This is a genomic window from Streptomyces lanatus (assembly GCF_014655715.1).
GTDB classification, from domain to species: domain Bacteria; phylum Actinomycetota; class Actinomycetes; order Streptomycetales; family Streptomycetaceae; genus Streptomyces; species Streptomyces lanatus.
Window position 1 is genome coordinate 139335 of the sequence record NZ_BNBM01000020.1, and the last position, 57130, is coordinate 196464.

Here is a 57130-nt window from a genome sequence, read left to right on the forward strand (position 1 = left end):
CCAGTGTTGCGACGCTCACTGGAATTCGCCCTGTCGTCCGGGGCCATCGAAGAGTGTCGAAGCCGTGTCTCGGTGCGGGTCGGCCCGTTGCGTGCTGCTCTGGTCCTAGGTCGGAGGTCGGTAGGCAGGGGAGAGGTGGCACCACAGGATTGGCGGTGTGACATCTCGTAGTTTCGATGTGGACATGTTCCTGCAGCGGCCGCTCACCGCTCGCCTTGCCACCGGTGGGCCCACGGTGCGCCCGGTCTGGTTTCTGTGGGAGGACGGCGCGTTCTGGGTGCTGACGGGCCCGTGGGCCCGTTTGTTCGACCGGGTGAAGAACGACCCGAGGGTCGCGCTCGTGGTGGACGAGTGCGACCTCGTGACGGGACGTGTTCAGCAGGTGATCGCCCGGGGGCGGGCTGAGCTCGTGCCGTTCGATGTGCCGAGAGGCCGGCGCAAGCTGGTGCGCTATCTGGGAGAGGACGAGGCTCTGTGGGATGACCGGTTCGTGGGCTATCTGTATGACGAGCCGAGCGAACGAGGCACGATGTGGCTGCGTTTGACGCCTACCTCGCTGACGGGCCAGGACCTCAGCTATTGCGTGGCTCCGTCCTGAGCGGGCGCCGCCGGCTGGGGTGTGAGAACCGCTCACGTCCCCGGGCCCGTTCCGGTCCCGGCAAGGCGAACCAGGCTGCAGCTAGTGCTGTGACCGCATAGGTTCGCCAGGTTGGTGTCGTGGCGTTGAATGTGCGGTGACGGTCGATCCGACCGCTGGAGCCGCGGGTGGCTGAGCCTGTTCGTGTGCACAGACTGACCGATCAGGTGGGGCAGAAGCTGCAGCAGATCGTGCGCCGCGGCAGTAGGCAACTGTGGGTCAGATAGTCGGCTTTGGTGAAGCCCGCGTTCCGCGTAATTCAGCGGCCTGGAGTGCCGAATGAGGGGTCTGAACTGGGTGGGCATGGGTGCGGCGGCCTGGATGGCGTTTCTTTACGCTCCCGGCGGCGTCAGCCCGAACCGCGCGATGACGTCCGGCAGCCACTCAGGCTGGCCGAATTCGAGCCCGTACTTGGCCACGAGTGCCGGGATCGCGTCCGCGGACTGCGGCGGGCCGTCGGCGAGCATCTCGGCCACCTCGCGGAAGCAGTTCTCGAAACCGGCCGGGCTGATGATCTCGATCATGCGGGCAGGGACCGAGCCGGCGTTCCACATGGCGTGCAGCTCGCCGCGCGGCTTGGTGATGTACCCGCCAGGGCCCAGCACCGCTTCGCGGTCGCCTGAGCGGAAGCCGATCTCACCTTCGGTGACGATCGAGTACTCGTCCTCGCGGGTGTGCAGGTGCGGCGGCACCAGCGCGCCGACCGGGAACGGGTGCTCGACGACCGACAAGGCGCCGTTGGTATCGGCACCCCAGAGCTTGAAGACCACCCCGATGGAACCGAGGAAGCCCTCGGCGCCCTCGCCGGGGCGGACGACCGTGAGCGGAGGGACCGGTTCCTCAGCCATGGCGATCACTCCTCTGATCGATTTCGAGAAACACTGGTGTCCTGCTAAAAGTGTCCGCCCCGGACTTCCTGGGTCGCATCTTGGCGATCTCGACGATGTACGCCTCGTCGGCCTCGGTGATCCGCCGCGGTCGGCCGCAGGACCTCCGCGGCTCCAACGCGCCGAGCCCCGGTCGTTGAACGCGTGGATCACATCGCGGACGGTGTCCGGATCGGCCGCGACCAGTGCGGCGATCGCCTCGTTAGTGTTGCCCGAGGGCGACGCGAGGATCATCATCGCCCTACGGACCTTGATCGTGCTGTGCCGCCCCCGCCGCACGATCCGCAGCGGGGTGCGGCCCTCCTCGTCCGTCAGCCGACGGGCCCGTACCGGCCTGGCCATCACAGGACTCCTTCCACGACGAAGTGGCAGGTCCTGCACCTGACCGGAAACCGAGATCGTCACACCCCAACCCGGCCGACCATCGCGGGCAACGCACTAGGCCGCAGCCTGAGACTTCGTCAGATCTGGGCGCAACACGGTGAGACTCTGAAAGGACCAGTGAGAACGGACAGCTGGGTTGCGGTGTCTCACCACGGTGTCGGATCCGACATCCGGGGCCCGTCTTCGACCGTGCCGTCCCCTGGCTGAGGTGCCCCGGATGGCCATCGGGCGATGGACGACCAAGCGGCGCTGACACTGCGCATCATCTTCTGAGCGCAGGGGCCAGCGGCACCGGGGGGGCCTCCTGTGCCGCGCGGCGCCCTCGTTGATGTCAGGCGGCGCGCTTCACGTGGCGGACCAGCCACATCAGCAGGGCGTCCAGGTCGGCTGCGGCCGAGAGGATCCGGTCGACCGCTTCGGGGGTGTGCAGCCACTCTTCGCAGCCGAGGAGACGGGCGGCGATCAACGAACGGTGGCGGAGCAGGTCGCTACGGGGGTGGTCCGTCGGGTAGCCGCGCGGGGGGCGTTTCATCATGTCCCCGGAGATGTCGTAGCCCTTCTGCCGCACGTCCTCGACGATGGCGGACAGTTCGCGGCCGCTCCCCTCGGAGGCCACGGCTATGCGGAACATGTCCACCTGGCCGGGATCGGGGTACCACCAGGCGCCCTGGATGCGCAGGCCGTCGAGGTCGAACCGGAGACTGATCTCGATCTTGCGGCCGAGCCGGATCACCGCGCCCTGGTGCTGCCACCACCAGGAGTTGGTGCGGTAGTGCCAGACGGAGAAGTCCTCGTATCGGGGGTCGGTGTCCGCGATCTCGTTGAGCAGGGCGATCATCGGCTGCCGGACCAGGCGTTCACGGTCCGCGCGGTAGCGCTCGCGGGTCGCGTGGCCCGGTTCGCCCTGGAGCTGCCACAACACGTCCATGGCCTGTTCCGGCCAACCCGTGAACTGTCCGCGCATGCGCGGAGGATAGCTCAAGGCATGATCCGCGCGCGGGGAGAGCGAGACGGGCAGAGAGACGTAGCCCCGACCTGCCGAGCGCCGCGACGCCGCCCACGGCTACGTGATGCCCCAAGCCGCATCTGCTGGACGACAATGAATACCTGTACGCCTGCCTCAGCGCGGCAGACGCTCCCGGACTCGGCCCTCAAGACAGGCGCTTCCGGAAGACGATCGCGTGGCGCTGGTAGCCCAGGTGTTCATAGAAGGGGACGGACAAAGGACTGCGGGCGAAGGTATCGAGTTCGATCGTCGCTGCGTCCCGACGCTTGGCCCAGTCCTCGACCGCCTCCATCAGCATGCTTCCCACGCCACGGCGGTGATCGGAAGCTCGCACCATGAGCGCATCGACCCACACGCGCCTGCGTGCGGTCGCGGTAAACTGTCCCTCCGGCGGCCCCGCCGCGGCATGCAGGGTAGCGGCGATGTAACCGACTACCTCGCCAGTCACTTCTGCCACTAGCCGACATTGCTCAGGACGTGCTCCCGTGGCCAGCATCTGCTCGAAAGTTGCCGCCACATCACCGGACGGTATCTGGAAATGGTCGGGATATATGGCGGCGTAATACCGCCCGCTGTCGACCCACGCCACGGCGATGCCGCGCCCGTCACCAGCCCGTGCCGGTCTCACCCTCACGTTCGTCGCGTCCATCCGGCCAGTCTGGCCCGCGACCACCCCGCTTCACAGTCCGCGGCATCACACGCAGGCGTGCACAACACAGGTCAGACACAGGTCTTGAACGCCGGACCAAGTGGGGTGAGGCGCAGGCCTGGTCGTTTTCAAGGGGCTTGTCCGCAGTTCCGTGAATCCCCAGGTCAGCGGCAGGAATGCGGGATCGTTTCGGCAGCGTACTTCTTGCCGTGGCGAGCAAGACGGTTGAGGATGTGCTGTTTCCCGGGATCGATGTGCGGGTGGAGGGGGTAAGCGACTCCTCCGGCATCCTGGTAGTGGAGGCGGTGTCGACGGCCCGCCTAGGCCGGTGCCCGAACTGCCGCAAGCAGGCCCGCCGCGTACACAGCACATATCAACGCACCCTGGATGAACGGCCCTTGGGCGGACGCCGGGTCATCATCCGACTGCGGGTGCGCCGATACTTCTGCGACCGCAGGAGCTGCTCCCGCATGACGTTCGTCGAGCAGGTACCCGGTCTGTCCACGCGCTACCGCCGTTCCAGCACCGGGCTGGCGGGCTGGCTGCGGTCGATCGCGATCGAGCTCGGCGGCCGTCCCGCCGCACGGTTGTGCCGCCGACTGCGGCTGACCGCGGGCCGGACACGGCTTCTCAGGCTGCTGACGGCGCCGGCCGTTCCGGACCGTGCCCCGCGGGTGCTGGGGGTGGACGAGTTCGCCTTCCGCAAGGGCTGCACCTACGGCACCGTGCTGGTCGACGTCGAGGCCGGCCGAGTCGTGGACGTACTGCCCGACCGCACCTCCGAGACCTTCGCGGCCTGGCTCACGGACCATCCTGGAGCTGAGATCATCTGCCGGGACCGGGCGACCGCCTACACCAAAGCGGTCAGGGAAACCGCACCCAACGCCCTCGAAGTCGCTGATCGCTGGCACCTGCTGCAGAACCTGCCCGCCGCGGTGGAGAAGACCTGCCATCAGCACCGCGACTGCCTGCGCAAACGCGTCGAGGAGGAGACGGCGGCCGAAGTGCCCGAGGTGACCCCGATGTTGTTACCGCCCGCGGAGCCGCCCCGGACCCAGATCATCGAGCGCACCCGCCACCGCTACGAGGACATCCACCGCCTGCTGGAGAAACGCTGGACGATCAGTGCGATCGCCCGCCGGCTGAACCTCGACCGCAAGACCGTCCGCCGATTCCGCGACACCGACGTCGACCAACTGCTGGCCTCCGCCCGCGAGTGCCGCCCCAACGGCGTCCTTGAGCCGTTCAAGGCATATCTCAATGCCCGCTTCGCCGAGGCGCAAGGCCAGGTCAGCGGCACCCGGCTGTTCCTCGAGATCCAGGCCCGCGGCTACCGGGGCAGCCGCCAGGGCGTCCGCAAGCACCTCGCCGCCCTTCGCACGGGCACCGCCGAACCGGTGAGGGCCGACATCCCTAGCCCCCGCAAGATCACCTCCTGGATCATGCGGCCCCGCGAGACCCTCACCGAGAGCCAGAACGAGCGGCTCCTTCAGGTCCGGCTCGCCTGCCCGGACATCACTCGGGCCTGTGACCTCGCCCGCGCCTTTGCCGACCTGGTCCGCCATCAGCGCGGATACCTCCTGCTGGAATGGATCCGGCAGGCCAAGCAGGACGCACCGAAGCCAATGAAGGGCTTCGCCGGCTTCCTCCGCCAGGACCTCGACGCCGTCACCGCCGGACTCACCCTGCCCTGGAGCTCCGGCGTCGTTGAAGGTCACGTAAATAGGGTGAAAAAGCTCAAGCGGGCTATGTATGGCCGAGCATCGTTCGAACTCCTCCGGACCCGCATCCTGACTCGGCTTGAGGGGTAAACACGAAGCGCCACATGCCTGCCCGCAGGCACGGTGCACAGGCGCAATGGGGGTGGGGTAGGTGCGACGGGTGATCAATCTGCAATCTATTGAGCAGAAGTTGTTGCTGCTCGCTCTCCTGTTCGTGATTGGCGGGTCGATCGTCGCAAATCTCTTCGCGTGGGACGTGAAGTGGCAGATACCGCTCATCTACGCAGTGCTCTATGTCCTGCTATCAGTCGTTGTTGAGGTCCGTGATCGACAGGCCCCTACAGCTTCCACGCACTACCGCACCAGTGACGAATTCTTCCTGTCGTTTGCCCGTCTCGTGCGCACTGCCGAGCGTCACGTCTACACGAGCTACGTGCGCAACACGCCGCCGCCGAGTTTCCAATCCCCGGCCGCGCAGCAGTACTTCAGGGCCGCGACCGACTGGACTCGTCGCAACCCCGGCGCGTCATTCCACCGCATCATTGGTGTCCCTGCCCAGGAGCCCGGCAAGAGCACCATGCGGCTGTGGCTGCGAGAGCACTACGAAGAGATGCACGGTCTTGCCAACTACCACGCCCGCGTGGTGACGACCAACAGCGGTGTCGACGCGGTCAATATGGCGATCATTGACGACACTGCGGTCCTGTTGCTCCTGACCGCGGATGGATCTTTCATGAGCGGACACAGCCTGGAGACGGCTGAAGCCGTCAACTCCTTCCGGGACTACTACAGGTCTTGGTGGGCATCAGCGGAGCCTCTGGAAAGCTACGCGCAGCGCACCGACCTCATGGCTCCCGACCACTGATCTTCACGGAACTGCGGACAGAGCCTTCACGGCTCTGTCCGCAGTTCCGTGAATCCCCATGTCAGTGAGGAGATCCATGTAGCGGTGCAGGCGCCTCCGCGGCGCCGTGGTCAGCCGACCAATTCGGCGCGGTGCGCCGCGAAGTAGTCGGTGACCGGTGTGGCCAGCTCACTGGTGAGCCGTTGGACGGTGTGGGTGGTGATGTCATACCAGCCATTGCGTTTGGCGATGCCGGAGGTGCTCCAGGCGTGAGCGAAGTGCTCGGGGATTCCCTGATCCAGGAGCCGCTGGGGCTGTTCGGCGTCGGATACATCCTCGCACCGCACGCGGTGGCCAGTGGCCTCTGTCAGCGCAGCAGCAATGTCTGTGTCGGTCACCGCCTCGGGCCCGGTGACCTCCAGGATCTCTCCCTGACTGCCTCCCTCGGCCAGGACGGCGGCGGCCACGGCGGCACTGTCGTCACGGGTGAGGTGGCCGATGCGCCCGTCCCGGCTGTTACTGGGAAGGACTCCGGTGGCTACGGCCCGGGGGGCTACGCCGATCAGGGTCAGCATCTCGACCCAGACGTTGAAGCGCAGCACCGTAAAAGGCAGCCCGGAGTCCGCCAGCAACCGTTCCGTGGCCCCGTAGTCGGGGACGAGGGGGCTGGGGTGTCCTGGGTCGCCGGCGCGGGTGAGGGAGGTGAAGACGACGTGGCCTACACCCGCCTTCGCGGCGGCGTCGATCGCCCGGGCGTGCCTGGGCAGCCGGTCGCTGGTACCGATGCTGATGATCAGTAGCCGTTCCACGCCGTCGAGAGCCCGTACCATCGCGTGCGGTTCGTCGAAGTCGCCGTGGCAGGTCTTCACGCCCAAGTCGGCACTCCTCTCCGGGGTGCGGGACAACGCCAGGACGCGGGCGGCGTCGGTTCGCTGGATGAGATGCCGGACAGTCAAGCTGCCCAGGTTTCCCGAGGCCCCTGTCACTGCGATCACGAGAAGCTCCTTTGCCGGGTGTCTAATCTGATGATTGGTGAGCGCGCGTCGTCTCGTAAGAAGGCACATTGATGTCACCCCTCCCTGAAACCTCGGCAGTCGAACCCGTCGTCGGCGTCACGGTGCCGGTCACCGTCGACGACCACCAGCGGTGTCCGGCAACGGCGCTGCTACGCCGTGTCGGCGACAAGTGGAGCCCGGTACTGCTGTCACTTCTGGCGCAGCGCAGTCATGGGTTCAACGAGCTCGACCGGTCGGTCCAGGGCATCAGCCGCCGCATGCTGGTGCGCACGCTGCGATCGCTGGAACGCGACGGACTCATCAGCCGAGCCCTTCATCCCGGCACACCAGTGCGGGCCGAGTACGCCCTGACCGACCTCGGCCGCTCCCTACGAGAGCTGCTGATCACACTCGGACAATGGGCAGTCACCCACGAGACCGACATGCAGACAGCACGCGCCCGATACGACGCCGGATCCTGACCCGCTCAACACGAACCTGGGCCGACGCCGAATTCCCCAGCATCTCTACGACGTTGTCCGGCGCATCTGCTTCAACGCTTCACGCAACTGCGGCCAGAGCCATTTTCAAGGGTCCTCATCAGAGGAGGCCGCCTGGCGCGGGGGCCGTTCTCGCCGGTGCCACCATCGCCGCCACGTCCGCCTCGGCGACGAGCAGCCTGTCCACCGTCGCCGGATACTCGGCCTCCGGCGCTTTCTGGTTCCTCGTCTCCGTCATCGCCCTGAGCATCCGCAGCCGACGCGCAGAGCGTTGATCACTGCGCCTCTCCACACCGGCAAGTGAACGAGGGCCCGTCGGCGGATGGTCGGCGGGCCCTGCATGGCGGTGGCGTCGGTGAGCCGTAGCTGTCAGAAGAACAGCAGGCTGATCGGCTGGAGCAGGATGATGCCGACGACCGAGGCGAGGGAGACGCCGATCGTGCAGGTCTTGAGGGTGCCTCGGGTGGTTTGTCCCATCAGTGACTGCAGCAGCCAGAACGTGTTGCTGGTGACGTGGACGGCGAACAGGGAACCGGTGCCGGCGGCGAGAGCGATGAGCACGGGGTCGATGCCCAGGCTGGGGGCGAGCGGGGCGAGGATGCCGGCTGCGGTGATGGCGGAGATGGTGACGGAGTCGACCGCGATGTGCAGGACCGCGGCGATCGCCCAGACGAGGAGCAGGGGAGCGAAGGAGTGGGCTCCGAAGTAGCCGCGCAGGATGTCGCCGAGGCCGCCGGCCGCGACCACGGCGGCGAGTGAGCCGCCGACGGTGGTGAGGATGAGGATCTGGCCGCTGTCCTTGAAACCGCGGGCTATGGCGTCCTCGACGCGCTTCTGCCCCATGCGGATCCGGCCGATCACCACGGTGCCGATCAGTCCGGCGAGGAGGGCGACGACCGGGTCGGCGAGGAAGGTGAGTACCCGGTTGTGCAGGTCCGCGGCGTCCGCGACGGCTCCGGTGGCGATCATCAGCAGGGCGAGCAGGAGCGGGGCGAAGCTGAGCAGCAGGTGGGGGGCGCCGGCTTCGGCTTGTGGCCCGTCGACGTGGTGGTCCTCGCCGTCGGCGGTCTTGTGGAGGGTGGCCGTGGCCGTCGCGGCGGGGGCGTCGGATCCGGCGGCGGAGTGTGCCGAGCTGTGCCGTCCGGCCGTGATCTGCTGCTCGGCCTGCGCGTCGATGCCGGCGCCGGACTCCTCGCCAAATGCGTGCCGACTCGTCCTGATGCACGGTCGGCGGTCGGGAGACGAGCCAGGGGCACCCGGTATCGGCGGCCCGGCACGGCACCGCGTCTGCGGGCCTGTCTGGCGGGCGGCCTCGGATGACGGCGACGGGGGGATCACGCTTCCCGCCTCACGCTTCCCGCCTCCGTTCTGCCGCTGTCCACAGCCTGCCGGGGGAGCCAGATCTGGTCCGCCACGCGGTCCGGGGGCCAGGAGCGGACCGGGCTGTACGCCACGAACTGGCGCACCGCGTCGTGGAGCCGGTACAGGAGTCGGCCGTCGGCGGCCGGTCCGACCCAGTGCACCATCTGGCGGTCAATGAGGTCATCGAGGAGATCGGCGGCCGGTCCTCGCGACGGTGTCACATGAGTCACCATGGCGTCGACACCGAAATCGCCGTTCACCGTCCTCAGTCGCTGTAACGCGGCCCTGACCGGGGCGGGCAGTGAGCTGTAGCAGGCCGCCACACTGGCCTCCAGCGACAGATCGCCGATGTGCAGGAAGCGGAGTCGGTCCTGCTCGTTCGTCAGCCGGTCCGCCAGATCACGCAGCGACCGGTGCGGTCGCGCCGACAGCCACAGCCCGGCGATGTGAAGGGCCAGCGGCAGCCCTCCGCAGAACCGCAGCACACTCGACGCGGCCGATCGCTCCGCGTCCGTGCGTTCGGTTCCGAGCAGGTCCTCCAACACCTGGAGGGCGTCCTGATCGCTCAGGACGCCGATGTGCCGGCGGAACTGGTCGGAGAGCGCGGGGAGTTCGCGGCGCGCGGCCACCAGTACCGCACTGCGCGAGCCGTCCGTCAGCAGCGGCCGTATCTGAGCCTCGCTGTCGGCGTTGTCCAGGACGACGAGGACGCGCCTCCTGTTCAGCGCGTCCCGCAGCCGGGCGGCTGCTTCCTCCGGATGGTCCACCGCCGGTCCGGCACCGAGGGAGCGCAGTACGCGGGGGACGATCTCGTCCGGCGTCAGCGGTGTGGAGGACGCTCCTGGGTGGAGGTCCACGAAGACCTGTCCGTCCGGGAACCGGTCGCGCACGCCGTGCGCCGCCTCCAGGACCAGCGACGTCTTCCCCGCGCCGGGAGGCCCGACGACGACCGCGGGCCGCCCGGTGTCGCCGTGCTCCGTGGCGGAGAGGTACGCACGCAGTGAGTCAAGGTGCGTCGTCCGGCCGACGAGTCTGTGGCGGGGCGCCGCGGGGAGTTCGGCGGGTACGAGACCGGGTGGTGGCTGATGCCTCTCGGCGCCGGATCTGCGCATCAACCGCCCGATCTCGTCCGGGGGCAGCCCGAGGGCCTTGGCGATCAGTAGCAGTGACTGTTTGCGCGGGCGGGAGGTGTGGCCGGTCTCGAGGTTGCGGATGGCCCGCACACTCACTCCGGACCGTTCTGAGAGGTCCTCCTGGGTCAGGCAGGCCGCCTCGCGTGCGGTGACCAAGGCGTCCGCGAGCGTCGCGGGCAACGATGTCCGGGGCACGAAAGGCAGGTCTCTGCTTGCGGGGCGGTGGTCGGCGAGCGGCCGGGTATCCAGGGTCGGACTGCCACCCTCACGGTTGGCGGAGGTTCGTGGTCGGTCGGCTTCGGCCGGCGTCGGGTCGGCTTCGGTTCGGCTGGTGAGAACACCCTGTCGTGTCACGACTTTCCCAGGGTTGGCGGGGCGGGACTGGTCCTCAGGGGCTCGGTCGTGGGGGCCGGCCTGGGGGCTCAGCGTTCTGCATGCAGTCACGGCCGCCGCACCAGGGCGGGCCATGTCGGGGGCCGGTCGCGCGGTCAGGGGGCTGCAGCCTGCAGTTCGCCGTGAACGTGGGGGGGCGCGAGCAACGAGGTGGAACGGTCGGGACTGGACGGGGCCTCAGTCGGACGCCCGGTCCGCCATGGGCATCAAGGTCACTACGAACTTGTAGCGGGAGCCGCGGTATACGGAACGGACCCACTCCACCGGTCTGCCCTCGGTGTCGTGCGAGTGCCGGGACAGCAGCATCATCGGAAGGCCCACGTCCGTCGCGAGCAGCCTGGCCTCGTACGGGGTCGCGAGCGAGGTCTCGATGCCCTCCTCGGCCTCCGACAGGTGCACGCCGTACACCTCGCCGAGCGCCGTGTACAAGGATCTGTACCTGGCCAGCGACTTGCGCAGGTCGGGGAAGCGCCGTGCGGACAGGTGGGTCGTCTCGATGGCCATGGGCTCGTCTCCGGCCAGCCGCAGCCGCTCGATGCGCACCACCTGCTCACCGACATCGATGTCGAGCAGACGCGACAGCTCCTCGTCGGCCTCGATATGACGCATGTCCAGGATGCGCGAGGCGGGTTCGAGGCCCTGGGCCTGCATGTCCTCGGTGTGGGAGGTGAGTTGGAGGACGCGGTAGAGCTTCGGCCGTGCAATGAAGGTGCCTTTTCCCTGGATCCGGTCCAGCCGGCCTTCACCGACGAGCTCCTGCAGCGCCAGCCGGACTGTGGTGCGTGAGGTGGTGAGCCGGACGGCGAGTAATCGCTCGGCCGGCATGCGTGAACCCGGCGTCAGCGACTCCGCGATCGCGAGGACCTGTTGCTTCACGTGGTAGTACTTCGGCACCCGTGCGGCGCCACCGGACATGCCGGTGTCGTACTGAACGATGCTTATGTCAGTGGTCATGACCTGCCTTCCGGGCGCACTCGCAGGTGTCTCGTTATAGCCCCCAACTCGCCTTTGGTCTAGTCCAACTGGGGGCGGCGTGTCGCGGCGCGGAGGCGGTTCTGTGGCCTCCCGGGAGCGGCTGGGGCGGCCTTCTGGGCAATCCCGGCGTACTGAAAAGCCTAGACCAAGTCACGTGCGGGCCCACGGCCTTCGGCCCGTCCGGCGTGGCGGCAGGCAGCAGCCCATCGCAACGCGCAGCCTGCGAGCGGCACTTGTGGTGACCGCGAGACCGCCGGGGGCAGGGGTGCCGCACCGCCACGCCCAGAGCGGCCCCGGTCTGCGGAGCGGTCGGCAACAGGCAACTGGCAGGCAGTTCGCGGCAACTTCGCCGGGTTGCGATTGACACCGTGAATTGGTCCAGTCCACTTTGAAGGAACCTCAGTTCGATCAGTGACGGCCTGGAGTTCCCCTCGGCCACTGAGGACCCTTGGAGTGATCGCATGCCGACATCCGACCCCTACCTGTACCGCGCCCCGACACGGCGCCCCTACTTCAGCGCCGACGGCGAGACCTACCTCGCACGGACGCAGCTCAGAGAGATCGAGAAGTCGCAGCCGCCGCGCGTGCTGTCGGAACAGGACCTCGCCTTCTGGCAGACGTACGGATACGTCGTGGTGCGCAACGCCGTCTCGCCGGGCGAGGCAAAGAGCCTGTACGAGTTCGCCTGGGAGTTCCAGGGGCTGGACCCCGACCGCCCCGAAACCTGGTACCAGAAGCGGGAGTTCCGCTCGGATCTCGACCGCGACCTGCATGTCTACGGCTTCGTCGAGGCGTACCACCACCAGCTGATGTGGGACACGCGCCAGGCGCAGCGGGTCTACGACGCCTTCGCCGACGTCTGGGACTGCGACGAGCTGTGGGTCACCCTCGACCGGTTGAACCTCAACCCGCCCAACCGCGGCAGCCGTTCTCGTTCCCTCATCGCGCCGACCGACGAGGGGTTCGACATCGAACTGCACTGGGACGTCGACACCACGCTGGGCGTGCTGCCGCAGCGGGTGCAGGGGATCCTGGCCCTCAACGACACCCAGCCCGAACTCGGCGGGTTCCAGTGCGCACCCGAGCTGTTCCGGCAGTTCGAGGAGTGGCGGGTCGCGCAGCCGGCCGGCCGGGACCCGATCAGGCCCGCGATCGACCGTGCCGAGTTCCCCGTCGTACGGCCCGACCTGCAGGCCGGTGACTTGCTGATCTTCAACGGACTCCTGGCCCACGGAGTCGCGCCCAACACCTCCGACCACGGCGTCCGCGCCGTGCAGTACCTGTCGATGATGCCGGCGCTGGAGGAGCACGAGGAACTGCGACGCTCCCGCGTCGAGTCGTGGCGCACACTCAGCACGCCCGACTGGAACGGCACGCTGCTCGGGGACGCCGACCGGCACGAGTCGCTCCGGTACGGCACCGCCACGCTCGACGACCTCGGCAGGAAACTCCTGGGACTCGACTCCTGGAGCGAACGAGAGAGCACCAAGTGAACCGACAGACCAGCACCGACCGGATCTGCCTGGCCCTGCCCACCAACAGGGCGTGCGCGGACGCCATCGTGGGCATCGGCGAGGAGGCCGCGTACGCGGCCCGCACCTTCGGCACCGAGGTGCACCTGCTCATCCTCGACTCCTGCGACGAGAGCACGCGGGCCGAGCACGCCCGCGTAGTGGCCGGCCTGCCCGCCACCCCGAACGTGATCGTCCACCACCTCGACGAGGCACGTCAGCGGGATTTCCTGCGCCGCACGATCCAGCGCTCCGACGTCGCCGTGCCCAAGCGGCTGCTCGGCCTCATGATCCCGGCCGCACTCTCCTACGGCGCTTGCACCAACCGCGCCTTCCTGATCGCCAGCGCCCTCGGCTGCCGGTCCGTGCACCGCAGGGACTCCGACTGCACCTACCAAGTGCTGGACGGCGAACAGGTCTTCCCCATCCACCACGAGCTGTCCTCGCTCGGCAAGCCCGCCTCCGAGGCGTCGGCCGCCGTGACCGAGACCGCGCTCGCCGCCGATCACGGCCACCGTCCGGTGTCCATGGTCGGGGCCTCGTTCATCGGCGAACGGTCCGTGGACATCGCCGAGATCGAGCAGCTCGACCCGGGCGTCTACCACGACGTCGTCAGCCTGTGGGCACCCGCCGACTGGTCGGACGAGCAGAAGGAACAGCTGGTCGAGGAGTCCTTCAAAGGCGCCGGAACCACGCCCTTCACCGAAGATCACTCCACCCTGACGCTGGTCGACCCCATGCGGGTGGACATGAGCAACATCGGCTTCGACCACGAGGTCTACGAGCGGGTGCCGCTGCCCCCGGCGACCGACACCATCGGCAGCGACTACTTCCTGATCCACCTCGTCCACGACGCCGCGCTTCCCGGCGTGCTGCACAACCGCCACATCGAGAACTTCTACACGCCCTTCCGGCGCACCGACGCCGGCTTCCGGGCCTACCAGATGCGGTTCGTGAAGTTCCTGCTCTCCATGCTCTACTTCAACGACGTCTACGAGCGGATGGACGCGGCCGGAGCCGCGCTGCTGGACGAACGGGAGCACGTCCGCGGCGACGTCATCGCCGGCTTCCTGCGCGACAGCGCGGCTCTGGACCGGACGGAGAACATCTGGCGTCTGGACCGGGTCAGCACCTCGTACCGCAAACTGGGCGGGCGCTACGCCAAGTTCGCCGACCGAATGGACGCGCGCCGGGATCAGCTGCTGGACGAGGCGCGGCGGGACACGGAGGACTTCGCGCTGCTGATCGACGCCTGGCCCGCGCTGGTGCGCGCCGCCCGGGAAACCGGCCTCGGAAGTGCGGACGCGTGAGCGTGGACCTGGACGCGCGACTGGCCTCCGCCCTGGCTGCCGCGTCGTCGGACTGCGTCGTCTTCGATCTCACCGGGGTCGGGAACCAGTACGACCACCTGGTGCGCGAACTGCCCGGCGTCATCGTCCGGTTCGCGATGAAGGCGTGCCCGATCGACGAGGTGCTGACCTGCCTCGCCGATCGGGGCGCCGGCTTCGACGCGGCGAGCCCCGCGGAGATCGAGCAGGCGCTGCGGCTGGGCGTACCCGCGGACCGCGTCCACTACGGCAACACCGTGAAGTCCGACGCGAGCATCGCCGAGGCCCACCGGCTCGGCGTGCGGACCTTCGCCACGGACAGCGTGCAGGACGTGGCGGCCGTCGCAGCGCACGCCCCCGGCGCCCGCGTGTACTGCCGCCTCGCCACCAGCGGGGAAGGCGCCCTGTGGGGACTGAGCCGCAAGTTCGGCTGCTCGCAGGACGACGCCGTACGCGTACTGACGGCGGCCCGGGCCGCCGGACTGACCCCTGCCGGGCTCTCGGTGCACGTCGGCTCGCAGCAGATGACGTACGAGGCGTGGCGCCAGGCAGTGGACCAACTGGCCGACACCATGGTGGCCTTGCGCGAGCAGGGAATCGTGCTCGACCACGTCAACCTGGGTGGCGGGCTGCCCGCGCTCGGCTACCTCGACCGGCACGGCCGCAGACTGGAACCGCCGCTGGACAAGATGTTCGCCGTCCTGCGCGAGGGCATGCACGAACTGCGGCACCTCAGCGCGGCGCCCCTCGACTTCGTCATGGAGCCCGGCCGCCATCTGGTCGCAGATCACGGCGCGATCCGTGCGCACGTCTACCGGCTGACCGAGCGGCGGCAGCCCGACGGTGAGCTCGTGCACTGGCTGTACCTGAGCTGCGGAAAGTTCAACGGCCTCTACGAGATGGACGAGCTCTGTCACCGGTTCGTCTTCCCCGGCCACCTCGACGGCGAGTACGTCGCCGCCGTCGTGGCCGGTCCCACGTGCGACAGCGACGACGCCTACGGGACCGCGCACCGGCTCGTGCCCAAGGCACTGGCGTCCGGGGACCCGGTCTGGGTCCTGTCCGCCGGCGCCTACGCCACCAGCTACATGACACAAGGCTTCAACGGCTTCGGCCCGCTTCCGCACACGGCGACACACGGCGGGATCGGGCGCGCGGGGGCGGCGGCGTGAGCGGGGGAGCGGCGGGCCTCGACGCCCGCATCCGCCCCGTGCGCGACAGTGACTGGCCAGGCATAGCCGCCCTGGAGACAGCGGCCTACGCGGGCAGCTCCCTGACCGAGGGCCGGGCCGCGCTGGAGTCGAAAGGACGCGCCTCGCCGGACACCTGCTTCGTGCTCGACATCGACGGGCACGTCGCGGGATACCTGCTCTCGCTGCCGTACCCGATGTTCCGGTACCCGGCGCTGGCCCGGTCCGACGACCCCCTGCACGACTCGCGCAACCTCCACCTGCACGACATCGTCGTCGCGCAGGAGCAGCGGGGCAGGGGCTGGGGCGGCGGCCTGCTCGCCAGGCTGACGGCCGCCGCGCGACCGCGGTTCGAGCACATCTCGCTCGTCGCCGTCGACGGCTTGGCCTCCTTCTGGGCCGCGCACGGCTACCGGGCACACTCGCGGGTCCGGCTCCCGGAGAGCTACGGCGACAACGCCGTGTACATGTCCATCGCGGTGCCCGGCAGCGGTACCAGCCCTTCGAAGGAGGTGACCCGGTTCCCGTGCCCCGTGTCCTAGACGACTTCAGACGTACGCAGTTGGCGATCGCGGCGCTGTTCTGTTTCCTCGGGTTCCAGTACGCCACCTGGATCTCCCGGATTCCCGCCCTCAAGACGCGCCTCGACCTGAGCGCCGGGGAGGTGGGTCTGCTGCTCATGGTCACCGGGGCGGGCGCGGCGGCTTCCTTCCCGCTCGTCTCGTTCCTGATGAAGCGCCTCGGTGCGCGCCGCCTCGCCCTGCTGTCCGGGCTGGGCCTGGTGGCGATCCTCCTGGCGCTGTCCGCTGCCCCCAACTACCCCGTGGCGCTGGTGATCCTCTGCGCGGACGGCGTGGCGGTCGGCTGCCTGAACGTGGCGATGAACGCTCAGGGCGCAGCCCTGGAGGCAGCCCACGGACGTACGGCGATGACGCAGCTGCACGCCACCTTCAGCGCCGGTTCGTTCCTCGCCGCCCTGGTGTCGTCCGGCGTGACCGCGCTGACCTCCGGCATCGTCACCCACTTCGCCGCCGCGTCAGCCGTACTCCTGGTGCTCCTCGCCTGCGCGCGCCCACGCCTGCTCCCCGACGACGCCCCCGCGAAGGAGCCGGCCGAGCAGGAGGGCAAGAACCGCCGCAGGATGGCCAGGCCGACCCGGGTGATGCTCTGGCTCGGCTGCACCATGGTGTTCGCCGAGGTGGTCGAAGGCTCCATGAACGACTGGTCCGCGCTCTACCTGAAGGACATCGCCGGTGCATCGGCTCAGGTCGCGCCGCTGGGCATCGCGGTCATCTCGGTCGTGATGGTCCTCGCGCGCCTCTTCGGTGACAGCTGGCGCAGCCGCTGGGGCGACGCCATTGTCGTCCGCGTCGGCAGCGCCGTGGCCGGAGTCGGACTGGCCCTCGCACTGTTGGTCGGAGGCGTCGTGCCCGCTCTCCTCGGCTTCGCGTGCGTGGGACTGGGCGTCGCCGCCGTGACGCCGTGCCTCTACGTCGCCGCCGCGGCCGAAGGCCCGGACGCCCTCTCCCTGGTTGCCGCCACGGGCACCACCGGCCTCCTCGTCGGTCCCGCGCTGATCGGCTTCGTCGCCGAAGCCGGCGACCTGACCTGGGGGATGGCCGTCGTGGCAGCCTCGGCCGTCATCGTCTCCCTGTGCTCGACCCGCCTCCAGTGGGCCCCCGCGAAGGCCTCGTCCGAGGGAATCATGGAGACGGAGGTGGTCGAGAAGGGGGCCACGTGACCGTCTTGTCGGGGGCGGAAGGTCTGGGCTGCCGCCCCCGACATGCCCCGTCCCGGCGACACCGTCACCCTCGTCAGGGGCCGGCCTGGTGCAGTTCGTCCCCGCCTCACCGTGGAACACATCCGAGCCAGGAAGGAACCCGCAGGTGCAGAACCTGGCGACGCTCACGGTGGCCAGAACCAGAGAGCCGGGACACGCCAGGCCGAGAGCCCACCGAGGTCACTGCCGAGAAACACATGATGGCCGTCGTCTGCAGATGCCGTGGCCGGCGCACGGACCGAGCCTGCGGCACACAGCACGGTGGACCTGCCACCGCGTTCCCAGACCCCCGCACGTGATCGGAGTCGCCCCCGGTGACGGATCGTCCGTTGCCGAGGGCGACGGCGTCACCGGACGCCGTGATGACGTGATGAGCGGAAACCGGCAGCAGGCGATCGACGGGTTCGACGAGCCGTCCGACGATCGCAGGGTCCCAGACCGCCAGCCCGAGCCGTCCGCCCGCGGTGACAACGTGTCCGCGCCTTAGTTCCACTGCGTCTCGTGCGGCCACCACGCGCACGCCGACACACTGGGAGCCACCAACGTTCTACGGGCCGGGCTGGTCCGTCGCGACGCCAACCCGGCGTAACGAGAAGCCCCCGGCTTCAGCCGGGGGAGGAGTCACGTCACGGTCTGCCCAGGAGGCTGGTCAGACCCGGTCCAGGGGTCGGTGCGGACCGCTGGGAAGTTCCTTCTCGATCGTGTCGCCAGGGCGCACCACGCCACCTGCCCGCACGATGCTCATGATTCCGGCTTTGCGTACGACGTTCCCCGCCTCGTCGCGGCCGACGACCCGCTTCAACAGCCCGTCCTGGAAGTTGTCGATCTGCAGGCACGGATTGCGGAGGCCAGTGACTTCCAGGACCGCGGAGTCGCCGATGCGCAGCAATGTGCCGACCGGCAGACCGAGCAGATCGATACCCCGCGTGGTGATGTTCTCGCCCAGCTCGCCGGGCGCCACGTTGAACCCTCCTTCACCGACCTCGGCGAAGAGCTCCTCATGAATGAGGTGGACCTGTCGCAGATTCGGCTGGGTGGGATCCTGCGCGACGCGTGAGCGGTGCTTGACCGTCACCCCGGCGTGCACGTCCCCCTCCACACCGAGCCCAGCGAGCAATCTGACGCTGTCCCGGTTCGGTTTGGTGAACGAGTACTCCCCGTTGCTGCTGACCGCCGTCACTGTCCCGTTCATACCTAGGAACCCCATCTTCGGTAACCGTGATCAGCCACGACCCTAGCCCTGGCCTCTCCAGGCAGAGCATCCAGGATCAATCGCGGTGGGGTCGTCAGCAGGGCTGGAGACCGGCCGATCAGCTCTCGCCTTCAATGCGGGGGCGCAGGGTCACGCGATAGTTCTCCCCGCCGTAGAGGGACTCGTAGCGGATCTCCAGCTGCAGGCGCCGAGTTATCAGATCCAGGAACTCGGCATGGGCGTCCGGCTCGTACGGGTCCACGCTCAGCAGGAAGTCCTCGTGGCCCGTGGCGATGGTCTGCGCCTCGGTGAACGTCACGGCATACGGCCGTACGACGAGGCCGGCACGTGCCCGGTCCGCGCTGGCCTTGGTCCACGCGCCGATCACGTGGCCGTCGACCGTCAGGGTGCTGCTGACGACGACGGCCGGGCCGAGACCGGAGTTGATGAGCTTGATCCCCGCTTTGTGCCCCTTGGACATCCCCCGCTGCAGGTGGAGTATGGGCCGCACCGAGTGGCGGTTGTGCTGCCGGGTCGCGCGTGCCTCGTAGACCGAGACGGTGAGCGAGGCCACAGCGATCACAACGGCACACGCCGCGACGACCGTCTCCGCGTCCATCTCGTGACTGCCCCCTTCTCCGCCCCACCCGCTTGGAATGCCCGAGCGGGGAAGAATCCATGCACGCTGGCGCCGGCGAACAGACGGTCCAGCCCGAAATATCGAATGCCGTACCCGTGGCAGGCGGCTGGGGCCTGCATCGGTTGTGATCAAGATGTGAGTGCTGTCCTCGGGACCAATCACCATCAGGGCCACGGCTGGCTTCAGCCGTCGTCAGCCGGATCGCGACCGGTACATCTGCGGCCGGGGGGATGGGCCCCCGTTATGGCTCGGCCAGGCGAGCCGTCTGCAGGCGTACGTGGGGAACAGCCGTCGGCCCGGAAGGTACACGTCTCCTGTGTACCCACCGGCCCACCGCCCACCGGCTTCGCTGCGAAGGTCAACGGCCCAAAGACGCCGCCGAGTTGAGGATCTGTGGCCCGGGAGGAGACGGACCCCCGTCTCCGTCACGGCTTGATGCCGACTCCAGTCCACAGGCTGACCTGGGCGTCCGTCACGGGCTCCGTCCCAGCGGTCCCCTGGGGCGCGGCGTCGGGGCGCCAGCGGTGCCCGACGATGACGCCGGGCTCCAGCAGGTCGAGCCCGTCGAAGAAGCGGGCCACATCCTTCTGGGAACGGAACTGCACCGGCGTACCGGCTCCGTTGTAAATGTCGGTGACCTTCTGCCAGGTCTCCGGATCGAAGTCCGGTGTGCAGTGGCTCAGCGCCAGCGCGCTGCCCGAGGGGAGGACATCGAGCAGGTTGCCGACGATGCCGTACGGGTCCTGCGCGTCCGTGACGAAGTGCATCAAGGCGTTCATGGACAGCGCAACGGGCTTGGTCAGGTCCAGGACATCGGCCAGCTCGGGAGCGTTGACGAGAGTCTGAGGGTCGTTGACGTCCGCTTCGATGTAGGTGGTGCGCCCCTGGGGCGTGCTGCGCATGAGGCGCTCGGCGTACTTGAGGACGAGGGGATCGTTGTCTGCGTAGACCACGCGGGCGTCGGGGACCACGGTCTGCGCGACCTGGTGCAGGTTCGGCTCGGTGGGAATGCCGGTGCCGATGTCGAGCCACTGCCGGATGCCGTGCTCGGTGGCGAGGACCCTGGTGGCCCGGTGCATGAAGGCCCGGTTCTCGCGGGCACACACGAAGATGCCGGGATAGGCGGCGGCCACGGTCTCGGCCGCCTTCCTGTCGACCTCGAAGTGGTCCTTGCCGCCGAGGTAGTAGTCGTACATGCGAGCGGAGTGCGGCCTGCTGGTGTCGATGTCCCGCGCGGCGTGGGGGCTGCTCATTTTCTTCCCTTCAGTGGTGTCTCTGTCCTGCCGGGCGGGTCGTGGCCAGGTTCGGCCGGCGTCCTTCCCACTCGGGTCCTGGCTCAGCAGGCCGTCAGATGATCGGCCATCCCCTTCTTGACGCCGGCGACGAACGCGGCGATCTCCTGCGGGGTGTAGATCAGCGCGGGGCCGTTGGGATCGGTCGACTGCCGCAATGCGATACGCCCGTCGGCGAGCTGCTTCGTCTGTACGCACTGGCCCCCGTTGGGACCGCTCCACGGGCTCTCCCAGCCCTGGTCACCGAGGTCCGAGGCGGGCATGCCGTTGTAGAAGTAGAAAGGGTCGTCAGCGACGGTCATGAATACTCCTTACGCATGCGATTCAACAGGCCCCTGCTGTCCGCCGACGAGGTGAGCAGCGACATCCGGTTGTGCGCCTCGAGGTGGGCGACGACATCGGAGCGCTGGTCCAGGTACATGGAGGCGGACAGGATCTCGGAGTAGACGACGTCGGGCAGCTCCGGCTCCTCGAAACGGAAGTACGTGAACGGCGCGCACGCCCCTACATGGGCGCCCGCGGTGAACGGCAAGATGTCCACGCTCACATGGCTCAGCTCCGAGGCCTCCAGGAGCCGATCGATCTGCTCACGCATCACCTCGGCGCCGCCCACCATCCGGTGCAGCACCGCTTCCTCCATCACCACCCACAACGTGGGGGCGTCGGGCTTGTCCAGCAGAGCCTGGCGACGCAGACGCAGATCCACTCTGCGCTCCAGCTCCTCCGGACTGTCGTTGGGGAAGCCGCCTCGCAGGACCGCGCGGGCGTACCCGTGGGTCTGGAGTAACCCTGTGACGTAGTGAGGCTCGTAGGTGCGCAGTGTCCTGGCGCCGGTCTCCAGGCTGACGTAGGCGCTGAACCAGGAAGGCACCACATCGCGGTACGCGTGCCACCAGCCCGGTTCGTTCGCCTGCTCGGCGAGGTCGATGAACTCGTCGATCTCCTGCTGCTCGGCTCCGTAGGTCTGGAGCAGCTTCTCGACGTAGAGGGGTTTGAGGCCGACCTCTGCCTTCTCCAAACGGCGGATGGTCAAGGGCGTCACGCGCAGCGCCTTCGCCGCGTGGTCCAGCGACATGCCCGCGTCCTCACGCATGTCGAGCAGCCGTCGGCCGAGGATCATGCGCAGCACGGTGGGTGCACTGGCGCCCGTGCTCGAACGGACCTCACTCACACCCGAACCTCCTGAGGATCTGTCACCAGTAGCAGTCTGACAGCTACTTGGTGATGCCACCAGACCGATACCGTCTTGCTGAAATTATCAGTGAGTAGCTTGCAGCATGAACTCCACTGAGAGCATAGTGAGTTGAGTGAACGACCCTGGCGAACGTCCACACGTCTGGGCCAACCAGCCCTATATGTGCGCGAGTTGGCATGCAATGGGCGTTCGAGTCTCGGGGCGCGGTCCGGAACACCCCTTTCCGGCCCGCCCGTTGCTCACCTTCCCGTCATCTGACTGCGCACGCTCACCGATGGAAGGCGAACCACCGTGTCCCCCCACACGATGCACCCCCCTCAGCTCGTGGACGTCCCCGACCCGGAGCGCACCCGCTGGCTCGAACTCCCGGCCCATCGCTCCAGCGTGAGGATCGCCCGAGGCTTCGCGGGCAAGGGCATGGCCGCCTGGCGACTGCCCGTCGACCTGGCAGCTGACGCCGTGCTGTTGGTGTCCGAGCTGGTCACCAACGCCGTACGCCACACGCACAGCGCACGGATCCTGTGCGGCATAGGACTCGTCGCCAACACCTGTCTGCGGCTGGAAGTCCACGACCATGGCCACGTCACCAGGAGCATGCCCCCGTGCGAGCCGGGCCCCGAGGACGAAAGCGGCCGCGGACTCTTACTCGTGCAGGCGATCGCCGGCAGCTGGGGTGTCGACCGTTCCAGGCTCACGGGTGGCAACGTTGTCTGGGTGACCATGACAACGTCGTCCTGACGGCAGGCAGCGGAAGGTCCCTGACGGGTAACCAGCGGGCGGCCGTCCCGGGATCAGGTACAGATCGGCGAAGTACTCGACGTTGTTCCTCAAGATCGCACCGGCATGATGCGCGGGCGGATCTGCTCGGTCGCTGGGGAGGAGACCGGGACGGCCTCCCGGCCGCACAGCGTGTCGGGCGAGGGCTCTGAGCCGCTGCTGAAGTGGTGGGTGATCGAGGACTCGGCTGGGCAACAAGGGCGCGCGATCGTGCCACGGCGCCTCAACTGATCACTGAATCGGCCGCCCCGCGCGTGACGTCACACGCGGGGCGGCCGACCCGGATCAGCAAGTGGTGTTCAGACCGGCCCAGTTGGCGCGGTCGTTGTAGCCGCCGTCGCCGGCGTCGCCGACGACCAGGTCGAGCACCCGGACGCCGGTCAGGTCGATGTCGGCCTGGCGGACGTCGTCGCGGCCCAGTACGCCGCTGTCGAACAGCACCCGGCCGTCACCGATGACCTGGAAGGTCGACGTGCCGCCCTCCGGGCCGACGTCGCGCACCGCGTCGTCGATTCCGACGGTCGTGGTCAGCCGGGTGCACTGGCCGCCGAGGTAGTAGCGGACCGTGGAGGGCGAGGCGACCCCGATACCGGTCGGGTACACCTGGCTGAGCATGCTGATCGGCGTCCAGCCGCCGACACTCCGGTCGACCGTCGGGCTCATCCACCCGCTGGTGGCGCTGATCCAGTCGTGGTGCGACAGGACGACGTCGCCGTCCGGCGGCGCCGGTGCCACGACTAGCGGCGCGGACGTCTCCTGCCGCAGCCTTCCCTTGCCGGTCACGTCGTAGGAGGTGGTGGCGGTCAGCGTGGCACTGCCCGGCGCGGCGGTGGCGGGCAGGGTCAGCGTGAAGGCCTGGGTCAGGGAGCGGTTGGACGTCAGCACCTTCGGCGCTCTGCCGAGCGGACGGGCGGTCCATCCGGCGGGCACCGCCAGCTCGACCCGCGGCGTGAAGACCGGCCGCGCCCCGTCGTTGCGGACGGTGACCTCGACCCGGGCCTCGTCGCCGCCGGCCACCACCGGGGCGACCCCGGCAGGCACCGCATGGCCGCCGACCTTCGTCACCTGCGGAATGCCGGCGACGACGTGAGGAACACCAGGCTTGCCCGTGGCCCGGCTGATCCGGAACAGGGCTGCGCCGTGAGCGGGGACGGCGGCACTGATGGTGCCGGAACTCTCGGTGACCCGGTCGGTCCAGGCGTTCTTCAGGGTGAACCGATCCCCGGACAGCCCGACCGACGACGCCTTCGTGGTCAGGGTCGCCGGGCTGTCGCCGCGGTTCAGCAGCACCACGGCACGGTCACCGCCTGCCAGACGCTTCACCCAGGTCTCCGTCGTACCGGCAGGGCCGACGCGGACGGCCTGGACGCCGGCGGCGTCCTGATTGATGGCGAGGACATCGCGGTCCTCGAGGATGCCGAGCGAGGTCTTGCTGAGCTTACGGACATCGCTGCCGATCACCAGCGGCGCTGCCGCCACCGACCAGAGCGTCATCTGCGTACGGAACTCCTCGTCATTCATGCCGAGTTCGGGTCCGAGGTAGTCCGGGTCGTTGAAGTGACCCGGCCCGGCGACCTCCGGGTGCCGCGCGTTCGCGTCGTAGTTCCGCAGCACGTCCTTGAACTTGATCTCGCCGACGAAACCGACATCCGTGTACGTCCGCCAGGACTGCGCGATCGCAGGCGCGTAGGACCAGGAGTACGTCGACTGCTGCTCCTCCGGGTAGTTGCCCCAGTCCGGGGAGGTCACCGGGTTGCAGAGGTTGAAGATCATGGGGCGCCCGCCGGCGTTGTTCCGCAACGCCTGCGCGAACTCGGTGAAGACGGTCTTCGGGTCGAGGTCCGCGGCGATCCCGCAGAGGTAGTCCACCTTGACCGCGTCGAACTCCCAGGCCGCGAACTGGTTCGCGTCGCGCTGGTAGTAACCGTGGCTGCCCAGTCCGCACTTGCCCGGAATGTACGGGCCGGCGTCGGTATAGATGCCCGCCTTGAGACCTTTGGAGTGGATGTAGTCGACCAGCGGCTTCAGCCCGTTCGGGAACTGGGCGGGGTTGGGCACCAGGTCGCCGGCCGAGCTGCGCGGGGTCGGCGCCGCCCAGTTGCCGTCGATCCAGACGTACCGGTAACCGGCGTCGCGCAGACCGCTGCTGACCAGGAAGTCCGCTATCGACTTGACCTCCGCCTCGGTCGGATCGCCACCCAGTGCGTAGTAGGTGTTCCAGCCCATGTACGGCGTCGGGCTCAGCACTTGCTGAGGCGCCGACGTGGATGCGGCCACGCTGCCGGCCGGAGGGACGGCGCGGGCGGGTGTCTGTACGACCAGCAAGCCGGCCAGTAGAGCCAGGAGGACGGTGAGTCTTCGTTTCACATCGGATCCTTCGCTGTCCGATCAGGCGTGGCGAACCGTCCCGGTCGTCAGTCTGAGGCACCGCTGCCCAGCGGAAGGTACGGCGTTCGCCCTTGGGACCGGTCAACGCCCGCTCGCCTACGGGGTGGTTGCCAGGATCTTGCAGTGGTCACCGACGCTCGTCAATAATAATTACTAAATTAAGAGTTAGTGGCGATCCCTCGCGCTGGGTACCCCGACTGCCGTGTGCGAGAAGGCGTGTGGCTCTGAGGGATGCATGAGGGCCGTTCTTCGCGGAAGGGTCCGCGACACCACCGGCCCCGTTCCCGCTGCGGCAGCGCATCATCACTGCATCCGTCGGCGTCAACTGGGCGCCGGCGCGGCAATGCGGAAGCGGCATGCGGCCGAAGTGCGGCCGGCTGTGAGCTGAGAGGCTGCGAGGGCGGCTTGTCGGCACCGCTCCAGCGAACCGGCGACCAGCGTGGCCGTGCGCCACGAAGGAGGTCAGGCGTGACGATTCAGCAGATGGCACCTTCCTCATCGTTATCGTCAGTCCCGGGCCGAAGGACGCGCCGGCGAACACGTCGTTGCCCGCGTGCGGACCCCCAGTGCCGAGCAGCTCAGCTGACGGCTGTTGAACGGGCCGTGCACCCACCGCACAGGCGAGCTCGGCACCTGCCCTCCGCGCGTGTCGGCACGGCCTGGAGGATGCCTTTGGATCAGGGATTGATGGGCTTGCGCCGCACATCGGACCTGTAACGTCGACACGTATGACAGCAGAGTCACCGGCGCAGACCGTGCAACGCTTGTTCCCGCTGCTGGCCGAGGGGAAGAGTGCGGAGGCGGCGGCGCTGTTCGCCGACTCGGTGTCGTTCTCCATCCCGCACCCGCCGGGCATTCCGTGGGTACCGGAGGTCGACTCGGCAGAGGGCATGCGGACCTTTTTCGACCTTCTTCAAACCCATGTGCAAGCCAAGGAGCTCGACCTCGGCCAGGTCATCGCCGAGGGTGACGACGTCGTTCTCATCGGGCGCATGGTGTCCGAGGTCAAGAAGACGGGCCGCTGCATCGACACCGCGTTCGCCCTGCACACCACGGTCCGGGGCGGGCGGATCACTCGCTACCACCTCTACGAGGACAGCTACGCCGTTGCCAGGGCCTACTTCGGCGACTGACCGTCCGGCGGGCTCGCTTCCGACGGGACCAGGCTTTTCATCACCTTTAGTGGTCACCCAGCCGATCCAGTACAGGGCCGCGCGGACTGCGGCGGGGCGATACCGTCGTGGTGCCTTGCTCGGCGACAGGATGACAAGGCTCGGGCGGCCCCCGTACAACCGCGCCCTGGTTCGGGGCGCCTGCCGACGTCCATCCCGTCGACATGCTGAGTGCGGTTGATCTCGTTGGCGTGCGGGGGCTTCAGCCGATCTGGATGTCGAGTTGTCCAGCGATGGTGGTGAGGGCTGTTCCCAGTGGGAGGGCGACGCGGGTGACGGCGTGGCGATCGCCCCGCGTCGGGTCCCGGTTGATGATCAGTACCGGTTTGCCGGTCTGGACCGCCTGGCGGACGAACCGGAGCCCGGACATCACCGTCAGTGAGGACCCCAGGACCAGCACCGAGGTCGCCTCACGGACCAGCGTGCGGCAGTGTTCGACCCGTTGCGGGGAGACGTTCTCGCCGAAGAACACCACGTCCGGTTTGAGGATGCCCGCGCAGAGCCTGCAGGGCATGACACGGAAGTCTCCGACCTGTTCGTCCGTGAGGTCTGCGTCGCCGTCCGGGTTGATCGCTGCGGCCACCGGATCGAAGCCCGCGTTGGCCTCCGTCAGGCGTTCTGCCAGTTCACGGCGCGGGCTGAAGGAGCCGCAGGAGAGGCAGACGACCCGCTCCAGGCTTCCGTGGAGCTCCACGACATTCTTGCTGCCCGCGGCCTGGTGCAGGCCGTCGACATTCTGAGTGATCACAGCAGTGAGCAGACCGTGCCGCCCGAACGCGGCCACCGCCTGGTGCCCGGCATTGGGGCGGGCGCGGCCGAAGGTGCGCCAGCCGAGGTGGCTGCGTGCCCAGTATCGACGTCGGGCCTGCTCGCCGGCGGTGAACTCCTGGTATGTCATCGGTGTGTGCCGACTCAGGCTCCCGCCCTCGCCTCGGTAATCGGGGATACCCGACTCCGTGGAGATGCCCGCCCCGCTGAGTATCAGCACGCCGCCGGTGCCCAGTGCATCCGTGACCGGCTTCAGATCGGTGGTGGCCGACGGCCAGTCCTGAGTCGGGGTCCAGGCGAGAGTGGGGCGCATGCGCATGGCGCCAGGGTACGCAGCGGGTTGCCGTCACGTTCTTTCGCAGCGACGGCCTGGGTCCGTCCCTGACTGCGCAGACGCATCCGTGTGCTCGCCGGGCGACCGGCGCCGCAGCGATGATCAGCCGAGCCATGCCTGGCTGCCTGTGGTGGTGGCGGTCATCAGCCGAGTCCAAGATGAATCGATGGTGACCAGAAAATCGCATTTTAGACCGTCTTAATGTTGTAATTCTGACAGGAGTGCAGCCAGGACCATTGAATCCGGCGTCCGAGCTGGCCGGAAGATCCGCAGCGAGTGGCCGTCGGCAGCCTTGGGGGAGCGCAGGCGGATCACACAGGCGCCAGGAGGAAGGTTGCTCAATGACCCGGCCCGATGACCCGCGCACCGCGGCGGCCCGGATGTTCGCCGAGGCCGGTGTGTTCGGCGAGCTTCTGGCCGGAATCGAGTGGGCGGCGACACCGCTCGGGCCTCCAGAGTCCTGGCCGGGGCCCCTGGTGGACACCCTGCGCCTCATGCTCACCTCTGAGCACGGGATGGCCCTGTACTGGGGCACCGAATTCGCCACGTTGTACAACCAGGGCTCCTCGCCCATCGTCGGTGCCAAACACCCCTGGGCACTCGGCAGGCCCTACAAGGACGTGTTCCCCGAAGTCTGGGACCACCCCGTGAGCTCCCACTTCCACTATGTGATCGACACCCGCAGGTCCCTGCTGATCCCCGATGAGCCGCTCATCATGGAGCGCCACGGGTTTCCGGAACAGTGCTACTTCGACTCCTCCTTCCAGCCCGTGCTCCTGGACGACGGCACCGCCGGCGGCGTGTTCCAGATCATCACCGAGACCACCGGCCGGGTACTGGGCGAGCGCCGACTGCGCCTGCTGAGCGAGACCGGCGCCCGCACCGCCGGGCTGCTCACCCCGGACGAGGTGGCCCGCGTCGTCGCGGAGGTGCTGGACTCGTATCCCGAGGAGGTCCCGTTCATGGGCCTGTACCTGGCCTCCGAGTCGGGGAAGCTGCGGCCGGCGGCCTCCGCCGGGCTCCAGCCGGCGCCTGAGCAGGTCTCGCGGAGCGCGGGGGACGCGTCACAGATCCCGGCCCGGCTGGCGCAGGTGGCCGCCGACGGTGCCCCTGCCACACTGCCTGCCGCCGCGCTCACCGGCGGCAACACGGCCGGGCAGCACACCGCGGCCTCCTGGCTCCCCGTCGAGGAGGCACTGGCTCTGCCGCTGGACTGTGCGGGGCAGATGGGCGGCGTCCTGGTGGTGGGCGTCAACCCCTGCTTCCCGCCGTCCGGGGCCTACCGGGACTTCCTGGAGGTGCTCGCCGCCGCCGTGGCAGGGGCGCTGACGGCCGCGCTCGCCCACGACGAGCAGCGTCGCCGGGCGGAGGCACTGGCCGAGCTGGACCGGGCCAAGACCACCTTCTTCGCCAACGTCAGCCATGAACTGCGCACCCCGCTCACCCTGCTCCTGGGCCCGCTCCAGCAAGCCCTGGCCGACGAGGCCCGGCCCGAGCGGCGCGAGCAACTGGAGCTCGCCGAGCGCGGTGCTCTGCGCCTGCTGAAGCAGGTCAACACCCTCCTGGACGTTGCCAGGGCCGGCGCCGGGCAGATACGCCCGACTCTCGAGCCGGTCGAACTCGCCGGTGCCACGGCCGAGCTGGCCGGGGTGTTCCGTTCCGCCTTCGAGGCGGCCGGACTGACGCTGGAGGTGGACTGCCCACCGTTGGCCAAACCGGTGCCCCTGGACCGGGAGATGTGGGAGAAGATCGTCCTCAACCTGCTGAGCAACGCCCTGAAATTCACCTTCACCGGCGGCGCCCGGGTCCAGGTGGCTTCGGCCGGCGACCGGGCCAGGCTTACCGTGACCGACACCGGTACCGGCATCCCCGCGAACGAGCTGCCGCGCCTGTTCGAGCGCTTCTACCGAGTCCGCGGCGCCCGCTCCCGCTCCCACGAGGGCAGTGGCCTCGGGCTGGTGCTGGTGAAGGATCTGGTGGAAGCACACGACGGCACCGTCGGCGTGGACAGCCTTCTCGGGCAGGGCACCACCGTCACCGTGGACCTCCCGTTCGCCGACACCCACCGAACACGCCCGGTCCCGCCCGCGGCCGACGCCGGATCTCCCGGGGAAACCTCCAGGAAGGCCGGCCGGCCGGGCCGCGCCACGGCCTATGTGGATGAGGCACTGGGCTGGCTGACGCCTGACCCCGTCCAGACGGCAGCCGCACCCACCCCGTACGTCCCCGCGGCCCACAATGCCGCCCACGGCCCCGGCCCGCACGAAACCCACCGCCCCCACCGGCCCCGCCTTCTGGTCGTCGACGACAACGCCGACATGCGTGCCTACCTCACCCAACTCCTCCAGCCCGACTACGACGTGCTGCCTGCCGCCGATGGCCGGGCCGCCCTGGAGGTGGCCTTGGCGCAGCCGGTGGAGCTGGTGCTCAGCGACGTGATGATGCCCCGCATGGACGGCTTCGAGCTGGTCCGGGCACTGCGCGCCGACCCCCGCACCGCCCGCCTGCCCATCGTCCTGCTCACCGCCCGCGCCGGCGAGGAGGAATCCGTGCAGGGTCGGCAGGCCGGCGCCGACGACTACCTGGCCAAACCCTTCTCCGCGCGTCAGCTGCTTGCGCGCGTCCGCACCGGGTTGGAGCTGTCGCGGCTGCGCGAACAGGTCCTGACCGAGACCCGCAACCAGCTCGCCGTACTGGCCTCCCTTGCCGACGCGGGCCTGCGGCTGTCCGCCACCCTCGACCCGGACCAGATCCTCCAGACTGCCGGCCAGATCTTGCTGCCCGACTTCGCCGACCAGATCAGCGTCCACCTGACCGACGCGAGAACCGCCCCGGTGCAGTCGCCCCCGACATACATCGCAGGCGCTCCCCTTCTTGCCCGCGAGGTCCTGGCCACCGCTGCCGCCCAAGCGATCAACGGCACAGCCCCGGCCTCAGCAGGCCCGCACCCATCTTCCGTTTCCATGCTGGCCCTGCCGCTGCACGCTCACGACCGGACACTGGGGGCCCTGGTACTGGTCCGGCAGGCCGACTACGACGCGGTCGAGCACAAGTATCTGGAGAATCTCGCCCACCGCCTGGCCCTGGCCTACGACAACGCGACCCGATACCACAACGAGCGCCGCCTCGCCCTGACCCTGCAGCGCGCCCTGCTGCCCCACAGCCTGCCCCAAGTGCCCGGAGTACGCCTGGCCACCCACTACGGGGCCAGCAACCGCGGCGCCGAGGTCGGCGGCGACTGGTACGACGTGCTCGCACTGCCCGACGGCGGGGCGGGGTTCGCCATCGGCGACGTCATGGGCCACGACGTGGATGCCGCCATCGTGATGGGCCAGCTCCGCTCCGCCCTGCACAGCCTCGCCATGGAGGGCGCCGGCCCCGCCCAGGTGCTGGCCAGGCTGGACGCCTACTTGCAGTCGATCGACACCGAACGCTTCGCCACCTGCCTGTACGCTGTCTACGACCCACACCGCCACCGCCTGTGCTACGCAGCCAGCGGGCACCTGCCGCCCCTGCTGATAGTCGCCGAAATCTCCTATCTGGAGCTGCCCCCGGCGCTGCCGCTGGGACTGGGCAGCGCCCCGGTCGACCGCGACGTGGCGTTCCCGCCCGGCACCAGCCTCCTGCTGTACACCGACGGCCTGGTGGAAAACCGTGCCCTGTCCCTGGACGGCTGCCTGGCGGCCCTGCGCCAGACCTGCGCCACGTTGCCGCCCGCCGCCCGCACCGACCCTCAACAGATCACCGAACGGGCCCTGGAGCTACTCAACGCCCCCGACCGGGTCGACGACGACACCGCCCTGCTCGCCGCCACCGCCGAACCAGCGCCTTGAACCGGTAGAGCGCGCCGCACGCCAGGCCGGTGTAGGCCGACTCGTCGCCCCACAGCGGCACCGTCAGGCACGTCTGATTCAGCGTCTCGCCGAGGTGGTTCATCTCCTGGGCGGGTGCATCCTGCAGCCGGTCCAGGATGCGCATCATCCCCGGCGTGATGCGGTTCGCCGCGCCTGACCCTGGCGGACAGCGCGTGCCTGGCGAGCCGGAACAGGTGGTCTCGTTCCTCCAACGACAGGTGCAGGCCGACCTCGGACAGCAGATCGTCCCGCTCACGGCGGCCCGCGCGGAAGACGTGTCCGACCGGTTCGCCAAACCGGCCCGAAGACCCTCGCCTACGGTCACGTACGCGCCGAAGCCTCTTCGCGGGGCGGCGCTGTTGAGGCGCGTACCACGAGTTCGGTGGCGAGTTCGATGTGGTGGGACTCGACCTTTTCGCCGTTCGCCAGTCGGAGGGCGGTGCGCAGGGCGGCGCCGCCCATCTCCCGTAGCGGCTGGCGCACGGTGGTCAGGGGCGGTGAGGCCATCTGGGCGAGGCTTGTGTCGTCGAAGCCGATCACGCTCAGGTCTTCGGGGATGCGCAGGCCTCGGGCCCGGGCGGTCTCGATGACACCGAGGGCGATCTCGTCGTTGCCTGCGAAGATCGCAGTCGGTGACTCTTGCAGCCCCAGTAGCGCCGTGGCGCCGAGCAATCCGGCCTCGTACGTGAATTCTCCGGGCCGGACGTAGGTGTCGGGTACCTGTGCTCCTTGCGCCTCCATGGCGGCGCGGTAGCCGTGCATGCGTGCCTGGTTGCATACGGCCATGGCCGGTCCGCCGAGATAGGCGACGCGGCGGTGGCCCAGGGAGAGCAGGTGCTGGGTCGCGGCCAGGCCGCCAGCGAAGTTGGTCGCCCCGACGCTGTTGACCCGGCTGTCCGGGAGGTGCAGCGGGTCCAGCACGACCAGCGGCAGCCCGGCCCGGGCCAGTTCGCTCAGGTGCGCTGTGGTGTACACACTGGTGACCGCGATGACGGCGCGGCGCCCGGCTGAGACCAGGTCACGGGCCCAGTGCGGGGCGCGGGAGGCCCTACTGACCACCACCGAGGCCCCCAATTCGGCGGCGGAGTCGATGATGCCTTCCAAGGTCTCGGCCACGTACGACTTCAGGCCGCCCTTGAACTGCACCTCGATGGTCGGGGTTTCGATGGCCTCGGTGTGGCGGAACACGGGTGCGAGGTAGTGGTGCTGATGCAGTAGTTCCTGCACCCGGGCGCGTGTCTGCGGCGCCACGTCACCGCGACCGTTGACCACTTTGGACACGGTCGCGACGGAAACCCCAGCCGCTTGGGCGATGTCCGCCAACGTGGTGCGCCTGGTGTTCGCTCGCATCGGTTCGGTTCCTCCCAGTTGTACGTCCCCCGGTGTGGTGAGCCGCTGGTCGGGCCGGCAACGCGGGTGGAACCGGTCAACCGTACGGCAACCTGGCACCGAGCCCGTCCGGGGAGGTGCCGACGAGCCCTTCGACCGCGACAGGTCCCACGGGCCAACTGCCGTACCGGCCGGGAGAGGTGACCGAGACCGTGTCGGGCCTCTGGCGGCACAGCGCTTTCGCATTCCGCGAACGCATCCTCCCGCTGTGGCGGCCGGGCTGTGCCACCTTCCCCACCACCGTCGTCTCGGCCTGGAGAGCAGTGCTTCGCCGCAATCATCGCGTCCCCTCCTCTCGCTCTCAATGTGTATGGTTCGAAACTATTTCGGTCTCTGTCAGGGTTCCTTGAGGGCCGTCCTCGCCCGATACTACGCAGCTGACCGCCGCCCTTGCTGCCGTCTGACAAGGCGACTGCACATGCCTTGACAGGGTGTCAGGCCGAAACCTAACTTGCACGAACAGAGCTCGAAGAAGGCTGTTTCGAAAACCTTTCACCATGATTCACGAGAAGCCGGTGGCTCTCGAGTGCGGAGAAAACATGGCGCTCTCCCGACGTACCCTCATCGGCCTGGCCGCCGGCCTGCCGGTCTCCGCGGCGCTGGCGGCCTGCGGCTCATCCGGTCCCGGCAAGAGCGGCGGTGGAGCCACGTACTGGTACCTGAACGGCCAGCCGCAGGAAAGCGTCCGAGCCGGTGCGGTGGACGCGTTCAACCAAGCTCACCCCAAGGAGCAGATCAAGGACACCACCTTCCAGAACGACGCGTACAAGACGAAGATCAAGACCGCCATCGGCGCGGGGCAGGCGCCCACCATCATCTGGGGCTGGGGCGGCGGGACGCTGCGTACCTACGTGGAAGCGGGCCAGGTCGAGGACCTCACCTCGTGGTTCGACGAGCATTCCGAGGTCAAGAAGCGGTTGTTCCCGTCCTCGTTCGGCGCGGCAACCGTCGACGGCAAGATCTACGCGATGCCGTGCGAGACCGTGCAGCCGATCATCCTCTACTACAACAAGAAGGTCTTCGAGCAGGTCGGCGTGAAACCGCCGAAGTCCTGGGACGACATCATGGCGCTGGTGCCCAGGTTCAACGCGAAGGGAATAGCGCCGTTCTCCCTCGGTGGCCAGTCCCGGTGGACGAACATGATGTGGCTGGAGTTCCTGTTCGACCGCATCGGCGGTCCCGAGGTGTTCCAGGCCATCATCGAAGGCGAGAAGAACGCCTGGTCAAACCCGGACGCCATCACCGCGCTGGCCAAGGTGCAGGAGCTGGTCAAGGCCGACGGGTTCGTCAAGGGCTTCTCCTCGATCACCGCGGACTCCAACGCCGACCAGGCGCTGCTGTACACCGGCAGGGCCGCGATGATGCTGCACGGCGCCTGGTCGTACGGCATTCAGCAGGCCGATGGCGGGGACTTCGTCCCCGGCGGCGGGCTGGGCTACATGACCTTCCCGCCCGTCGAAGGCGGCAAGGGTGATCCGAGCGACACCGTCGGCAACCCCGCCCAGTACCTGTCCATCTCCTCGAAGGCCAGCGCCGAGCAGAAGAAGATCGCCAAGGACTACTTCACCACAGGCGTCCTCCAGGACGCCGAGGTGAAGAAGTGGATCGACAACGGGTCGGTGCCGATCCGGCTGGGCACGGAGAAGCTGCTGGCCGCCTCCAAGAGCGCCGATTTCCTGCAGTTCACCTACGACATCGCCAGCAAGGCCCGGGTGTTCGGCCAGTCCTGGGACCAAGCGCTCAGTCCGACGGCCGCCGAGACCCTGCTGGACAACATCGCCAAGTTGTTCCAACTGTCCATCTCGCCACAGCAGTTCGCCCGCAACCTCAACGCGGTCACCGGCAAATGAGCACACTCACCGGGCACTCACCGCGCCGCGAACCGTGGACCGTCCTGCCGTGGCTGGCGACGCCCGCGCTGGTGGTCTTCGTCGGCTTCGCCGTGATTCCGCTCGTCGGGGTCTTCGCGCTGAGTTTCACCACATGGGACGGGATCGGCGCCATCCACCCGTCGGGGCTGGCGAGTTGGCGTTCGGTGCTCACCAACCCCGGCCTGCCGCACGCCCTCTGGGTGACGTTCCTGGTGATGGTCGTGTCCTGGGCGTTTCAGACTCCGCTGAGTATTCTGCTCGGCACGTTCCTGGCCGGCCGCCAGCGCTACCGCGCGCTGCTGGGAGTGGTGTACTTCATCCCGCTGATGCTCAGCTCCGCGGCCATCGCGATCGCCTACAAGGCCCTGCTGGACCCCAACTTCGGGCTCGGCGCCGGGCTGAAGATCCACGTACTGAGCCAGGACTGGCTGGGGCGGCCCGGGCTCGCGTTCGGGGTCGTGATCTTCGTCGTCTCCTGGCAGTTCATCCCCTTCCACTCACTGATCTACCAGGGTGGGGTACAGCAGATCCCGAAATCCCTGTACGAGGCCGCGCAGTTGGACGGAGCCGGACGGATCCGGCAGTTCTTCAGCATCACGCTGCCCCAGCTGAAATACACCATCATCACCTCGTCCACGTTGATGGTGGTCGGGTCGCTGACCTTCTTCGACCTCATCTTCGTCCTGACCGAGGGCGGCCCCGGCGACGCCACCCGGGTCCTCGCCCTGGACATGTACAAGCGGGGATTCCAGGCCAACCTGATGGGACCGGCCAGCGCCATCGCGGTCATCCTGGTCCTGGTGGGGCTGGCCCTCGCCCTGCTGCTGCGCCGGCTCGGGGGCCGGGACGCCGGTGCGAGCCAACTCGAGGGGGTCTGACGTGACCACCATGCTCACCGAGCCGCGACGACCGCAGAAGCCCGGCCACCACGAGCGGCGACGCCACACCCGTCAGGCGGGCCGCCGGCGCAACTGGGCCGGCGGCCTGGCCGGATGGCTCTGGCTCGTCGTCGTCGCCGTACCCCTGTACTGGGCCCTCATCACCAGCCTCAAGGCCCAGAGCCGCTACTACGCGAGCAACCCGCTGGTGCCATCGGGCGACCCGACACTGGACAACTACCGGCTGGTCATCGAGTCCGACTTCTTTCGCTACTTCGTCAACAGCGTCGTGGTCACCGCCGGTGCCGTGGTGCCGGCGGTCGTATTCTCCTTCATGGCCGCCTACGCGATCGTGCGCGGCTGGCGCCTGCGGGTCCTGCGGGCGATGAACGGGCTGTTCCTCATGGGCCTGGCCATCCCGTTGCAGGCGACGGTGATCCCGGTCTACCTCATCATCATCAAACTGCATCTGTACGACAGTTTGCTGGCGCTGATCCTCCCGTCGATCGCCTTCGCCATTCCGCTGTCGGTGCTGGTGCTGACCAACTTCATCCGCGACGTGCCCAAAGAGCTGTTCGACTCGATGCGGGTCGACGGCGCCACCGAATGGACGACCCTGTGGCGGCTGGCGGCGCCGCTCACCCGACCGGCCATCCTCACCGTCACCATCTTCAACGCACTGACCATCTGGAACGGATTCCTGTTGCCGCTGGTCCTCACTCAGAGCCCAGAGCGCCGGACCCTGCCGCTTGCACTGTGGACCTTCCAGGGCCAGTACGGGGTCAATGTCCCCGCCGTTCTCGCCGCCGTCGTCCTCACGACACTGCCCGTCCTGGTCCTGTACGCGTTCGGCCGCCGCCAGTTGCTGAGCGGTCTGACCGCCGGATTCAGCCGTTGATCGACGCCGCTGCCATGCCCCCTGGCGGGCGGAGGAAAGTGAACGCCCACGTGACCGTAGAGAACACCCCGGTAATCCCCCTCTGGAACGACGCCACCCTTCCCGTCACGGCGAGAGTCGACGCCCTGATCGACGCGATGACCCTCCAGGAGAAGACCGCACAGCTGTACGGAGTGTGGGTGGGCGCCTCCGATCAGGGCGGTGAAGTGGCCCCCCATCAGCACGACATGGAGGAGGTCGTCGATCTCGACGCACTCCTGCCCACCGGGCTGGGCCAGCTGACCCGGCCCTTCGGCACGGTCCCCGTCGACCCCGCCCTGGGTGCGCTCTCCCTGGCCCGCACCCAGACCCGTATCGCCGCCTCGAACCGCTTCGGCATCCCCGCTCTCGCACATGACGAGTGCCTGGCAGGCTTCGCCGCCTGGGGGGCGACCGCCTATCCCGTTCCGCTTTCCTGGGGCGCCACCTTCGACCCGGACACGGTCCGGCGCATGGCCGCCGCCATCGGCCGCGACATGCGTGCCGTCGGCGTCCACCAGGGACTCGCGCCCGTCCTGGATGTCGTGCGCGACGCCCGCTGGGGTCGGGTCGAGGAGACCATCGGCGAGGACCCGTACCTCGTCGGCACCGTCGGGACGGCATACGTGCAGGGCCTTGAGTCCGCAGGGATCGTCGCCACCCTCAAGCACTTCGTCGGCTACTCGGCCTCCCGCTCCGGTCGTAACCTCGCTCCCTCCTCCGTGGGCCCACGTGAGCGCGCCGACGTTCTGCTGCCTCCCTTCGAGATGGCGATCCGTGAAGGCGGCGCCCGGTCGGTGATGAACGCCTACACCGACACCGACGGCATGCCCTCCGCGGCCGACGAGGATCTGCTCACCGGGCTGTTGCGCGACACGTGGGGCTTCGACGGCACTGTCGTCGCCGACTACTTCGCCGTTGCCTTCCTGAAGACCCTGCACGGCATCGCAGCCGACTGGGCGGGCGCCGCCGGGGCCGCGCTGCACGCGGGCATTGACGTCGAACTGCCCAATGTCAAGACGTACGGCGCGCCCCTGGCCGAGGCCGTCGCCGACGGCCGCGTGCCGGAGGCGTTCGTCGATCGCGCCGTGCGCCGGGTACTTACCCAGAAGGCGATGCTCGGCCTGCTCGACAAGGACTGGGACCCCCAGCCGGCCGCGCTCGAGAGGGCCGACCTGGGCGACCCGGCCGCCCTGCGCGGCAAGGTCGATCTGGACCGGCCCGACAACCGTCGACTGGCCCGCGAGATCGCCGAGAAGGCGGTCATCCTGCTCAGCAACGACAGCACCCTGCCGCTGACCCGGCCGCGCCGTATCGCTCTGATCGGTCCCAACGCGGCCGAGCCCACGGCGGTACTGGGCTGCTACTCCTTCCCGCAGCACATCGGCGTCCGCCACCCCGGGACCCCACTCGGCATCGAACTGCCCACGCTGCGAGACACTCTCGCCGACGAGTTTCCCGAAGCCCAGATCACGGTCGCCCGCGGCACCGGAATCGACGACGGAGACCTCTCCGGCATCCGCGAGGCCGCCCAGGTGGCACGCGAGGCCGACATCGCCCTGGTCGTGCTCGGCGACCGCGCCGGGCTCTTCGGGCTGGGTACCAGCGGCGAGGGATGCGACGTCGAGTCGCTGGTCCTGCCCGGTGCGCAGCAGCACCTGCTCGACACCCTGCTCGACCTCGAGACACCCGTGATCACCGTGCTGCTCGCGGGACGGCCGTACGCCCTCGGCCGCGCCGTGGAGGAGTCCGCTGCGATCGTGCAGTCCTTCTTCCCGGGGGAGGAGGGCACGCACGCGATCGCCGGGGTGCTCAGCGGCCGCATCAATCCCTCAGGCCGTCTCCCGGTCAGTGTGCCGCGTGGGCCGGGCTCCCAGCCGGCCAGCTACCTCGGGGCGCGGCTCGCGCACGCCAGCGAGGTGTCCAACATCGACCCGACCCCCGCGTTCGCCTTCGGCCACGGCCTGTCCTATACGCGATTCGACTGGGCAGACCTGACCGTGGACGCCCATGAGGCTCCGACGGACGGCGAGTTCACCCTCGCCTTCACCATCCGCAATACCGGCGGGCGGCCCGGAACCGAGGTCGTCCAGCTCTATCTGCACGATCCGGTTGCCTCCGTCGTCCAGCCGGTGCAGCGCCTCGTCGGCTACACCCGCGTCGAGTTGAAGCCGGGCGAGGCATGCCGCGTCCGTGTCTCACTCCCGGCCGACCTTGCCGCCTTCACCGGACGCGACGGTCGGCGCGTGGTCGAACCGGGCGAGCTGGAGGTCCGGCTGGCCGCCTCCAGCGCGGATCCGCGCCTGACCGCCACGGTCACGTTGACCGGTCCCGAGCGCCACGTGGATCACACGCGGCGCCTGCACACCAGGTTCGGGCAGGAGTCGGTTGCCCGGGCATGAACCGGGCGTGCGCGGTGCACGTCGCGGCAGTGGCAGCGCTGCGCACACGAGACCACGGGGCCAGGCGTGCGGTCGTCTCACAGCACGCCACGCTGGGCGAGGTTGCGCATCAGCGCTCGTACGCCGAACGTCCACGGCGCGGCCTGCTCGCTGGGGACGACGGTGTTGACCAGAGCGCCGAGCGGCGGGCTGGAGATCCGCACGATGTCGCCGTACTCGTGGGTGAAGCCCGCGCCGGGTGCCTGGCGGTCCTCGGTGGGGGCGAACAGCGTTCCGGTGAACAGCGCGAAGCCGTCCGGGTATTGATGGTGCGGACCGTGCGTGGCGGCCACCAGGTCCAGCACGTCGCGGCTGATCTCGCGCATGGAGCTGCTGCCGTGCAGTACATAGCCGTCCGTGCCGTCGACCCGCAGGTCGATGTCGAGCCCGCGTACGGTGTCGAGGCCGAAGCCGTCGTCGAGCAGGCGGATGAACGGGCCGATCGCGCAGGAGGCGTTGTTGTCCTTCGCGTGGGACAGCAGCAGGGCGCTGCGTCCCTCGATGTCGCGGAGGTTGACGTCGTTGCCGAGCGTCGCGCCGCGTGCCCGGCCGCGCGAGTCCACGACCAGGACGATCTCGGGCTCGGGGTTGTTCCACACCGAGGCGCCGAGCACTCCGATATCGGCACCGGTGCCGACCGCGGACAGGACCGGGGCCTTGGTGAACACTTCCGGGTCCGGCCCGATCCCGACCTCCAGGTACTGCGACCACAGCCCTTCGGAGACGAGCAGTTCCTTGGCCTTGGCCGCTTCCGGCGATCCGGGGCGGATGCCGTCGAGGGCGCCGCCCACCAGTTGCTTCACGCGGGCTCGCACTCGTGTGGCCTGCGCGGGATCGCCGCCTGTGCGCTCCTCGATGACGCGTTCCAGCAGACTCCGCGCGAAGGTGACACCCGCGGCCTTGATCACCTGCAGGTCGATGGGGGCGAGCAGATGCGGAACGTCACGGCGGCCTGTCGGCGCCTGCAGTAGTTCGTCCAGGCGCCAGGTGTGTCCGCCGTCGGCCTCGCGGACGACCGCCGCCGCGTCGTCGCGTTCCATCAGGTCGGAGACGGTGGGGGCGATGGCCGTCAGGTCGACGACCTGCTGGCCGCGGACCGCGGCCACACACGGTCCGTTCTCTCCCGGGTGGTGGACGCGCGCGACGAGGGCGGCTCGGCCGGCGTCCTCCGGCAGGACGGAGCGGGCTGTGAGGACCGGACGAGGGCGCGCTGCTGCCGATTCCACGATCGATGCTCTCCTGGATGCGAGGGGTGTGGTGACCGGGGGCGGACTCAGTGGGAGTCGCGGGGGACCTCGTGTCCACGGCTTCCGCGAAGGAAACCGAAGTCGGCGCCTCGGTCGGCCTGTTCCACGTTCTGGGTGTAGAGCCAGGCGTAGCCGCTGGTGTGCCGTTCGGCGGGGGCCTGCCACCGCTGCCGGCGCCGGGTGAGCTCGACGTCGTCCACGTCCAGGCGCAGGGTCCGGTTCGGGACGTCGAGGACGACGGGGTCCCCGTCCCGCACCAGGGCGAGAGGCCCGCCGACGGCGGCCTCGGGCGCCACGTGCAGGACGACCGTCCCGTACCCGGTGCCGCTCATCCGGCCGTCGCAGATGCGGACCATGTCCGTGACACCCGCCTTCAGCAGCTTGGCGGGCAGCGGGACGTTGGAGACCTCGGGCATGCCCGGATACCCCTTGGGGCCCGCGTTGCGGATGACGATGACGGTGTTCTCGTCGATGTCGAGGTCCGGGTCGTCGGCCACCTCGTGGTAGGCCTCGGGGGAGTCGAAGACGCGGGCGGGACCGCGGTGGGTGAGCAGGTGCGGTGACGCGGCGGACTGCTTGATCACGGCGCCGTCGGGGCACAGGTTGCCGCGCAGCACGGCGGTACCGGTGCCGGCCGGCTGGAAGGGGGCGTCGAGGCCGGTGATGACGTCGGAGTTGACGCATTCGGCGTTCTCGGTGTTCTCGGCGATGGTGCGTCCGGTGACCGTGATCTGTTCGCCGTGCAGCAGCCTGCCGCGTAGCAGCTCGGCCATCACTGCAGGCAGCCCGCCCGCGTAGCAGAAGTCCTCCATGAGGTATGTGCCGCTGGGCATCAGGTTGACCAGGGTCGGCACCGCGCGGGCCAGGTCGTCGAAGTCCGGCAGACGCAGGTCGACGCCGACACGTCCGGCGATGGCGGTGAGATGGATGATCGCGTTCGTGGAGCCGCCGATGGCCGCGTTGACCCGGATGGCGTTCTCGAACGCCTCGCGGGTCAGGATCTGCGAGGGGCGCAGCTCCTCCTCCACCATCCGTACGATGCGCTGCCCCGCCGCCTGCGCGGTCTCCATCCGCCGGGAGTCGACCGCGGGCCAGGCCGCCGAGCCCGGCAGCTGCATGCCGAGCGCCTCGGCCATGCAGGCCATCGTCGAGGCGGTCCCCATCGTCATGCAGTGGCCGTTGGAGCGGGCCATGCACCCTTCCGCGAAGAAGCACTCCTCCTCGGTCATCCGGCCGGTCTTCAAGTCCTCTTCGAACTTCCACACGTGGGTGCCGGATCCCACGTCCTGGCCCCGGTACTTGCCGTTGAGCATCGGTCCGCCGGTGACCATGACCGCGGGCAGATCAACACTGGCGGCGCCCATGAGCATGGCGGGGGTCGTCTTGTCGCAGCCGGACAGCAGCACGACACCGTCGAGGGGATTGGCCCGGATCAGTTCCTCGACCTCCATGGCCATGAGGTTGCGGTACAGCATTGCCGTGGGGCGCATCAAGGTCTCGCCGGTGGCCATCGTGGGGAACTGGAGCGGCAGGCCGCCCGCCTGCCACACTCCGCGCTTGACGGCTTCGGCGACGCGTGTCAGATGCGCGTTGCACGGGGCGAGTTCGGAAGCACTGGTCGCGATACCGATGACGGGACGCCCGTCGAACACCTCGTGCCCGAATCCCTGGTTGCGCATCCAGGAGCGATACACCATGCCGCTGCGGCCTTGAGCGCCGAACCACGCCTGGCTGCGGCGGCTCGTGTTCTGACCATCAGTCATGTCGTCACTCCCGTGGCTCTGGCGTCGTCCGCTTGGAGATGAGGCGCTGAGGTGCTGTCGGGTGAGGGCCCGCAAGCCGTACTCTGGCACTCAATCATTAAATGATTCGATGAATGGCGTCCAGGGGTGAGCAGAGATCGTGGTGCACTTCCTGACCATGCACCAGCGCGTGGTCGACGAACTCGGGCGGCGCATCGTGGGTGGCGCGTGGGAGCCCGGGGATCCGTTGCCGGTGGAGGACACACTGGCGGCCGAGATCGGTGTCAGCCGCGGCGTGTTGCGGGAGGCGGTCAAGGCACTGGTGGCCAAGGGGATGCTGCACGTACGCCCGCGCACCGGCACACGCGTGCTGCCCCCGGAGCAGTGGAACCACCTGGACCGTGACGTGCTGCGCTGGAAACAGGCCGGGGACGCCACGGCTCTGCTGCGCGACACGGGTGAACTGCGCCGGATCGTCGAGCCCGAGGCGGCCCGGCTCGCCGCCGGCCGGGCCGGCTCCGACGATGTACGAGCCCTGTACGACGCCCTGGCGGCCATGGAGGCCGCGGCGGCGACCCCGGGCCGCAGCGGCTATGTCGAGGCCGACATCGCCTTCCACCGGGCCCTGCTCGACGCCAGCGACAACCGGCTGCTCGGCTCACTTGGCCGCGCTGTCGGCATCGCGCTGGAACACAGCTTCCTCGTCAGTACCCAGACCCCCGGTGCGGTGGAGGCTTCGTTGCCGCGCCATCGCGCCATTGTGGAAGCCGTCGAGGCCCGCGATCCTGCGGCCGCGACGGCCGCCGTACTGGCGATTATCGACGCCGCCGAACAAGAGATCGCCCAGTCGCCCGGACTGCCGAGCGACGTCGCATGACCTGTCACGGCTGCGACCGTGCAGTGCTGCGGGCAGCGGCGCGGAAGCGGTCGACGCCAACGGAATCTTTGCCTTGCCCGGCGGGCAGGGCGACCGCAGTTGGCGCGACGGAGGCGCCGGCCGAGCAGGGAACGTGCCGAGCGCGGTCTTACACCGGCCACGGCCGGCGATCTTCGGCTGGCGTACCGCTCGTCGAGCACCGCCGCCTGCCCTTCGGCATCGACACAAAATCACCACTCACGCAGACGGCCTACCCGGCCGCCCTCGCAGAGTTGATCCGCGCCGTCGTCGAGGGCCGGGGCGCCGAAGTTGTCGACTGGTGCCGGGGATATTCCGGAGTCGATCATCGATCCCGCGGGACGTGGACCGAGGGTGTGGTTCCAGCAGGTTCCGAACCGAAGGTCGCCAAGAACCGGTGGCACTTCGACCTGAAGGTCGGTCGGGGCCATGACGTCCCACTCGACGTCCGCGCACAGGGGGTCAAGGCTACGGTGGAACGGCTGGTCAAAGCTGGTGCCACCGTGCTGCGGATCAAGGATGAGCCGGACATGGGGCTCTACGCCACCGCTGTGCAGGACCCCGAAGGCAACGAATTCGACGTCGTCTGAGGTCCGTTGTGACCGGGCTGGTCACAGCCACTCGTTCACGGCCGTGACCAGCGCAGTCGCCTCGTGGACCGGGCCAGGAACGACGGCCGGCCGCCGCGGGTGCTGGAGCTGTCGATCCGCATTCAGTAGAACCGAGTCCTGCTCGCGCAACCTCGGCTCGGCGGTGCGGCTGACGCGCTGGGTGCCCAGGACGTTCACGTCGTACAGGGTCGCGAACTGCTCGACGGTCACGCCTCGGCTGCGCCCAGGACCATGTGCTCGATGTTGTGCACGGCCACGTGTGCGGCCCAGGACGGCGGGGGTTCGGGGGTTCGGGGGGCCTCGCCCGGCTCCTCGGCGAGGGCCGGGATGCCGGCGGCGATCCGGCCGATCCGCGGAGTGAGGCGGCTCCGTCTTGGCTGATTCGTGACCTCTCGGCCAGTTGGTCTATACCAAGCGTGCTGTGTCCCCGTATCCTCATCCGTAGCCGGCCAGTAGCACACCGCTCTCTCCCCCCCCACCCGCACCAGGTTGCGTGTTGGCGCCAGCGGCACTGCACGACGAGCCTCGGCGGCCGCGCACCTGATCACCGCCTCCAGGAGGAACACGGTGAGAGTTCGCACCAGAAGTTCGGCGATCATCGGCACGATCTGTCTCGTCGCTTCCCTCACGCTCACGGCGGCGTCGGCCGAAGAGCCGGACGCCGCGCGGCAGGCGGCGAAGGTCACCCTCACGAACGTGGCCACGGCCCAGAACCCGACCGCCGGCGCCGCCGGTCCCGGAGGAAGACTCTGGATCGCCGAACGCGCAGGCACGGTCAGGGTCCTTGGCGACAAAGGGCTCGGCAAACCCGTCCTCGACATGTCCACCGAGACCACCACCGACGGCGAACGCGGGCTGCTGGGCATCGCGTTCGACAAGACGTTCGCGCACTTCTACATCTCGTTCACCAACCTTGAAGGCACCAGTACCGTGGACGAGTTCGCCGTACGGCACGGCAGGATCCAGCCGCACACCCGGCGTACGGTCCTGACCCAGACGCAGCCCTATGCGAACCACAATGGCGGGGACATCAAGATCGGCCCCGATGGCTACCTCTACATCGCGCTCGGCGACGGAGGCTCGGGCGGAGACCCGCACGGCAACGGACAGAACCTCGGCACGCTGCTCGGCAAGCTCCTGCGGATCGACCCCAGGGGCGGCACGCCGTACGCGATCCCGCCGGACAACCCGTTCGTGGGCGAAGCGAACGCGAGGGGCGAAATCTGGGCGTACGGGCTGCGCAACCCGTGGCGGTTCTCCTTCGACGCCGGCACCGGCGACCTGCTGATCGGCGACGTCGGCCAGAACGACTGGGAGGAGATCGACTGGGCCCCGGCACGCAGCAAAGGCGGAGAGAACTACGGCTGGGCCCAGATGGAGGGCACCCATCCCTTCCGCGGCGGCACGGAACCCGCCAACCACGTGCCGCCGGTCCATGAGTACGACCGCTCCAACTTCGGCTGCTCGGTCACCGGCGGCTACGTCTACCGGGGCACGGCGATCCCGGAACTCAGGGGTCAGTACGTGTTCAGCGACTACTGCGACGGCACCGTCCGCTCCCTACAGTTGAAGAACGGCAAGGTGACCGCCGTGAACGACCTCGGAGTCAACGGCGGCGAGGTCATCTCCTTCGCGCAGAACGGCAATGGCGAACTGTACGTGCTCGCCATTGGTGGCAGCGTCTTCCGCATCGACGCGGCGTAACGACCACCAGAAGAACTGCTGCACAGCCTGGATCAGGCAAGCAATCGACGAGGATGCACTACCGGGAGCCTCGTCGCACTGCCTCACCCCGCCGCGATCCCGCTGGCGCCGACTCGGCCGCGGCCGGCAGACCCTGCCCGCCGCGGCCCATCTGCGCAAGGTGACGCCCCCACTCATCCTCGGATTCGCCCTGCCGAACGACCGTAGTGATGAGTTTTCGTGCCCGCACTCGTCACACCCACGACGGGACACGACGGGGCGGAAGGATGACCCGATGAGCGCGGACACGCGGCTGGAGGAGCTGGGCATGAGCGGGCTGGGCGAGGTCGACGAGTCGGCGTTCTCGGGGCTGGCGGAGCGGCACCGGCGGGAGCTGCATGTGCACTGCTACCGGATGCTCGGGTCGTTCGAGGACGCCGAGGACACCGTGCAGGAGACGTTCCTCCGGGCCTGGCGGCGGCGGGAGACCTTCGAGGGGCGGTCGACGTTGCGGGCCTGGCTGTACGGGATCGCCACCAACGCCTGCCTCGACCTGCTCGCCAAGCACCGCCCGGAGCCCGCGACCGGCGGCGAGGTGCTGTGGCTGCAGCCCTACCCGGACCGGCTGCTCGACGAGCTGCCCGCGGGTGACGCGGACGAGCCGGAGAGCGTCGCCGTCGCGCGGGAGACGATCGAGCTGGCGTACCTGGTCGCGGTTCAGCATCTCGCGCCGCGCCCGCGGGCCGTGCTGATCCTGCGGGACGTGCTCGGCTGGCCCGCGAAGAAGGTCGCGGAGCTCCTCGGGGACTCCGTCAACTCCGTGAACAGCGCGTTGCAGCGGGCCCGCGCCGGCATGCGGGAACATCTGCCCGCCGAGCGGCAGGACTGGACCGGCGGCGAACAGGACGCCGCGACGCGCGAGTTGGTGCGCCGCTTCACCGACGCCAGCGTGGCCACGGACATCGGCAGGCTCGCCACCCTGCTCCGGGACGACGTCCGCTGCTCGATGCCGCCCACGCCGGGCCTGTACGTCGGCCGCGACGCCGTGGTGAACGACTGGGTCGAGGACGGCTTCGAGGGCATGACGGGCCTGCGCGCCTTCCCCACCGCGGTGAACCGGCAGCCCGCCGTCGCCTTCTACCTCTGGCGGAAGCGGGAGGGCGCGTACCTGCCGCTGACGATCGACGTCCTGCGCGTCACCGGCGGGGCGATCACCGAGATCGTCATCTTCCACGACGACCAGTTCCCGCGGCTCGGGCTGCCGGAGCGCCTGCCGGCGGACGGCACGGAGTAGTCCCGGTGCGGACGCTCACGCTGCGCGGTGGCGCGCGTGTCGCGGTGGTCGCGGGACCGTCACATGCCAGTCAACACCCGTACGCCATTTACCGAATGATGATGGAGGAACGACATGAACAGCATGAATGACATCGGGGCCGTCGCAGGCCCGGCAGCGGGACGGACCGGCCGCACCCACCGACTCCGCGGGCTCGCCGGCACCGGCTTGATCGCCACGCTCGCGGCGATGGTGGCCACCACCCTCGCCGCGGCGCTTGTTCGTGCCGCTGGCGTCGACTTCGAGATCCCCGACGGCGGCGAGACGATCCCGCTGTCCGGGTTCGCCGTGGTGACCGGCTTCCTTTCGGCCGTGGGCGTCGTCATTGCCGTCGCTCTTCTTCGCTGGAGCGCGCGCCCGGCCGATCGATTCTTGTGGACGGCCGTGTCGCTGACCGCGCTTTCGTTGGTCCCGCCCCTCCTCTCCGGGGCAAACACCGCCACCACCACCGCCCTCCTCGGGCTGCACCTCGTCCCTGCGGCGGTGATGATTCCCACCCTGACGCGGAGCCTGCGCACCCGGACGGGCTGACGATGCCGCAACAGTGGACCGGCAGGACGATCGCGTACCACTGTGCCCAGATCCGTGGCCCCGGAATCAGGCGAGCCTCTAACGGTCCGAAATCGGGTGGTCGGCGGTTTGCGCGGCCCATGAGGCGAGGATGCGCAGACGGTCGAAGCTGGGTGTGCCGGGCTCGGCGGTAAGGGTGATGAGCTGCTGTTCGGGGTCGTCGGTGGAGGTGAGGAAGGACCAGTCGAGGGTGAGCGGGCCGACAACCGGATGGTGCAGCGTTTTCGTGCCCGATCCCTGGGTGGCGACGCGGTGTGCGCCCCACCAGCGCCGGAAGTCGGGGTCCTGAAGCGATAGTTCGCCCACCAGTTCGGCCAGCCGCGGATCTTTCGGATCACGGGCGGCCTCCATGCGCAGCTGCGCCAAGGTCAGCTGCGCTACCCACTCCCAGTCCGGGTACAGCGCTCTGATGGCCGGTTCGCAGAAGACCAGCCGTACGAAGTTGCGCTTCTTCTGCGGGATCCGCGCGAAGTCGGTGAACAGGGCGGCCGCCATGGCATTCCAGGCGAGGATGTCCGTGCGGCGGCCCAGGACGACGGCCGGCGTGGTGGAGAGGTCATCCAGGAGACGCTGAAGCTGCGGCTGGACCTTCTGCGTGGTGCGCCGACGCGGTCGGGCGGCGTCCCGGCCGGACAGTTCGAACATGTAGGCACGCTCACCGTCGTCGAGCCGGAGGACCCGTGCGAGGGCGTCCAACACCGGTTCGGAAGCCTGGCGGCGGCCCTGCTCCAGGCGCGTGTAGTAATCGGGGCTGATCGACGCCAGCAAGGCCACCTCCTCGCGGCGAAGACCCTTGACCCTGCGCCTGCCGGCCGAGTCAGGCAGCCCCACCTCGGCCGGGCTCAGCTCCGTGCGCCGTGCCTTGAGGAAAGCGCCCAGTTCGCTGTCGTGGGCGTTGCCGCTGCTCATAGGGACAAGTCTTACAGCCCGCCGGGCCTGTGACAGTGGGCCTGCCGTGTCCCAGGACCGCGGTGTCCGAGGACGGAACAAGCCTCTTACCCGTCCACGTACCGCGTGCGAGCGTCGGTGACCTGGCCGCGGTGGCCGTCGGATGGACCGTCCCGAGGACGAAGGTCCCCCTGAGGTCCTGCCGGATGAATCCGCGCCATCGCGATCACAGCACTTCGTCACCCGCACCAGGAGGCACAGACCGTGAAGACCAGCGTCACCTTCCCCAGCAACGATCTCGCCCTCGCCGGGATTCTCTTCACCCCCGACGACTCCGTCGATGGCCGGCTGCCGGCCATTGTCATCTCCCATCCGGGAGGCGGCGTGAAGGAGCAGAGCCCGAGCATCTACGCCAAGCGCCTGGCCCGCGCCGGATTCGCCGCGCTCGTCTTCGACGCCGCGTACAAGGGCGAGAGCGAGGGCGAGCCGCGCGGCATGGAGAACCCCTTCCAGCGCGCCGAGGACATCAAGTCCGCCGTGACCTACCTGACCACCCGTGGCGACATCGACCCGGACCGTATCGGAGCCCTGGGTATCTGCGCGTCCGGCGGTTACGTCCCCTACGCCGCTCAGACCGACCACCGCATCAAGAGCGTGGCCACGGTCAGCGCCGTGGACCTCGGGTCGGTGTTCCGTGAGGGACTGGGCCGCACACAGGACCCGGCGATCCTTCAGGCCCTGCTCGACCAGGCAGGTGCGGCGCGCACCGAGGAGGCATGCGGCGCTGCCCCGCAACTGGTGGCATGGATTCCCGCCAACGCTGAGGAGCTGCTGGAGACCGAAACCAGGCAGTTCCGGGAGACGTTCGAGTTCTACTGCACCCCGCGTGGCTACCACCCCCGCGCGGTCCAGGGATGGGTACTGCGCAGTGTCGACCAGCTCGCCCAGTACGACTCGTACGCGATGATCCGGCTCATCTCACCTCGCCCCCTGCTGATGATCGCCGGTTCGGAAGCGGAGAGCGCCTACTTCAGCCGAGAAGCGATCGAGCAGGCAGCCGAGCCCAAGGAGTTGTTCGTCATCGACGGTGCCACGCACATCGACCTGTACGACAAGGACGCATACGTCACCCCCGCCGTCGCCAAGCTCACCGAGTTCTTCGGCAAGCACCTGGCCGAGTGACTGCCCGCCACTCCGGACCCACGGGCAGCAAAGGCGCGACGGCACGTTCTCCGCGAGGGACCTCACCGCCCGTCACCCGCACCGGCGAGTTCCTGTCCACGGTGAAGTTCACGGTGCAGACCCTCGCCGTCACCGGCGAACTCCAGCGAGACCTTCAGCGCGAGCTGACCCATGACGGGCTGCGGGCCGCTGAGGCCAAGGGCAGCAAGGGCGGCCGTCGCCCGGCCGTCATCGCCGGGAAGACCGCCGCTGTCGGCGCCGCGTACCTGGAAGGCCGCTCCTCGCCGCCCTCGCTCGCGAAACGGCGTCAGCCGCGGCGCCATCCGCACGGCCGTCGCTGACCTCCTGCCCGAGCACACCGCCGCCGACCCCGAGGACGCCCCAGCCCCCTAACTGCCGGTCACCCTCGAGATGCCGGGCAAGAGTGGCTCTTCCCGGTCCCGCTGGGGCCGGCGATGACGAGGTTCTCGGCGCGGCCGATCCATTCCAGGGTGGCCAGGGAGTTCTGGGTGGGTTCGGGGATGGTGGAGTCCTCGGCCCGCCAGGAGGCCAGGGTCTTGCCGGTGGGGAAGTTCGCCGAGTGCCGGCGCAGGCGTCGGGTGGCCGCGTCGCGGCCGGTGACCTCCTCGGCGATCAGCAGCCGCAGGACCTCGGCGGGGTCCCAGCGTTGCGCGCGGGCGGTGGCCAGCACGTCGGGGGCGGCCTTGCGCATGTAGGGCAGACGCATGCGGCGCATCAGCTTGTCGAGCTCCTCGGGAAGCGCCGGGGCCTGGGGAAACGTCATGGTCGTAAATTCCTTCGTCGGTCACGGTGGGCGCCGATAGGCTCGGCGGGTGATCAATATGTCGGTGCGCGGTGACCGCGGGAACGTCGTGGCCCGGGCGGAGGGCGGCGTGGAGTGGACCGCCGCCTTCGCGGATCTGGACCCGGCGGGGTTCCCGATGCTCGGGGCCCTGGACCCGTATGGCGACGCGGTCTTCAACCGTCGGCAGGTGCCGCTGCTGCTGGCGGAACTCGACCGGCTCCCGGCCGCGTGCGGCGGTGACTGGGTCGGGCAGGCCCGCGAGTTGTGTCAGATCGTCGAGCGCGGAACGCACCGGTATCTGTGGTTCATCGGCGACTGACCGCAGTCAGTCGCCCGTCGACTCCCTTGCCGCCGTTGGCTGTTGGCCCAGGGCCTGCCAGACGATGGTGCCGCTCTGGACGGAGTGGGCTTCGTCCGCGCGCACGATCTCCCCGACCGGCTTGCTGGCTGCGATGTGCTCCAGAATGGAGACCAGGTCGTCGTCGGCGAAGCGTCCGGCCGTGGCCGCCAGCCCCAGGGCCTGGTCGACCCGGTCGCTGCCCAGGACGGTAGCCAGTTCGACGGCGCGGGCCATCTTGGCGCGGATGCGGGAGGCGCCCGCGGGTCCTCCAGCCCCCGGTACTGCGCGCCCTCGGCATGCAGCGCAACATCCGGCTCGGCCGCTGGTTCCGCCCCGGTTTCACCGCCCTCCACGGCATGCGCCGACTACGCGGAACCGCGCTCGACCCCTTCGGCCGGGCCCATGTGCGCAAGGTCGAGCGAGCATTGCTCGAGGACTACTCCGAGCGCGTCACCCACCTGCTCGCCGGTCTCACCCCCGCCAACCACGCGGTGGCCGTAGAGATCGCCTCGCTCCCCGACATGGTTCGTGGGTACGAGGAGGTCAAGTTCCGCAATGTCGAGGCATATCGCGCCCGTCTGGCTGAGCTGACCGAGCGCTTCGACTGACACTCTCGGGCGAACTCGGGCACCGCTGTGGGAGCGGTTCGGTCCTGCATCCGGGACTGACTGGTTAGCGGCCGTGTGTGTGCGCCCGCTGCCTCATGACCACCGCGGAGCCAGGTCACCCAGAGCAGTCAATTGCGTATTGGTAAAGCGCCAAATAGAAAACATGCACTTGATGTTAAGTGTGATGCTTCTTAGCGTTGCGGGTATGAATCTCACCGTCCTCGGGGCGTCCGGCCAGACCGGACTCGCCCTCACTCGAGAAGCACTACGGCGCGGCCACACCGTCACCGCGATCGCACGCGACCCCAAGCGGGTCACCGTCCCCGACACCGATGCGCTGCGCAAGGCCGTCGGCAACGTGGGCGACCCGGCGAGCATCGCCAAGGCCATCGATGCGGAATCCGTCGTCTTGTCCGCGCTCGGCACAGACCGGGCGGGAGTGCTCACCGCCGGAGCCAAGGCAGTCCTCGCCGCGCAGCCGCAGCGCGTCATCTGGCTCGGTGCCTACGGCACGGGCAAGTCCGCCGATGCAGCCGGAGACGGGGCCCGCGTATTGGAGAAGCTGCTGGGCGACCGGCTCGCGGACAAGATCGCCGCAGATAACATCGTCCTGGCCGCGAAGGGCACTGTCTTTCACGCGGGCGTTCTCACCACCGGGCCCAAGAGTCCCACCCGGCGCACGGTCGGCCTGGACGCCGCACCCGCGTTCGACCTCAACGCGAAGGTCAGCCGGGAGACCGTCGCCGCGGCCATGCTCGATGAGGCCGAGACGCCGCGTTTCCTCGGGGGGATCGCCCTGCCGCTGGCTCGTTAACGGGCCAGCACCTCCGACAGGCATGCCTGTACCTGGTCGCGTAGCCAGGCATGGGCGGGGTCGGAGTCATAACGTTGGTGCCAGTTGCAGTTGATCTCAGCCGCCGGAAAATGCACCGGCAGTGGCCGGGTGATCAGCCCAAACGCCTCGGAGATCGGGCGGCAGAGGACGTCGGTACTGGTGACCAACACGTCGCTGCGGGCGGCAATCTGCAGGGCAAGAGACAGTGTGGCGACCGACGCCACGACTCGGCGGTCAAGCCCCTCGCGGGCCAGCACCGCGTCGATCGGTGCGGTCAGCCGACCCCGTCGGGAGACCAGCACGTGCGGCTGTGCCGCATACGTGTGCAGGTCGAGGCCGTCAGCGCACGGGTGACCCGGACGCATCGCCACGACCAGGCTGTCGTGTCCGAGAGTCTGGGAGCGGAACTCGGGCAGGTCCGGTCGGTCACCGCCGAGTTCCAGGTCGATGCGGCCATGGCGCAGGTCATCGGTGTCGACGGAGCGCTCGGCCAGCAGCCGCAACTGTACGCCGGGCGCCTGTTCCTGGACCCTTCCGACCAGGACGGGACCCAGCGCCGTGGCGAGCGCGTCGTGGCATTGGATCGTAAAGACACGCTCCAGCTCGGCGAGGTTCAGCTCGCGGGACGGCAGGAGCACACCGCGCGCTTCCCGTACCAGCCGGTGCACGTCGTCTCGGACCGCCAGCGCGAAGGGCGTGGGAGTCATCGAGTGCCCCGTCCGCACCAGGATGTCGTCGCCGGTGACCGTGCGAAGCCGCCCAAGCGTACGGCTGACCGCAGGCGAGGACAGCCGCAACCGCTCGGCGGCGCCCATCACGCTGCCCTCCTGAAGCAGAGCGTCGAGCACCGTGAGCAGATTCAAATCCAGTTGCACACCAGTAAATCTTACGCGGCACATGATGCCGTGAAGACAACGAGAGGGAGACAGCCATGAGTCGGGAACTTCTGGAAGCCACCGCCGCAGCCGTCCGCCGCGCCGGCGATCGGATGCTGGAGCGCTACTCCGCCGCTACGCGTCAACCCGGGCTTACCGAGCTCCTCGAAGACGTCCGGGCCAACGACCAGGCGGTGGTCGACGTCCTGGAGCCCGCGTTGACCGACCTCCTTCCCGAGGCGGGTTGGCTCAACGACGAACATGGGTGGGGCCCGCTGTCCGCGGGGGAGTGGTGGCTCATCGATCCGGTCGGCGGCAACATCAACGCCGTCCACGGCATGACCGACTGGAACATCGGCGTGAGTCTGGTCCGCGACGCGCGCCTGGTGCTGGCCGTGGTTCACTTCCCGCTGTTGGACGAGACGTTCACGGCGGTCGAGGGCGGCGGGGCATTCCTGAATGGCACCCGGCTGCACGTCTCGGACAAGACGTCACTCGACGGCGCGCTCGCCGGAACCGGCCAGGCCAAGCCCGGCCAGGATGCTGAGATCGCGGACCGGATCGGTTCATCATTCGCCGCGATGATGAAGGCGGCGATCTACGTCCGTGTCTCTGTTCCTGTCACGCACCAACTGGCTCAGGTCGCCGCGGGCCGGATGGACCTGCACTGGCAGTTCGACCACGTGCGTTCCCACGCGGCCGGCGTGCTGTTGGTCCAGGAAGCCGGCGGCACCGTCACCGACCTCGACGGTGAGCCGTGGAAGCTGACCAGCAAGAACTACCTCGCCTCCGCACCGGGCGTTCACAGCGCAGCGCTGGGGGTCATCGCCGCCTGACGTCCAGCAGGTGCCTGGCCCTGAGCTGCGCACCCCAGCCGGTGCGGACCGCTGCACCGTCGGCAGTCGCCGTCCCTCGCCGCGTCGGCGGTCCCGGACACGCGCAAGCACCGCGTTGCGCACGGCTGGGGAGGGCTCCACGTGCACGGCGGCATCGATCCGACAAGCCCAGGGCACCCTGGTCGGGTTCGGCTCCTCCCTCATCGATGGCACGGTCCATTCAAGTCCGCCGACGATCTAGCACGTCATGACCGTCAGCGCAGCGTCCAGCCGCGAGCAGGTCACTCCCGACCGGCACCCGCGGCAGCGGCGGTCATGACGTGCCGGGTGCGCTCCCGCAGCAACTGATGTGTGCGGTCGTGGTGGTTGCAGGGATGCCATGCCATGCCGATGTCCAAGTGCGGCAGCGCCAGGGGGATCGGGAACGTGCGCAGACCGAGTGTGTCCACCATCGGCCGACCCAGCCCGGCCGGGGCAACGCTGACGACATCGGTATCCCGGGCCAGGAACAGTGCGGTCGCGACGCTGGGAACCACGGCGACCACGCGCCGGCTCAGGCCCAGTTCGGCGAGTCGCTCATCGATCGGGCCGCGTGCCCGGCCCCGTCGCGACACGACGACGTGGTCGGCGGCGGCGAACCTCTGCGGTGTGACGATTTTCACCCTCGCCAGCTGATGAGCCGGCCCTATGACACCAATCAGTGTCTCCGTGAGCAGCGTTTCCGAATGGGTCTCCGGGTCACCGGGGCGCACGATCCCGATCTCCAGGTCGACCAGTCTGTCGCGTAGGGCGGGGGTGTCCTCGATGCTCTCCGGCCGCAAGCGCAAGGAGATGCCGGGTGCCTGGACCCGTAGATCGTCGAGCAGGGGCGGGATGAAGGCCGTGGACAGCATGTCGTTGACCTGCAGATCGAACGTACGCACCGCGGTGCGGGGATCGGCGGAGTCGGACGGTGCGAACAGCGCCCGCGCCCGGGCGGCGACCTCGTGGGCCTCCCCACGCAGTTCCAGAGCCCTGGGTGTGGGTACGAGATCGCGCCCGGCGCGCACGAGGAGCGGATCATCGAAAACCCGGCGCAGCCGGGCCAGTGCACGACTCATCGCCGGTGGCGAGGTATGCAGGCGGGCCGCGGCCTTCGTCACGCTGTTCTCCGCGAGCAGTGCGTCCAGCGCCTCGATCAGGTTCAGATCGATGTGGTCCATCCCCCGATTATCACTTGCGCAATAAGTCTGTATCAACGTTGCACTGGTGTGAATCGACTCCGGTTCCTAAGGTCGGAGCCACGGACGACACCCAGGAGGATGCCCCGTGGACATCCGCATCGGCCCCCCTCATCTCGCCATCGCAGGCACCAAGACGCCGGGAGCACCGGCGTGACCAGTGGCGGACTGTGTCGTCGACCGCGGCACCCCACAGTTCACGATTGGCAGCGGCGACTCGGAGGTGATCCGCTCGCTGGACGCAGCCGAGTACCTGAAGCCGATGACGAGCCCGGGTGACCCGCGGCCGAGGACGTTCGAGGGCCGGGCCGGACACTGCCTCGCACGACCGATCGAGGTCCGGGGTGTGGAGCAAAGCATGCTCCTCGAGGCGCGCTTCGCGCCCATCGGATCTGAGTCCTGGGACGGCCGCTCCTCGGTGTGAAAGACAGGCCGCTTACGCCGACGCGGAGTAGACGGACCGCGTCGTGGCTGCCGTACATGGAACAGCAAGTAGGAAGCAACCCGAATGATTACCCATGAGGATCATGTCACCAGCGGCCATGCGGCCCTCGGTGATCGTCCGCGCCGGATCTCCTACGCGGAGGTGCGTGCCCGGATCGGAGAGCCCGAAGACCTGATCAAACGGAAGATTCACGACAGCCTCGACCGGCATTGCCTCCGGTTCATCGCCCATTCGCCCTTCCTGACGATGGCGACATCGAACGCGGCAGGGCTCCCCGACAGCTCACCGCGCGGTGACTACCCGGGTTTCGTGAAGGTTCTCGACGAGCGCACGCTCGCCATTCCCGACCGGCCGGGCAACAACCTCGCCGACTCGTTCCGCAACCTCGCCGAGAACGACGGGATCGGGCTGATGTTCGTCGTCCCCGGAATGCGGGAGGTGCTGCGTATCAACGGTCGTGCCTACCCCACCGACGAACCGCACGTGCTCACCCGGATGCAGACCGAAGGAAAGGACGCAACCCTGGCGGTCATCGTGAACGTGGAAGAGGTCTTCTTTCACTGCGGCCGCGCGCTGATCCGCTCCAGGCTGTGGGATCCGGCCGCACAGGCATTGGCGGACGAGTTGCCGTCGATGGGCGAGATCGCCCGTGACCAGATGGGCGTCGACGCCGATCCGTCCGTGCTGGACGGGATGCTCGAAGACGACTACCGGCACCTGTACTGAGGGCGGCACCACCATGCAGCGAACCACTCTCGAAAAGGTGGAACCGGTCGCCGAGGGCGTTGTCCAGCTCCTCCTGCGCGGAACCGACGGCCCGCTGTCCCCCTGGGAACCGGGCGCCCACATCGACCTGACCCTGCCCAACTGGCTCACCCGGCAGTACTCGCTGTGCGGGGACCCGGCCGACCGTGACACCTATCGGGTGGCCGTCCGTCACGACCGACTCAGCCGGGGCGGCTCGGAATACATCCACCTGTTCCTCACCAAGGGCCGCACCCTCGACGTGTCGGTGCCCCGTAACAACTTTCCCCTGCTGCCAGCACCGGAATACCTGTTCATCGCCGGCGGGATCGGCATCACCCCCCTCCTGCCGATGCTGAAGGCGGCGGTGGAGTCCGGCGCCCCGGCGAGACTGCTGTACACGGGCAAGTCCCGGGCCACCATGCCGTTCACCGACGAACTGCAAACCATGCACGGGAGCCGGGTGCGCATCCACACCAGCGACACGCACGGCACACCCGACCTCGCCGCGGAGGCGGCAGCTCTGGGCCCGGAGACGCTCGTGTACTGCTGCGGCCCCACGCCGATGCTCGACACGGCCGAGACCGTGTTCCCCGCGGAGCGGCTGCACCTCGAGCGTTTCCGGCCGGCCTTCCGGGAGTTCGCGCCCAACGCGCCCTTCGAAGTGCACTGCGCCCGATCGGCACGGACCGTCCAGGTCGGTGCGGAGGACTCCATGCTGGACGCGTTGAACCACGCAGGATTCCGCATACCGTCCGGGTGCCGTGAGGGCGTCTGCGGCAGTTGCGAGGTCACCCTCGTCGGCGGAGAGCCGGAACACCGCGACGACATCGGTGCCCCGCCGGACCGCATGTACAGCTGCGTCTCGCGGTCGTTGTCACCCGCACTCACCGTCGATCTCTGACCGGCACGAGCCGGTGGCCCTACGGGCAGCGCACCAGCGGCCGGTACATATGCCATCTCCGTGCGCCACCACTGCCGCCCACGACTGTCACCCGTCCCCGTCCGTTCACACCACCATGCAGAACCGAGTCGCATGATCGACGAACACCCCTGGGGATGCCCTATGACCGTTCAATTGCACCCGATACTGAAGGCTGGCGGATTATGATTGACTGGCTCGAACTGGCCGAATCGGTCATCTCCTCACCGTGGTTGTATGCGGTACTGATCGCGGTGTCTTTTCTCGACTCATTCCTTCCGCTGATCCCGAGCGAGCCCGTCGTGATCGTCGCAGGCGTCTACGCAGCCTCCGGGGACACCGACATTGTGCTCGTTATCGCCGCCACGACACTCGGCGCGTTTCTCGGGGATTGCGTCCCCTACGTAGCCGGACGGCTGTTGAGTGAACGCATTCTCAAACGTCTCCCGCCAGGTTCCAAACGCCGGAAAGCGCATGACTGGTTCGCCCGAGAACTTGAGTCCCGTGGCGGATTCATCCTGGTAACCACGCGGTTCATCCCGGTGGGTCGTTACCTGGCCACCCTGTCCACCGGCCTCGTGGGCTTTCCGATGGCCAGGTACGCTCTCTTCGTCGGATTCGCGACAGCGTCGTGGAGTACCTACACCGCGCTCACCGGCTACCTGGGGGGCGTCGTGTTCCAGGAGAACACGCTGCTGGCCATCGCCGTCGGTGTCGGGCTGGCTTTCGTGGTGACTGGTGTCATCGAAGCCGTACGCCACCTCCGCCGCCGCAGGAGTACGGTCCCGGCAGAGGCACCCGTCGACTGATATTCACGCGCTGGCCTGTCCATTCAGATGTCGGGGCTGATACTTGATCGGAAGGGCCGGCAACAAGAGCGAACCACTCGATGCGTCCCTCGACGCCGTCATCGGTCTCGCGCCGGCTGCCTGGCATAGGCGCTCGGC

At 68.7% G+C, this 57130-nt stretch carries 51 protein-coding genes and 3 pseudogenes; 30 read left to right on the forward strand and 24 right to left on the reverse strand.

What is annotated here, in order from left to right; genetic code table 11:
* Positions 1–178 precede the first annotated feature (178 nt).
* The gene (locus IE325_RS38350) at positions 179–598 is read left to right on the forward strand and encodes a pyridoxamine 5'-phosphate oxidase family protein (protein ID WP_229912324.1); all 420 of its coding nucleotides are present in this window, start codon (positions 179–181) and stop codon (positions 596–598) included.
* 371 nt (positions 599–969) lie between these two features.
* On the opposite strand, the gene IE325_RS38355 is transcribed toward IE325_RS38350, so the two are convergent.
* From IE325_RS38355 to IE325_RS38365, 3 genes are all read right to left on the reverse strand, one after another.
* Positions 970–1485, reverse strand: coding sequence for a cupin domain-containing protein (locus IE325_RS38355; RefSeq protein ID WP_190074784.1), 516 nt, complete (start codon positions 1483–1485; stop codon positions 970–972).
* Between the two features lie 754 nt (positions 1486–2239).
* Positions 2240–2872: a DUF2461 family protein gene (locus tag IE325_RS38360; protein WP_229912326.1), complete on the reverse strand. Its 633-nt coding sequence runs from the start codon at positions 2870–2872 to the stop codon at positions 2240–2242.
* A gap of 187 nt (positions 2873–3059) precedes the next feature.
* Positions 3060–3563 (reverse strand): GNAT family N-acetyltransferase, encoded by a 504-nt coding sequence (locus IE325_RS38365; RefSeq protein WP_190074785.1) that lies wholly within the window; start codon positions 3561–3563, stop codon positions 3060–3062.
* 176 nt (positions 3564–3739) lie between these two features.
* On the opposite strand from IE325_RS38365, the gene IE325_RS38370 reads away from it, so the two are divergent.
* Entirely contained in the window at positions 3740–5374 is a 1635-nt protein-coding gene (locus IE325_RS38370) for an ISL3 family transposase (RefSeq protein ID WP_229912328.1), read from the forward strand.
* A 70-nt stretch (positions 5375–5444) separates the two neighbouring features.
* Positions 5445–6149, forward strand: a complete 705-nt coding sequence (locus IE325_RS38375) for a hypothetical protein (protein WP_190074787.1) — start codon at positions 5445–5447, stop codon at positions 6147–6149.
* A 110-nt stretch (positions 6150–6259) separates the two neighbouring features.
* Here the strand turns inward: IE325_RS38375 and IE325_RS38380 are convergent, their stop codons facing one another.
* Positions 6260–7192 (reverse strand): NAD(P)H-binding protein, encoded by a 933-nt coding sequence (locus IE325_RS38380; protein ID WP_190074788.1) that lies wholly within the window; start codon positions 7190–7192, stop codon positions 6260–6262.
* Positions 7193–7194: 2 nt separating this feature from the next.
* On the opposite strand from IE325_RS38380, the gene IE325_RS38385 reads away from it, so the two are divergent.
* Entirely contained in the window at positions 7195–7605 is a 411-nt protein-coding gene (locus IE325_RS38385; protein WP_229912331.1) for a winged helix-turn-helix transcriptional regulator, read from the forward strand.
* Between the two features lie 118 nt (positions 7606–7723).
* Here the strand turns inward: IE325_RS38385 and IE325_RS38390 are convergent, their stop codons facing one another.
* The 4 genes from IE325_RS38390 to IE325_RS38405 all read right to left on the reverse strand — a co-directional run bounded on the left by IE325_RS38390 (position 7724) and on the right by IE325_RS38405 (position 11465).
* Positions 7724–7861 carry a hypothetical protein gene (locus IE325_RS38390; protein WP_190074790.1) on the reverse strand — a complete coding sequence of 46 codons (138 nt, stop codon included), beginning with the start codon at positions 7859–7861 and terminating at the stop codon, positions 7724–7726.
* A 131-nt stretch (positions 7862–7992) separates the two neighbouring features.
* Positions 7993–8961, reverse strand: coding sequence for a GntP family permease (locus IE325_RS38395; RefSeq protein WP_229912333.1), 969 nt, complete (start codon positions 8959–8961; stop codon positions 7993–7995).
* Complete coding sequence (locus IE325_RS38400; protein WP_229912335.1) at positions 8958–10313, reverse strand: helix-turn-helix domain-containing protein; 1356 nt, start codon at positions 10311–10313, stop codon at positions 8958–8960. Before IE325_RS38400 ends, IE325_RS38395 begins: the two co-directional genes overlap by 4 nt.
* Before the next feature lie 375 nt (positions 10314–10688).
* Positions 10689–11465 carry a GntR family transcriptional regulator gene (locus IE325_RS38405; RefSeq protein WP_190074792.1) on the reverse strand — a complete coding sequence of 259 codons (777 nt, stop codon included), beginning with the start codon at positions 11463–11465 and terminating at the stop codon, positions 10689–10691.
* Positions 11466–11947: 482 nt separating this feature from the next.
* On the opposite strand from IE325_RS38405, the gene IE325_RS38410 reads away from it, so the two are divergent.
* The 5 genes from IE325_RS38410 to IE325_RS38430 are packed head-to-tail and all read left to right on the forward strand — an operon-like array spanning position 11948 to position 17256.
* Positions 11948–12979, forward strand: coding sequence for a phytanoyl-CoA dioxygenase family protein (locus IE325_RS38410; RefSeq protein ID WP_190074793.1), 1032 nt, complete (start codon positions 11948–11950; stop codon positions 12977–12979).
* Positions 12976–14307, forward strand: coding sequence for a DUF6271 family protein (locus IE325_RS38415; protein ID WP_190074794.1), 1332 nt, complete (start codon positions 12976–12978; stop codon positions 14305–14307). The genes IE325_RS38410 and IE325_RS38415 overlap by 4 nt, the downstream gene beginning before the upstream one ends.
* Positions 14304–15497 (forward strand): type III PLP-dependent enzyme, encoded by a 1194-nt coding sequence (locus IE325_RS38420; protein WP_190074795.1) that lies wholly within the window; start codon positions 14304–14306, stop codon positions 15495–15497. The genes IE325_RS38415 and IE325_RS38420 overlap by 4 nt, the downstream gene beginning before the upstream one ends.
* Entirely contained in the window at positions 15494–16057 is a 564-nt protein-coding gene (locus IE325_RS38425; RefSeq protein WP_190074796.1) for a GNAT family N-acetyltransferase, read from the forward strand. Before IE325_RS38420 ends, IE325_RS38425 begins: the two co-directional genes overlap by 4 nt.
* Positions 16042–17256, forward strand: a complete 1215-nt coding sequence (locus tag IE325_RS38430) for an MFS transporter (RefSeq protein WP_190074797.1) — start codon at positions 16042–16044, stop codon at positions 17254–17256. The genes IE325_RS38425 and IE325_RS38430 overlap by 16 nt, the downstream gene beginning before the upstream one ends.
* A gap of 688 nt (positions 17257–17944) precedes the next feature.
* Here the strand turns inward: IE325_RS38430 and IE325_RS38435 are convergent.
* From IE325_RS38435 to IE325_RS38455, 5 genes are all read right to left on the reverse strand, one after another.
* Positions 17945–18487 (reverse strand): MOSC domain-containing protein, encoded by a 543-nt coding sequence (locus tag IE325_RS38435; protein ID WP_190074798.1) that lies wholly within the window; start codon positions 18485–18487, stop codon positions 17945–17947.
* A 118-nt stretch (positions 18488–18605) separates the two neighbouring features.
* Complete coding sequence (locus IE325_RS38440; RefSeq protein WP_190074799.1) at positions 18606–19106, reverse strand: hypothetical protein; 501 nt, start codon at positions 19104–19106, stop codon at positions 18606–18608.
* Positions 19107–19552: 446 nt separating this feature from the next.
* A complete protein-coding gene (locus IE325_RS38445) occupies positions 19553–20380 on the reverse strand; it encodes an SAM-dependent methyltransferase (protein ID WP_190074800.1) in 828 nt (275 codons plus the stop codon).
* Between the two features lie 83 nt (positions 20381–20463).
* Entirely contained in the window at positions 20464–20721 is a 258-nt protein-coding gene (locus tag IE325_RS38450) for a DUF397 domain-containing protein (RefSeq protein WP_190074801.1), read from the reverse strand.
* Entirely contained in the window at positions 20718–21590 is an 873-nt protein-coding gene (locus tag IE325_RS38455) for a Sco1979 family transcriptional regulator (protein WP_190074802.1), read from the reverse strand. Before IE325_RS38455 ends, IE325_RS38450 begins: the two co-directional genes overlap by 4 nt.
* Positions 21591–21920: 330 nt before the next feature.
* On the opposite strand from IE325_RS38455, the gene IE325_RS38460 reads away from it, so the two are divergent.
* Positions 21921–22352, forward strand: coding sequence for an ATP-binding protein (locus IE325_RS38460; RefSeq protein ID WP_190074803.1), 432 nt, complete (start codon positions 21921–21923; stop codon positions 22350–22352).
* Positions 22353–22676: 324 nt separating this feature from the next.
* On the opposite strand, the gene IE325_RS38465 is transcribed toward IE325_RS38460, so the two are convergent.
* Complete coding sequence (locus tag IE325_RS38465) at positions 22677–24758, reverse strand: NPCBM/NEW2 domain-containing protein (RefSeq protein WP_190074804.1); 2082 nt, start codon at positions 24756–24758, stop codon at positions 22677–22679.
* A 749-nt stretch (positions 24759–25507) separates the two neighbouring features.
* Between IE325_RS38465 and IE325_RS38470 the strand changes: the two genes are divergently transcribed.
* Positions 25508–25912 carry a nuclear transport factor 2 family protein gene (locus IE325_RS38470; RefSeq protein ID WP_190074805.1) on the forward strand — a complete coding sequence of 135 codons (405 nt, stop codon included), beginning with the start codon at positions 25508–25510 and terminating at the stop codon, positions 25910–25912.
* A gap of 241 nt (positions 25913–26153) precedes the next feature.
* On the opposite strand, the gene IE325_RS38475 is transcribed toward IE325_RS38470, so the two are convergent.
* Positions 26154–27038: an NAD-dependent protein deacetylase gene (locus IE325_RS38475; protein ID WP_190074806.1), complete on the reverse strand. Its 885-nt coding sequence runs from the start codon at positions 27036–27038 to the stop codon at positions 26154–26156.
* A gap of 356 nt (positions 27039–27394) precedes the next feature.
* Here IE325_RS38475 and IE325_RS38480 point away from each other — a divergent pair, with 356 nt between their 5' ends.
* On the forward strand, positions 27395–30886 hold the full coding sequence (locus IE325_RS38480; RefSeq protein WP_190074807.1) for a SpoIIE family protein phosphatase: 3492 nt from the start codon (positions 27395–27397) through the stop codon (positions 30884–30886).
* 342 nt (positions 30887–31228) lie between these two features.
* Here the strand turns inward: IE325_RS38480 and IE325_RS38485 are convergent, their stop codons facing one another.
* Positions 31229–32257, reverse strand: a complete 1029-nt coding sequence (locus tag IE325_RS38485; RefSeq protein ID WP_190074808.1) for a LacI family DNA-binding transcriptional regulator — start codon at positions 32255–32257, stop codon at positions 31229–31231.
* A gap of 578 nt (positions 32258–32835) precedes the next feature.
* On the opposite strand from IE325_RS38485, the gene IE325_RS38490 reads away from it, so the two are divergent.
* From IE325_RS38490 to IE325_RS38505, 4 genes are read left to right on the forward strand one after another with little or no spacing between them, the layout of a single operon-like run.
* Positions 32836–34146: an extracellular solute-binding protein gene (locus IE325_RS38490; RefSeq protein ID WP_190074809.1), complete on the forward strand. Its 1311-nt coding sequence runs from the start codon at positions 32836–32838 to the stop codon at positions 34144–34146.
* Positions 34143–35045 carry a carbohydrate ABC transporter permease gene (locus tag IE325_RS38495; RefSeq protein WP_190074810.1) on the forward strand — a complete coding sequence of 301 codons (903 nt, stop codon included), beginning with the start codon at positions 34143–34145 and terminating at the stop codon, positions 35043–35045. Before IE325_RS38490 ends, IE325_RS38495 begins: the two co-directional genes overlap by 4 nt.
* 1 nt (position 35046) lies before the next feature.
* Positions 35047–35943: a carbohydrate ABC transporter permease gene (locus tag IE325_RS38500; RefSeq protein WP_190074811.1), complete on the forward strand. Its 897-nt coding sequence runs from the start codon at positions 35047–35049 to the stop codon at positions 35941–35943.
* A 38-nt stretch (positions 35944–35981) separates the two neighbouring features.
* Complete coding sequence (locus tag IE325_RS38505) at positions 35982–38363, forward strand: beta-xylosidase/alpha-l-arabinosidase (RefSeq protein WP_190074812.1); 2382 nt, start codon at positions 35982–35984, stop codon at positions 38361–38363.
* Between the two features lie 77 nt (positions 38364–38440).
* Here IE325_RS38505 and IE325_RS38510 read toward each other — a convergent pair whose 3' ends face one another.
* Together IE325_RS38510 and IE325_RS38515 are read right to left on the reverse strand one after the other, a co-directional pair.
* Positions 38441–39628 carry a fumarylacetoacetate hydrolase family protein gene (locus IE325_RS38510; protein WP_190074813.1) on the reverse strand — a complete coding sequence of 396 codons (1188 nt, stop codon included), beginning with the start codon at positions 39626–39628 and terminating at the stop codon, positions 38441–38443.
* A gap of 47 nt (positions 39629–39675) precedes the next feature.
* Positions 39676–41412, reverse strand: coding sequence for an IlvD/Edd family dehydratase (locus IE325_RS38515; protein ID WP_190074814.1), 1737 nt, complete (start codon positions 41410–41412; stop codon positions 39676–39678).
* 113 nt (positions 41413–41525) lie between these two features.
* Here IE325_RS38515 and IE325_RS38520 point away from each other — a divergent pair.
* A pseudogene (locus tag IE325_RS38520) lies at positions 41526–42268 on the forward strand (FadR/GntR family transcriptional regulator).
* 306 nt (positions 42269–42574) lie between these two features.
* Positions 42575–42876 (forward strand): annotated as a pseudogene (locus IE325_RS38525) (VOC family protein); the annotation flags it as partial.
* 21 nt (positions 42877–42897) lie between these two features.
* On the opposite strand, the gene IE325_RS38530 reads toward IE325_RS38525, so the two are convergent.
* Positions 42898–43107: a hypothetical protein gene (locus IE325_RS38530; protein ID WP_190074815.1), complete on the reverse strand. Its 210-nt coding sequence runs from the start codon at positions 43105–43107 to the stop codon at positions 42898–42900.
* Between the two features lie 357 nt (positions 43108–43464).
* Here IE325_RS38530 and IE325_RS38535 point away from each other — a divergent pair, with 357 nt between their 5' ends.
* The 3 genes from IE325_RS38535 (at position 43465) to IE325_RS38545 (ending at position 46444) form a co-directional block, all read left to right on the forward strand.
* Positions 43465–44601 carry a PQQ-dependent sugar dehydrogenase gene (locus IE325_RS38535; protein WP_190074816.1) on the forward strand — a complete coding sequence of 379 codons (1137 nt, stop codon included), beginning with the start codon at positions 43465–43467 and terminating at the stop codon, positions 44599–44601.
* A gap of 274 nt (positions 44602–44875) precedes the next feature.
* Entirely contained in the window at positions 44876–45874 is a 999-nt protein-coding gene (locus IE325_RS38540; RefSeq protein WP_190074817.1) for an RNA polymerase subunit sigma-70, read from the forward strand.
* Positions 45875–45988: 114 nt separating this feature from the next.
* Positions 45989–46444 (forward strand): DUF6069 family protein, encoded by a 456-nt coding sequence (locus tag IE325_RS38545; RefSeq protein ID WP_190074818.1) that lies wholly within the window; start codon positions 45989–45991, stop codon positions 46442–46444.
* A 78-nt stretch (positions 46445–46522) separates the two neighbouring features.
* Here IE325_RS38545 and IE325_RS38550 read toward each other — a convergent pair whose 3' ends face one another.
* Entirely contained in the window at positions 46523–47392 is an 870-nt protein-coding gene (locus IE325_RS38550; RefSeq protein ID WP_190074819.1) for a helix-turn-helix domain-containing protein, read from the reverse strand.
* A 243-nt stretch (positions 47393–47635) separates the two neighbouring features.
* Between IE325_RS38550 and IE325_RS38555 the strand changes: the two genes are divergently transcribed.
* Together IE325_RS38555 and IE325_RS38560 are read left to right on the forward strand one after the other, a co-directional pair.
* Positions 47636–48553 carry an alpha/beta hydrolase gene (locus tag IE325_RS38555; RefSeq protein ID WP_190074820.1) on the forward strand — a complete coding sequence of 306 codons (918 nt, stop codon included), beginning with the start codon at positions 47636–47638 and terminating at the stop codon, positions 48551–48553.
* Entirely contained in the window at positions 48550–48894 is a 345-nt protein-coding gene (locus IE325_RS38560) for a hypothetical protein (RefSeq protein WP_229912337.1), read from the forward strand. The genes IE325_RS38555 and IE325_RS38560 overlap by 4 nt, the downstream gene beginning before the upstream one ends.
* 59 nt (positions 48895–48953) lie before the next feature.
* On the opposite strand, the gene IE325_RS38565 is transcribed toward IE325_RS38560, so the two are convergent.
* Complete coding sequence (locus IE325_RS38565) at positions 48954–49337, reverse strand: ATP-binding protein (RefSeq protein WP_229912339.1); 384 nt, start codon at positions 49335–49337, stop codon at positions 48954–48956.
* Positions 49338–49395: 58 nt separating this feature from the next.
* On the opposite strand from IE325_RS38565, the gene IE325_RS38570 reads away from it, so the two are divergent.
* On the forward strand, positions 49396–49677 hold the full coding sequence (locus IE325_RS38570; protein ID WP_229912343.1) for a hypothetical protein: 282 nt from the start codon (positions 49396–49398) through the stop codon (positions 49675–49677).
* A gap of 6 nt (positions 49678–49683) precedes the next feature.
* Here IE325_RS38570 and IE325_RS38575 read toward each other — a convergent pair whose 3' ends face one another.
* Positions 49684–49932 carry a hypothetical protein gene (locus IE325_RS38575; protein WP_190074822.1) on the reverse strand — a complete coding sequence of 83 codons (249 nt, stop codon included), beginning with the start codon at positions 49930–49932 and terminating at the stop codon, positions 49684–49686.
* 41 nt (positions 49933–49973) lie between these two features.
* On the opposite strand from IE325_RS38575, the pseudogene IE325_RS38580 reads away from it, so the two are divergent.
* Positions 49974–50306: pseudogene (locus IE325_RS38580) on the forward strand (DUF6537 domain-containing protein); the annotation flags it as partial.
* Between the two features lie 205 nt (positions 50307–50511).
* Positions 50512–51120: an NAD(P)-dependent oxidoreductase gene (locus IE325_RS38585; RefSeq protein ID WP_190074824.1), complete on the forward strand. Its 609-nt coding sequence runs from the start codon at positions 50512–50514 to the stop codon at positions 51118–51120.
* On the opposite strand, the gene IE325_RS38590 is transcribed toward IE325_RS38585, so the two are convergent.
* On the reverse strand, positions 51117–52016 hold the full coding sequence (locus tag IE325_RS38590; RefSeq protein WP_190074848.1) for a LysR family transcriptional regulator: 900 nt from the start codon (positions 52014–52016) through the stop codon (positions 51117–51119). The genes IE325_RS38585 and IE325_RS38590 overlap by 4 nt on opposite strands.
* Positions 52017–52072: 56 nt before the next feature.
* Between IE325_RS38590 and IE325_RS38595 the strand changes: the two genes are divergently transcribed.
* Complete coding sequence (locus IE325_RS38595; protein ID WP_190074825.1) at positions 52073–52852, forward strand: inositol monophosphatase family protein; 780 nt, start codon at positions 52073–52075, stop codon at positions 52850–52852.
* Between the two features lie 281 nt (positions 52853–53133).
* Here IE325_RS38595 and IE325_RS38600 read toward each other — a convergent pair whose 3' ends face one another.
* Positions 53134–54054, reverse strand: a complete 921-nt coding sequence (locus IE325_RS38600; protein ID WP_190074826.1) for a LysR family transcriptional regulator — start codon at positions 54052–54054, stop codon at positions 53134–53136.
* Between the two features lie 526 nt (positions 54055–54580).
* Here IE325_RS38600 and IE325_RS38605 point away from each other — a divergent pair.
* The 3 genes from IE325_RS38605 to IE325_RS38615 all read left to right on the forward strand — a co-directional run bounded on the left by IE325_RS38605 (position 54581) and on the right by IE325_RS38615 (position 56992).
* Positions 54581–55243 carry an MSMEG_1061 family FMN-dependent PPOX-type flavoprotein gene (locus IE325_RS38605; RefSeq protein WP_190074827.1) on the forward strand — a complete coding sequence of 221 codons (663 nt, stop codon included), beginning with the start codon at positions 54581–54583 and terminating at the stop codon, positions 55241–55243.
* A gap of 13 nt (positions 55244–55256) precedes the next feature.
* Positions 55257–56165 carry a PDR/VanB family oxidoreductase gene (locus IE325_RS38610; protein ID WP_190074828.1) on the forward strand — a complete coding sequence of 303 codons (909 nt, stop codon included), beginning with the start codon at positions 55257–55259 and terminating at the stop codon, positions 56163–56165.
* 155 nt (positions 56166–56320) lie between these two features.
* Positions 56321–56992 (forward strand): DedA family protein, encoded by a 672-nt coding sequence (locus IE325_RS38615; protein WP_190074829.1) that lies wholly within the window; start codon positions 56321–56323, stop codon positions 56990–56992.
* The last annotated feature ends 138 nt before the right edge of the window (positions 56993–57130 follow it).

Bases quoted from the DNA above. Each gene is read 5' to 3' on its own strand.
- IE325_RS38355 (WP_190074784.1), bottom strand. From the start codon at position 1,485: ATGGCTGAGGAACCGGTCCCTCCGCTCACGGTCGTCCGCCCCGGCGAG.
- IE325_RS38360 (WP_229912326.1), bottom strand. From the start codon at position 2,872: ATGCGCGGACAGTTCACGGGTTGGCCGGAACAGGCCATGGACGTGTTG.
- IE325_RS38365 (WP_190074785.1), bottom strand. From the start codon at position 3,563: ATGGACGCGACGAACGTGAGGGTGAGACCGGCACGGGCTGGTGACGGG.
- IE325_RS38370 (WP_229912328.1), top strand. From the start codon at position 3,740: ATGCGGGATCGTTTCGGCAGCGTACTTCTTGCCGTGGCGAGCAAGACG.
- IE325_RS38380 (WP_190074788.1), bottom strand. From the start codon at position 7,192: ATGTGCCTTCTTACGAGACGACGCGCGCTCACCAATCATCAGATTAGA.
- IE325_RS38385 (WP_229912331.1), top strand. From the start codon at position 7,195: ATGTCACCCCTCCCTGAAACCTCGGCAGTCGAACCCGTCGTCGGCGTC.
- IE325_RS38390 (WP_190074790.1), bottom strand. From the start codon at position 7,861: ATGACGGAGACGAGGAACCAGAAAGCGCCGGAGGCCGAGTATCCGGCG.
- IE325_RS38405 (WP_190074792.1), bottom strand. From the start codon at position 11,465: ATGACCACTGACATAAGCATCGTTCAGTACGACACCGGCATGTCCGGT.
- IE325_RS38410 (WP_190074793.1), top strand. From the start codon at position 11,948: ATGCCGACATCCGACCCCTACCTGTACCGCGCCCCGACACGGCGCCCC.
- IE325_RS38435 (WP_190074798.1), bottom strand. From the start codon at position 18,487: ATGAACGGGACAGTGACGGCGGTCAGCAGCAACGGGGAGTACTCGTTC.
- IE325_RS38440 (WP_190074799.1), bottom strand. From the start codon at position 19,106: ATGGACGCGGAGACGGTCGTCGCGGCGTGTGCCGTTGTGATCGCTGTG.
- IE325_RS38445 (WP_190074800.1), bottom strand. From the start codon at position 20,380: ATGAGCAGCCCCCACGCCGCGCGGGACATCGACACCAGCAGGCCGCAC.
- IE325_RS38450 (WP_190074801.1), bottom strand. From the start codon at position 20,721: ATGACCGTCGCTGACGACCCTTTCTACTTCTACAACGGCATGCCCGCC.
- IE325_RS38460 (WP_190074803.1), top strand. From the start codon at position 21,921: ATGCACCCCCCTCAGCTCGTGGACGTCCCCGACCCGGAGCGCACCCGC.
- IE325_RS38470 (WP_190074805.1), top strand. From the start codon at position 25,508: ATGACAGCAGAGTCACCGGCGCAGACCGTGCAACGCTTGTTCCCGCTG.
- IE325_RS38475 (WP_190074806.1), bottom strand. From the start codon at position 27,038: ATGCGCATGCGCCCCACTCTCGCCTGGACCCCGACTCAGGACTGGCCG.
- IE325_RS38480 (WP_190074807.1), top strand. From the start codon at position 27,395: ATGACCCGGCCCGATGACCCGCGCACCGCGGCGGCCCGGATGTTCGCC.
- IE325_RS38485 (WP_190074808.1), bottom strand. From the start codon at position 32,257: ATGCGAGCGAACACCAGGCGCACCACGTTGGCGGACATCGCCCAAGCG.
- IE325_RS38490 (WP_190074809.1), top strand. From the start codon at position 32,836: ATGGCGCTCTCCCGACGTACCCTCATCGGCCTGGCCGCCGGCCTGCCG.
- IE325_RS38495 (WP_190074810.1), top strand. From the start codon at position 34,143: ATGAGCACACTCACCGGGCACTCACCGCGCCGCGAACCGTGGACCGTC.
- IE325_RS38515 (WP_190074814.1), bottom strand. From the start codon at position 41,412: ATGACTGATGGTCAGAACACGAGCCGCCGCAGCCAGGCGTGGTTCGGC.
- IE325_RS38540 (WP_190074817.1), top strand. From the start codon at position 44,876: ATGAGCGCGGACACGCGGCTGGAGGAGCTGGGCATGAGCGGGCTGGGC.
- IE325_RS38545 (WP_190074818.1), top strand. From the start codon at position 45,989: ATGAACAGCATGAATGACATCGGGGCCGTCGCAGGCCCGGCAGCGGGA.
- IE325_RS38550 (WP_190074819.1), bottom strand. From the start codon at position 47,392: ATGAGCAGCGGCAACGCCCACGACAGCGAACTGGGCGCTTTCCTCAAG.
- IE325_RS38565 (WP_229912339.1), bottom strand. From the start codon at position 49,337: ATGACGTTTCCCCAGGCCCCGGCGCTTCCCGAGGAGCTCGACAAGCTG.
- IE325_RS38570 (WP_229912343.1), top strand. From the start codon at position 49,396: ATGTCGGTGCGCGGTGACCGCGGGAACGTCGTGGCCCGGGCGGAGGGC.
- IE325_RS38575 (WP_190074822.1), bottom strand. From the start codon at position 49,932: ATGGCCCGCGCCGTCGAACTGGCTACCGTCCTGGGCAGCGACCGGGTC.
- IE325_RS38585 (WP_190074824.1), top strand. From the start codon at position 50,512: ATGAATCTCACCGTCCTCGGGGCGTCCGGCCAGACCGGACTCGCCCTC.
- IE325_RS38595 (WP_190074825.1), top strand. From the start codon at position 52,073: ATGAGTCGGGAACTTCTGGAAGCCACCGCCGCAGCCGTCCGCCGCGCC.
- IE325_RS38600 (WP_190074826.1), bottom strand. From the start codon at position 54,054: ATGGACCACATCGATCTGAACCTGATCGAGGCGCTGGACGCACTGCTC.
- IE325_RS38605 (WP_190074827.1), top strand. From the start codon at position 54,581: ATGATTACCCATGAGGATCATGTCACCAGCGGCCATGCGGCCCTCGGT.
- IE325_RS38610 (WP_190074828.1), top strand. From the start codon at position 55,257: ATGCAGCGAACCACTCTCGAAAAGGTGGAACCGGTCGCCGAGGGCGTT.
- IE325_RS38615 (WP_190074829.1), top strand. From the start codon at position 56,321: ATGCCCTATGACCGTTCAATTGCACCCGATACTGAAGGCTGGCGGATT.